The organism is Aliisedimentitalea sp. MJ-SS2, from assembly GCF_032586155.1.
Lineage (GTDB): Bacteria > Pseudomonadota > Alphaproteobacteria > Rhodobacterales > Rhodobacteraceae > JAWHTC01.
The window spans coordinates 334892-390640 of record NZ_JAWHTC010000004.1; the positions used below are offsets into that span (position 1 = coordinate 334892).

The following is a 55749-nucleotide window of genomic DNA, read 5'->3' on the forward strand; positions in this document are numbered from 1 at the left end:
GAAATCACGCAGGCCCTGTTCACCTTCTTCGGCCAGGATGTAGGAAAAGAACTCATGCATGGTTAATCCCCCGGCCACGCGCGGTCGGGTGGCACCAAGCTCCGGACGGTAGGCGCCTTTTTCAAGCCGGTAGCGGAAGCTGGCGAGCCAGTCGTCGAGCCGCGGGGCGTGCATGTGGCAAAGCTCGGTCTGCGGCAGCTCCTGCTGGCCGGGGTTTTGTTCGTCGCCAATGAAGATGTTGTGGATCTTGAACGCGGTCAGTTCGAGCCCGGTGCGGGCAAAGAGTTTTCCGGCGACGTGGGAGAGGAAGCCGCCATTGAGTTGCGCGCCATAGGTTGGGTAGATCGCGCCGGTCTGGAGGTCACGCGTGGCGCGGTCGTGGGCGGCGGCTTTGAAACAAGTCTGAGCTGGCGGGATATCAGAGATCCCCTCACCGGAAAGCGCCTCTATCGGGCGGGTGCGGGCACAAGCGCTATCATCCGGAAGGGCTTGAAGTTGCTCGGACAAGGGGTTGAGCGGCCGGAGAAATTCGTCCACGTCGATATGGGCGAGCCAATCGAGGCCCTGTGCCATGCGGTGATAGGCGTGGCGGGCGTTGCGGGCCTGGCGGACTTGGTGTTTGACCGGGCGGCGGGCGCGGCGCCAGTTGGTCTCGTCGGCTTGTATGATGCAGATTTCCGGGTGTTGCGACAGACGGTCAAAGGCCACTTGGTTGGCGTCATCCAAGTAGATAATGAGCCGATGCGCACCCAGCTCTAGGTGATGGGCGGCGAAGATCGCGATTTCGCGCAAGGGGGCCTTGATCGTCGAAACGATACCCCATTTCGGTGGACGGCTCATAGGGCGAGGATGCGCGGGCGGGTGTGCCCGCGCAAGGGGTCACACCATCATTTCCTTGGTCGCCGACAGGGTGACGTCCGGATAGTCACGCTCGATCCGGTCGATGTCCCATTGCAGGCGGGTCAGGTAGACGATGTCGCCGTCATGGTCATGGGCGATGTGCTGTTTGTTGGCATTTACAAACTTATCAATGGCTTGCGCGTCGCCGCTGGCCCAGCGGGCGGAGGTGAACTGCGATTGTTCGAACCGGACGGGGATGCCATATTCCAGTTCAATCCGCGAGGCCAGAACTTCGAACTGAAGCTGACCGACCACGCCGACGATGAAGCCGGACCCGATCGAGGGTTTGAACACCTTGGCGGCACCTTCTTCGGCAAACTGCATCAGCGCTTTTTCCAGGTGCTTGGCCTTCATCGGGTCGGTGGCGCGGACACCTTGCAGCAGTTCCGGGGCGAAGGAGGGGATGTTGGTAACACGCAAATCTTCCCCTTCGGTTAACGTATCGCCAATCCTGAGCTGCCCATGGTTGGGAATGCCGATGATGTCACCGGCCCAAGCCTCTTCGGCGAGCTCGCGATCAGAGGCGAGGAACAGCACCGGGTTGGAGATTGCCATCGGTTTTTTCGAGCGCACATGGGTCAGTTTCATCCCGCGTTTGAAATGCCCCGAGGCGAGACGGACAAAGGCAACGCGGTCACGGTGTTTCGGGTCCATGTTGGCCTGAACCTTGAAGACAAAGCCGGAAACCTTTGATTCTTCTGGCATAATCTGCCGCGATTGGGCCGATTGCGGCTGTGGCTCGGGGCCGTAGGCGGCGATGCCGTCCATCAGTTCCTTGACGCCGAACGAGTTGATCGCCGAGCCGAACCAGATCGGGGTCATGTGGCCTTCGAGTACCGATTGCGGGTCGAGCGTCGGCAGCAGTTCGCGCGCCATTTCGACCTCTTCCACCAACTGTTCCAGCAATTCCGCCGGCACGTGTTCCGCAAGAAGAGGGTCATCCAACCCGTTGATTTCAATGGTTTCGGCGATCTTGTTGCGGTCGGCGCGATCCATCAGTTCGAGCCGGTCGTTGAGCATGTCATAGCAGCCGAGAAAATTGCGCCCGACACCGATCGGCCAAGAGGCCGGGGTTACGTCGATGGCAAGGTTTTCCTGGATTTCGTCAATGATATCAAATGTCTCGCGGCTTTCGCGGTCCATCTTGTTACAGAAGGTCAGGATCGGCAGGTCGCGCAACCGGCAGACTTCGAACAGCTTCTGGGTCTGGGATTCCACGCCCTTGGCGCCGTCGATCACCATGACGGCAGCGTCCACCGCCGTGAGGGTGCGATAGGTGTCTTCCGAAAAGTCCGAGTGGCCGGGTGTGTCCACAAGATTGTAGCGGAACTCTTTAAAATCAAACGACATTGCAGAGGCGGAGACTGAAATGCCCCGGTCCTTTTCCATCTGCATGAAGTCCGAGCGGGTGCGCCGGGCCTCGCCTTTGGCGCGGACCTGGCCAGCCATCTGGATCGCCCCGCCGTAGAGCAGGAACTTTTCCGTCAGCGTGGTCTTGCCGGCGTCCGGGTGCGAGATGATCGCGAAGGTGCGGCGACGCGCAATCTCGGGCGGCAATTCGGGGCGGTTTGAGGCGATGTCCAACATGAGCGCGCGTATATTTAACGATTGCCGGGATAGCAAGAAAAGAGGGGACTGGTATCGGTCGGCTATCTGTCGGGTTTCTGTCCCGCGAACGGTGGGGCGGTTTGCGGTTAACCTTTGGCGGCTATGTCTTGCCGGTGAGTTAACGCGAAAGGACAGATGATGAGCGAGACGGCGCGACAGGCCGACCTGCGGTTGGCGGAAGAGTTGAAGCTGTTGCAGGGCGAGTTGAAGGATGCCTGGATTGACCGGTCTCTGCCCGAGGGGTGGAACGGGGTTGCGCTGCGTGAACCTGTGGTGCCGAAAAAGGAGAAGGTCACCCTGCGGCTGGATGCGGACATGCTGCGCTGGTTCCGCAAGCTGGGGCCGGGATACAATCGGCGGATCAACGCGGTCTTGCGGATCTACTGGGAGGCGCTGATCGCGGGGCGGATCAAGTCGCATTGGGACGAGAAGGATGTCTCGGTCGGGTTCCTCGAGATGATCGAGCGGATGGCGAAAAAGCAGGGCGAAAACCGTTAGGCGTCAGCCGGCCATACTCCGCCCTTGCCCTGAAGCCCGAGCAGATGCAGACTTGCAAGCGGAGGACGGAGCGGTGTTTCATTGCTGGTTGCGCTGGCAAGCGGACCGGCGCGTTGCCACGCTTTGGGAGGAATGTTCCATGCCATCCAAGACCGAAGATCCCACACCACCCGATGATCAGACGCCTGAGCAACAGGGCAGTCCCGAGGTCAACACGTTGACGGCGGAGGATATTACCGCGTCGCTGAAGGCAGGGTTTTCCGACTTTCTGGCGCGCCCTCTCATGAGCGGATTTTTCGGCTTGTTCTATGCGGTTTTCGGAATTCTGTTCGTATGGTGCCTGGTCTGGCTGGGCAAGATATGGATGATCATTCCCGCTATGGTCGGCTTTCCGCTGGTCGCGCCGTTCGCGGCTGCCGGGCTTTATGAAATGTCGCGCCGGTTGAAGACAGGCGAGCGTTTCGGCTGGTCCGATATCCTGACCGTCATGGCCCGTCAAAGCAGGCGCGAAATGGGCTGGATGGCCTTTGTCACCCTGTTCGTTTTCTGGGTGTGGATGTATCAGATCCGGCTTTGGCTGGCGATCATTCTTCAGGATGCTTCTTTTTCGGACTTCGGCGGGTTCTTGAACACCGTATTCTTCACACCCGAAGGCTGGACCTTTCTTGCCGTTGGCACCTGCGCGGGCGCCATTTTTTCGGCCGTTCTCTTCTCGCTTACCGTGGTCGCCATGCCTTTGCTGCTGGACCGGGAGATCGATTTCGTGACCGCCATGCTGACATCCATTCGCGTCGTCACGGAAAACCCTGTGGTCATGCTGAGCTGGGCGGCGATCATCTCGGTCACCATGCTGTTGTCGCTGGTTCCGGCGTTTCTCGGCCTGATCTTTACCCTGCCGATCCTTGGCCACACCACGTGGCATCTCTATCGGCGAGCTGTGGTTTCGCTGGAGGGATGACTTGTCCCGTCACGGCGTAACTCGTTGATCCTGGGCGTATGCCTTACCGTGTTGACGCCCGGCGCAGCAATTCTGCTGCATCCGGCCGATCTGGCAACTGACTGCTGACATCGAACTCGAGATGGGACAGGTCGCTATGATTCCGATCGTCAATCCGCAGGCTCTGAACCAACTCGCGCGGCAGGGCGGCATGGGTGCGCTGGTCCGCCAGCAGGGTTTCGGCGGCGATGCCCTCGGCAAAGATGATCTGGTGCCGGTCGAACAGCAGCTGGAAGAAATCGACAAAGCCGCCTTGCCGGGCATAGATTGTGTTGCCATTGGCCAGGTGCCGGGCCTTGACCAGCAGCTCGGAACGTCCGGCGTTCAGTTCGTCGCTGCGCTGGTAGATGACCAGCCGGTTGTCGGGTGACACTACGAGGTCGCCCGTGTTGTACAGGGCGCCTGCGGTGATCACGATCGGTGCGAACTCGCCCACGGCGCGGGCGGTGTTCTGGCCGATCCAGCGGATTTCCTGCGGGCCGTCATCACGGGTCAGGACCTTGTCGCCGACCTGCAGGTCCTCGATCGGGCGCTGTTCGCCGGTGGCCAGTGTGATATGGGTGCCGCGGGTAAAGGAAACGCAGGCCAGTTGGGCCAGGCAGGCCTGCGCCGCATCGCGGCCAATGCCCACCAGCAGGTAACCGGCCCTGGGGTCGAGCGGCGCCAGCGGCAGGCTATAAACCTCGGCAACTGCGCCGTCTTTGTCGACTTCGATCAGGACCAGCATTTCGACCACCTCGGAGGCGCGGGTCATCAGCGTCAGGCAGCTGTCGAGCACCACCGTCGCGCCGGGCTGGCCGGTGGCGGTATTCCCGGCAATGGTGAAGTGATTGCCGTCACCCGAGCAGATCGACAGGCGCATCGGAGCGGCATCTTGGCCGAGCGCATAGGTGTCTTCGAGCTGCAATTCCTCGGCAAAGCTGAGACCGTCGCCGAGATTTGCGCCGCTGACCACCGGGAACATGTCCGCGCCATAGACCGGGACTGAATGACTGGGCGTTGCTGTTGCGAGGCTCATCTGACGGGGGCCGCTTTCAATCGTCGACACGTCACACTGGCGGGTAGCGCAGGACTGTGGCCAGACCGGGCCGAGGGTTCGACGATTTTCCGCCCCGCAGGTGCGGGTTTCGTCATGCATGCTCTGGTCTTGTGGCGCGGCATGGGGTTTTATCGCAGGCAACAGGATAGCAACACGCGAAGGGAGTGCGGTTATGGATCTGGGAATTTCCGGCAAGAAGGCGATTGTCTGTGCCTCGTCCAAGGGGTTGGGCCGGGGCTGTGCCGAGGCGCTGGCGGCGGCGGGGGTGAACCTTGTCATCAACGGGCGGACCGAAGAAACATTGAAGGCGGCAGCCGGTGAACTGGCCAAGGCCCACGGCGTCGAGGTGGTGCCAGTGGCGGCCGATATCACCACTGAAGACGGCCGCGGTGCCGTTCTTGAGGCGGCCGGCGAGGTCGATATCCTGGTCAATAATGCCGGCGGTCCGCCGCCGGGCATGTGGTATGATTGGGAGCGTGAGGATTTCATCAAGGCGCTGGATGCCAACATGCTGGCGCCGATCGCGATGATGAAGGCCTGCCTGCCGGGGATGATGAGCCGGAGTTGGGGCCGGGTGGTCAACATCACCTCGCAGAGCGTCAAGGCGCCGATCGCGGTTCTGGGGCTTTCCAATTCGGCACGTGCCGGGTTGACCGGTTACGTGGCGGGCACGTCGCGCCAGGTGGCCGGGTCTGGGGTAACGATCAACAACCTGCTGCCGGGGATTCACGCCACCGACCGGGCGATCGCGCTCGATGGCGGCGTGGCGCGCGAGCAGGGGATCAGCATGGACGAGGCCAAGGCCAACCGCTGTCAGACCATACCGGCCGGGCGTTACGGCACGCCGGAAGAGTTCGGTGCGACCTGTGCGTTCCTGTGTTCGCAACATGCGGGCTTCATCGTCGGGCAGAATGTCCTGCTGGATGGCGGCGGGGTGAATTCGACGATGTAGGCAGCGGAGCCATGGCCAAAGGGTATTCGCTGGCAGATCAGCTGTTTAACGCCGAAAAAGTTGCTTATCTGGGCGAGCTTGTGTCAGAGGCTGCGCCCGGGTTTGACGCGCCCGGCTTCAGTCGCGACGTGATGGCGCGGCTGCATGATCTCGAGCTGAAGGCGCGGATCAACTGGATTGCCGAATGCCTGGATCTGGCGCTGCCGGGGCCGTTTGATGCGCTGGCGGCAGTGATCGCCGCCGCGCTGCCCGCGCCCTGCGATCCGGCGCTCAGGGACGACGATTTCGGTGATTTCATCTTTGCCCCTCTGGGCGAGCTGGTGGTGCGTCGCGGCATGGAAACCCCTGATCGCGCCCTGGACGTGTTGGAAGAGGTGACACAGCGCTTCTCGATGGAATACGCGATCCGGCCGTTCCTGAATGCCCATGAGGATCTTGTGCTGGATCGGTTGGGAAAGTGGTGCGATCACGAGCATTACCATGTGCGGCGGCTGGTCAGCGAAGGCACACGGCCGCGCCTGCCCTGGGGGATTGCCATTGCGATGGATCCGGACCGGGCGCTGCCTTTGCTCGACCGGTTGTATGACGACGATACGCGCTTTGTCACCCGCTCGGTCGCCAACCACCTAAACGATCTCAGCAAACTGATGCCGGGGACCGTGATGCAGCGGCTGGCCTGTTGGGACCAGGCCGGGCGACAGGCGGTGGATGAGCTCGGTTGGATGCGCAAGCATGCGCTGCGCACGCTGGTGAAACAGGGTGAGCCGAAGGCGCTGGCAATGCTGGGCTACCTTGCGGACGCGCCCGTGCGCCTGACGGATCTGAGCCTGACGGGGGTGCCGGTGGCAATGGGCGACCAGATGCGGTTCGCCGTGACGCTGGAGGCGGACGAAGAAAGCCCCGTTCTGGTGGATTACGTGCTGTACTTCCATCGTGGCGACGACGGGCCACCGCGCCGCAAGGTGATGAAACTGGGCCAGGCGGTGGTGCGTTTGGACCGGCCCTTGCGGCTGGAAAAACACTACCGCATGCCCCGGGGAGCGAGCACCGTCAAGGTTCTGCCGGGGCCACACCGGATTGAGATCCAGGTCAATGGTCGGGTGCTGGGTGGTGCAGATTTCGACGTGCTGGATTAGGTGAGTCACCTACTGGCCGCATGGCTGGGACCGCTGTCGGATTCGAGCATTCGGTCCGGGAAAGGGCCGCCTGGTGAGGGGCATCCTTCTTCTGGGTCTCTTTCTTTGCTAAAATACTCATTCCGGCTGCGCGGTGCAGGAGACCACCGCAGGTCTATCGCCGCCATTGCGTCGAGCCCCGCCGCGCGTGCGCGCGGCGCCACCAGATACCCCCGGCGACGCCGTCAGGCGGCGCAACCCGAGCCGGACGACGCCGTCAGGCGGCGCAGCCCCTCTTATTCGGCAGGCAGGAAGCCTTCAATCAGCTGGCGCAGACCCAGGGCGGCGCCGGCGACGATGGCCAGGAAGGTGACCGGGGCCGAGAAACTGAGCACAGAAAAAGCCGAGATCGCCTGGCCGACGGTGCAGCCCATGGCGATGACCGCACCTGTGCCCATCAGCACAGCGCCCATAATCTGGCGTCTGAGTTCGCGCGGGTCTTCGCAGGCCTCCCAGCGGAAATGGCCCTTGATCAGCGAACCGGCAAAGGCGCCGAGGCCGACGCCGAGGATCGAGCCCACGGCAAAGGAGGGCGCGCGCACCGAGGCGGTCATCGAATAGAGCAGGGTTTCGCCCACCGGTGCGGCAAAGGAATGCGACACCACCGGCACCGCGGCAAAGCCTTCGGTGGCAACCCAGGCGGTGCCGGCCCAGCCCGACACCACGGCAATACCGACGACCACTGCCCAGAAGATGGATTTCGGCTTGGACAGGAAATCGCGCGAGGCCAACGCCCCCAGCACGATCAGGAGACCGATCAGCAGGCCAATGGTTCCGATCCCAAGCCCGGTGACACCAGAGAGTGCGTGGGCGATGCCCGGCGGCAGGTCGGACGTCACATCCTGCTGTTCGAACAGCATCGTCCGCAGCCCGGCCAATGGCCCCGAGAGCACGAAATACGCCGAAACCCCCATCACCAGCACGATGACGAAGGCGCGCAGGTCACCGCCACCAAGCCGGGCGATGCAGCCGTAGCCACAATTCCCCGCCAGGGCCATGCCATAGCCGAACATCAGCCCGCCCAGGATCGAGGCCAGCGGCATCCAGCGAATCGAAAGATAGATACTGTCGGTCGGAATCAGCCAGCCCGAGGCGGTCAGGAGCGAAGTGCCGGTCACTGCCACACCGATGGCCAGCACCCACATCCGCATCCGGATCTGCGAGCCGCCATAGAGCAGGTCCTCGACGGCGCCCATGGTACAAAAACGGCCCAGCCGCGCGGCCAGGCCCAAAAGCATCCCGCCAAATAACCCGATCAGGGCCACCAGGATGTTTTCGCCGAAGAATTCGAGCATGTTGGTCGTGTACCTTCCCTGGGCCCGATCAGCGTTAGGATGCGGGCCCCAAGAAGACAAGGCGGTCCAGCCTTGAGAGGGGTCAGTCGCAGCCGTCTTCGCAGAAGAGCTCGTAGACGAGTTCCAGTATACGTTTCGGACGGTTGTCGGCCAAGCGGTAATAGATCGCCTTGCCCTCACGGCGTGGCACGACCAGCCCTTCGAGCCGCAGCCGCGAAAGCTGTTGCGACACCGCGGCCTGGCGGGCCGAGAGCAGTTCTTCCAACTCGGTCACGGATTTTTCGCCAGAGACCAGGTGGCACAGGATCATCAGCCGTCCCTCGTGGCTGACGGTTTTGAGAAAGTTCGAAGCGGTGGTCGCATTGGCAACGAACGCGTCGAGCTCTTCTTCGGTCAGATCGGTATCGAACACGGGCAAACCCATACTTTCATACCCCTCGGTTATGTCGGCCACGAACCACTCCCGTCCGCTGTTTCGGCCTTATGTCACTGGTGTTACGCCTTGCCGGGCGCTTATCGCTATTATTGGGCGCGGGTCAATGGAAATCCGTCGTCAACCCGTGCCTTGGTAATCGGTTTTCGCTTCGAGCATCATCTCGAGCAGGCCCCAGAAGAAATCTTCGCCCGGGTAGCCCTCGATCCGGCCGACTTCCCGCCCCTGGTCGATCAGGATGAATGTGGGGGTGTAGACCACCTTGCGGGCGAAAGTCAGGTCCGTGGGCACGCCATCGTCGATGTCGATCATGCGCAGCGGCGCAAAGACGCCTTCCGGCGTCTTGGGGTAGATCGGGCCGACCACGTTTTTCCAGGTGATGCAGTAGTAACAGCCCTGTTCTTCGACCATGACCAGCTCGGTGGCTTGTGCCGGGCGGGTCACCGCCAGAGACATGAGCAACGTAAGGGCGAGTATGGCGCGATAGAACATGCTGAAGAGCCTGCTGAGGAGCTGATTGACAATTTTGATGCCTAGCCTAATCTGAATATGTGAATTTTTCAAGATGTTCTTCTGGGGAGGAGAGGCGGCGCGATGCTTGATATCACCTATTTTGGTGCGCTTTTCGCAGGGCTGGCGGCGTTTTTCACGCCCTGCATTCTGCCGATGGTGCCGTTCTACCTGAGTTATATGGCGGGGATCAGCATGGCCGAACTGCGGGGAGGTCCGGATGGCGAGGCCGAGATTGCCCCCGGCGCGGCACGCCGGCTGGTCATTTCCGCGATCATGTTCGCACTGGGGGTTACGACGATCTTCATGCTGATGGGGATGGGGGCCACGGCGCTGGGTCAGGCGTTCATTCAATGGAAAGATACGCTGGCGTATGTGGCGGCGGCGGTGATCTTTGTCTTTGGATTGCATTTCCTGGGGGTGATCCGCATCGGTTTTTTGATGCGCGAGGCGCGGATGGAAACGAAGGCCGACCCGACGACCATCGCCGGGGCCTATCTGATGGGGCTGGCCTTTGGTTTTGGCTGGACCGCCTGTGTCGGGCCGGTTCTGGCGTCGATCCTGATGATTGCGTCAGGCATGGGCGATATCAGCCAGGGCGCGCTTCTTCTGGCGATGTTCGGGCTGGGCATGACCGCGCCTTTCGTGATCGCGGCGTTCTTCGCACGCCCGTTCCTGGCGGCGTTGCAGAAACACCGGGCCAAGATGGCCTATGTCGAGAAGGCGATGGGCGTGATGCTGATCGTGTTTGCGATTCTGATCGCGACCGATACAGTCAACGTCATTTCGAACTGGATGATCGAGGTATTCCCGAGCTTCACCAAGATCGGGTAAAGGGAGAAATTCATGAAACGGATATGGATGGCTTTGGTGCTGGTTTTTGCGGGCTCGTTGAGCCTGGGAGCAGCAGAGAAGGGGGATGATGGCCTGCACAAGACCCCTTGGATGCGTGACACGTTCAAGGACTTGCGCGAAGACCTGGATGAGGCCAATGCCGAAGGCAAGCGGCTGGTGCTGTTTATCGAGCAGCGTGGCTGCATCTACTGCGACAAGATGCATGCCGAGGTCTATCCCAACCCGGAGCTGTCGAAATACATCGAGGACAATTACTTCGTGGTGCAGATGAACCTGCACGGCAACGACACGGCGGTGGATTTCGATGGTGAAGAAGCCGAGCAAGCCGATCTGATGCGCAAGTGGGGGATTCTCTTTACCCCGACTCTGATGTTCATGCCCGAGGAGGTGCCCGAGGGTCAGCAGGCCAACGTGGCGGCCGTTTCGGTGATGCCGGGCGCATTTGGCTTCCACACGACCTATAACATGTTCGTCTGGGTAAATGAGAAACGTTACGATTTTGATGACGGAGAGGATTTCCAACGATATCATGCGCGTATGTTAAAAGAACGACAAGCAGCGAAGGGTGAATGAGTAATTATGTTGCGCGGATACATGTTTGCGCAGACATAATATAATTCATCTTTACGAATTTGTTGTTGCGTTTTTGTAACCATCTGCACTAGAACTGTTGGAGCTAACCTTGAAATAACCGGGTAGCATAGGGAGGAAACATGAGGTTTACGACACTGACACTGGCGGCTGCACTGACCGCTGGAACAGCAATGGCCGGGGAAGTTGCCCCGAAGGATGTTATGTTCAACGGAAGCGCTGTTGAGGCGTCGCTGACCGGCGTTGCCGGTGATGCGAAGGCCGGAGAGGGCGTTTATTCATCCAAGAAAAAAGGCAATTGCATTGCCTGCCACCTGATCAGTTCGGTTGACTATCCGTTCGCGGGTAATGTCGGTCCGGCGCTGGATGGCGTGGCTGACCGCTGGAACGAAGCCGAGTTGCGCGGTATTCTGGTGAACTCGAAAATGACCTTCGAGGGCACGGTTATGCCAGCTTACTACAAGGTCGATGGCTTTATCCGTCCGGGCAACCGGTACACTGGCAAAGCGGCTGACGACTCGTTTGGCCCGCTTCTTGAAGCCCAGCAAATCGAAGACCTGGTCGCATTCCTGAGCACTCTGAAAGAGTGATCCTGGTCGTGGCTGACGTGAAGAACAAGACAAACAGAACTCAAGGAGAGAGAGAATGAGCTTCTCACGACGCGATACTCTGGCGCTTGGCGCCGGTGCTGTTGCTCTGACCGCTCTGCCACTGCGCGTCAGCGCCGCGGCATCGGCAGACGAAGTGATCAACGCCTTCACCGGCGGTGCAGACGTTGCGGATGGCGGGGTCGAACTGACTGCGCCGGAGATTGCCGAGAACGGCAACACCGTGCCGGTGGCCGTGGCGGCCGAAGGCGCGGCGGCGATCATCATCGTTGCCACAGGCAACCCGAACCCGAATGTTGCCACCTTCAATTTCGGCGAGTTGTCGGGCGCATCCTCGGCGTCGACCCGGATTCGTCTGGCCGGCACTCAGGAAGTTGCGGCCATCGCCAAGATGGCGGATGGCAGTTTCAAGAAAGCATCCCGGACCGTAAAGGTCACCATCGGCGGCTGCGGCGGCTAAGGCATAGGAGACCAGACACATGGCAGAAGGTGTAAAACCCCGCGTGAAAGCCCCCAAATCGGCGGCAGCAGGCGAAACCGTGACGCTGAAAACCCTGATCAGCCACAAGATGGAATCGGGTCAGCGCAAGAAAAAGGATGGCAGCCCCATCCCGCGTTCGATCATCAACCGCTTTACCTGCGAATATAACGGCAAGAGCGTGATCGATGTGGCGATGGAGCCGTCGATCTCGACCAACCCGTATTTCGAATTCAAGGCCGTTGTGCCGGAAGCCGGTGATTTCAAGTTCACCTGGTATGACGATGACGGCTCGGTCTACGAGACCACCAAGTCGGTCAAGGTCGGCTAAGCACGGATATGCGCCCTGCCTCGCAAGAAGGGTAGGGCGCACAAAAAAATAAGGGAGGAAACCGTATGAAATTCAAGACGATGTCTCTTGTCGCTGCGGTCGCCGTGGCTTTGCCGACTTTCGCGATTGCGGATGCCGACGATGACAAGCTGGTGGTGAACGGCGATATGGAAATGGTCACCAAGACCAAGGCCGCCGCGCACCTCGATGGGGCGCTGGACGAGGCGATTTCGGGCTGGCACTTCCGCTCGGATGAGACCCAGGCGCTCCAGGCCGATGATTTCGACAACCCGGGCATGATCTATGTTGACCAGGCGATGGACGACTGGGTCAAGGTTGAAGGCAGCGAAGGCAAATCCTGCGCCAGCTGTCACGATGACCCGGCCGAAAGCATGAAGGGCGTGCGCGCGGTCTATCCGAAATGGAATGAAGAGACGGGCAAGCTGCACACGCTGCAAACCCAGATCAACCATTGCCGGACGGAACGTATGGGCGCCGAGCCGCTGAAATACGCCAAGACCAAGATCAACCGTATGGAAGCGATGATCAGCAGCCATTCGCGTGGTATGCCTGTGAACGTGGCCATTGACGGCCCGGTCGCGGATATCTGGGCCAAGGGTAAGGAAATGTACTATACCCGGTTCGGTCAGCTGGAACTGAGCTGTGCCTCGTGCCACGAAGAAAACTATGGCAACCACATTCGCTCGGACCACCTGAGCCAGGGCCAGATCAATGGTTTCCCGGTTTACCGTCTGAAGAATGCCAAGCTGACCTCGGCGCAGGCGCGTTTCAAAGGGTGTATTCGCGACACCCGTGCGGAAACATTCAGCCCGAACTCGGATGAGTTCCACGCGCTGGAGCTGTACGTTACCAGCCGCGGCAACGGTCTGTCGGTCGAAGGTCCTTCGGTCCGCAACTAAATAAGGCGAAGGCCCGCCCTTGGGAAAGGGGCGGGCCTTTCTCTTTTCCCACAAATTCAAATCCGCGCATATGAATGGCGCGGAATCGTAATACACGGAAAGGCTCTCATCCATGATTTCACGTCGTGACTTCCTTCAGGTTTCCATGGCGGCTTCGGCCATGGTGGGGGCCTCGGGCTATGGCAACTGGGCCCGTTTGGCGGCGCAGCAGGCGCTGACCCAGGATCAGCTTCTGGAGTTTGATACCTTCGGCAACGTGACGCTGATGCATATCACCGACATTCACGCGCAGCTTAAACCGATCTATTTCCGTGAACCCGAGATCAATCTGGGCGTGGGCGAGGCGCGGGGCCATGTTCCGCATGTCACCGGCGCGGATTTCCGCAAGATGTACGGAATCGAGGATGGCTCGGCATCGGCTTATGCCTTGAGCTATAACGATTTTTCCTCGCTGGCACAGGCTTATGGCCGGGTCGGTGGTATGGACCGTGTGTCGACCGTGATCAATTCGATCCGCGCCGACCGGCCTGACGCTTTGTTGCTGGATGGTGGTGACACCTGGCATGGTTCGTACACCTGCTATCAGACCGAAGGCCAGGACGTGGTCAATGTGATGAACGCGCTGAAACCCGACGCGATGACGTTCCACTGGGAGTTCACGCTGGGCAGCGAGCGGGTCAACGAGCTGGTCGAGAACCTGCCGTTCGCGGCGCTGGGGCAGAATATTTTTGATGCGGAATGGGACGAGCCGGCCGAGCTGTTCAAGCCCTACAAGTTCTTCGAACGCGGCGGGGTCAAGATAGCGGTGATCGGGCAGGCCTTCCCGTATATGCCGATTGCCAACCCGCGCTGGATGTTCCCGGAATATTCGTTCGGAATCCGAGATCAGCACATGCAGGAGATGGTGGACGAGGTGCGGGCCGAGGGGGCCGAACTTGTGGTCTGCCTGTCGCATAACGGGTTCGACGTCGACAAGAAGATGGCCGGCCGGGTCAAGGGGATCGACGTGATCCTGACCGGGCACACCCATGATGCGCTGCCCGAACCGGTGCAGGTGGGCGAGACCTTCCTGATTGCCTCCGGGTCGAACAGCAAGTTTGTCAGCCGGGTCGATCTGGATGTGCGCGACGGCAAGATGATGGGCATCCGTCACAAGCTGATTCCGATCTTTGCCGACGTGATCGCGCCCGATCCGGTGATCACCAAGCTGATCGATGATGAGCGCGCGCCGTTCAAGGCAGAACTGGAAGAGGTAATCGGCACCACCGACGACCTTCTGTATCGTCGTGGCAACTTCAACGGCACCTGGGATGACCTGATCTGTGATGCGCTGATTTCCGAGCGCGAAGCGGATATCGCCATGTCGCCCGGCGTGCGCTGGGGCCCGAGCATCCTGCCGGGGCAGGAGATCACCCGCGAAGACATCTGGAATGTTTGCTCGATGACCTATGGCAAGGCCTATCGGTCCGAGATGACAGGCGAGTTCATTCACGTGATCCTGGAAGACGTGGCCGACAACCTGTTCAATCCTGACCCCTATTACCAGCAGGGCGGCGACATGGTGCGGGTTGGTGGCCTGGGCTATCGCATCGACATCAACAAACCACAGGGCGAGCGGATCACCGAGATGACGCTGCTCAAGACCGGCGAGACGATTGACCCGGCCAAGACCTATGTGGTGGCGGGCTGGGCGTCGGTCAACGAAGGCACCGAGGGGCCGCAGATCTGGGATGTGATCGAGAACCACATCAAGAAGGAAGGCACCGTGAAGCTGAATCCGAACAACAGCGTGAAGGTTGTTGGCGGATAACAGGCGAATGGCGGGGTAATCCCCGTCAGAAGAAATGAGCGGCCCCTGCCATCGGCGGGGGCCTTTTTTCGTGGCGAGGACATTAAGTTGTACACGAAAGTCATATTTCTTTTACAATAACTCCAGATAGTTGTACGGCGCGGATGGGTGACGTTAGGTCATTGAAATAAAGTAATTAGAATATGTGAATATGTATTTCCTTTTACGCACAAATTCCATAAAGGGAATTTGTTTTTGCGTAACAGGAGGCAGAATCGATGACCACGAGTTTCAAAGGTGCGAAGCCGTCGCGCCGGTCTTTTTTGACGGGGGCCATGGCCGCAGGCGGTGCGCTTGCCGGGGCAGGGGCTGTAAAGGCCGCTGGGGCCGATCCGTTGATCACCGAAGTTCAGGACTGGGCGTCCTATGGCGGCGATGGTGTTGACCACGCACCCTATGGCCTGCCGATCAATTTCGAAGACGATGTGGTGCGCCGCAATGTTGAATGGCTGACCGCCGGCACGGTGAGCTCGATCAACTTCACGCCGATCCACGCGCTGGATGGAACGATCACCCCGGCGGGTTGCGCATTTGAGCGTCACCACTCGGGCGCAATCGAGCTCAAGAAAGCGGACTACCGTCTGATGATCAACGGGCTGGTCGATACCGAGATGGTGTTCACCTATGACGACCTGGAACGTTTCCCGCGCGTGAACCAGACCTACTTCTTGGAATGCGCCGCCAACACGGGCATGGAATGGGCGGGGGCGCAGCTCAATGGCGCGCAGTTCACCCACGGCATGATCCACAACATGGAATACTCGGGCATTTCGCTGCGCAGCCTGCTGGAAGAGGCGGGTCTGGGTAAGGCGGGTGATCTGAAGGACAAGTGGCTGTACGTGGAAGGTGCGGATGCCAGCTCGAACGGTCGCTCGATCCCGATGGAAAAGGCGCTGGACGATTGCATGATCGCCTTCAAGGCCAATGGCGAAGCGCTGCGCAAGGAACATGGTTATCCTGCGCGCCTGGTTGTGCCGGGTTGGGAAGGCAACTTGTGGGTTAAGTGGATCCGCCGCATGGAGGTCATGGACCAGCCGGTTCAGAGTCGAGAGGAGACCTCGAAATACACCGACACGCTGGAAGATGGCACCAGCCGGAAGTGGACCTGGGTGATGGACGCCAAGTCGGTTGTCACCAGCCCGAGCCCGCAGGCACCGATCAAGCACGGGCATGGCCCGCTGGTCATCACCGGTCTGGCCTGGTCGGGCCGGGGCAAGATCACCCGCGTCGACATCTCGAAAGATGGGGGCATGACCTGGGAGACCGCGCGTCTGGCCGCAGAGGGGCAGGACAAGGCGTTGACCCGTTTCTACCTCGATACCGAGTGGACCGGCGAAGAGATGTTCCTGCAGAGCCGCGCCTTGGACGAGACCGGCTATGTGCAGCCGACCAAGGCGGCGCTGCGCGAGGTGCGCGGCGAGAACTCGATCTATCACAACAACTGCATCCAGACCTGGTATGTGAACGCCAACGGAGAGGCTGAAAATGTCGAAGTTTCTTAAGTTTGTAACCGTTTCGGCCCTGGCCGCCGTTGTCGCAGCACCGGCAATGGCAGCCCCCAAGCCCAAGGCCGAGAAGCTGGGCCTGGGTCGTGTGGCTCTGCCCGAGGAGGTGGCGGCCTGGGATCTGGACGTGTCGCCCGATGGTACCGGTTTGCCGCATGGATCGGGCTCGGTTCTGGATGGTGAAGAGATCTTTGCCGAGCAATGCGCCATCTGCCACGGCGATTTCGCCGAGGGCGTGGACAACTGGCCCAAGCTGGCCGGGGGCGCGGACACGCTGGATCACAAGGACCCACTGAAAACGGTTGGCTCTTACTGGCCGTACCTGTCGACGGCGTTCGACTATGTGAACCGGTCGATGCCCTTTGGTCAGGCGCAGACGCTGAGGGCGGATGAAACCTATGCGATGGTCGCCTACATCCTCTATTCGAACGACATGGTGGACGAGGATTTCGTCCTGTCGAACGAGAATTTTCTGGATGTGGAAATGCCCAATGCGGACGGGTTCATCGTAGATGATCGCGACACGTCCGAGGCGCATTTCTGGGGCGAGCCGTGCATGAGCAATTGCAAGCCCGAGCCGGTGAAAATCACCATGCGCGCCGCTGTTCTGGACGTGACCCCGGAAGATGCCGCGGCCCGCGAGGCCCGCGAAGCCGAGGCCACCACCCTGAAAGAGGGCGAGGCCGAGACGCTTCTGGCGTCGGCCAGTGGGACCGGCGCGGCGACGGAATCGGCGCAAACTGCGCTTGATCCGGCGCTGGTGAAGGCCGGTGAGAAGGTGTTCAAGAAGTGCAAAGCTTGCCACCAGGTCGGCGAAAAGGCCAAGAATAAGACCGGTCCGGTGCTGAATGGTGTCATGGGACGTGGCTTTGCCAGCGTGGACGGCTTCAAATACTCGAAGACGATCAAGGCGATGGGCGAAGAGGGCATGATCTGGGACGAGGCCAACATGGCCGAATTCCTGAAGAATCCCAAGGCCTTCATTAAAAAGACAAAAATGTCGTTTGCCGGTCTCAAGAAAGACGAGGATGCGGCGGCTGTGATCGAGTATCTGAAATCGTTCCCGGAATAATTTCCGACATCGCTGTTGCATGGAAAGGGGCTGCTGCGACGGCCCCTTTTTATGTGCGAAATTCTGCATATAACATGCAAATATTCTCTTATCAGATTTTATTTTGGAATTGACGCTAGGTCGTGTCATAGTGGTGGCGGTAACAGGGAGGAGTTGCCACATGTTAACCAGACGCGAAGTTCTGGCGTCGGCTGCTGCTGTGGCCGTAGCTGGACCCATATACGCAGCAGGCGATGCCACCGAGGGTGGTGTCCATGTTGAGCTGGGCGATGATGGGTTGCACAAGCAACCGTGGTTCCTAGACAGTTTTCTTGAAATGGGCGACGATCTGCAAACGGCTGCGGATCAGGGGCGCAACCTGTTGGTGATCTGGGAGCAGAACGGCTGCCCCTATTGTCGCGAGCTGCATTACGTCAATTTCCAGAAGAAACAGATCGTCGAGTTTATCCAACAGCATTTCGATGTGATCCAGCTTGATATGTTCGGATCGCGCGAGGTGATGGATTTCGACGGCGAGACGTTGGAAGAGCGCCGCCTGGCCGACAAGTGGGGGGTCCAGTTTACCCCCACGACGATGGCGTTTCACGGCGACAAGGCCGGCGCGGCATCGGTGAAAGAGGCTGAGGTGTTCCGGATGCCCGGCTATCTGCGCCCGTTCCACTATCTGAGTTCGCTCGAATACGTGGTGGCGAAGGATTACGAGAACCAAGGGTTCCAGCGCTTTCTCCAGGACAAATTCAAAAAACTAGAAGAACAGGGAATAGAGCCGGATGTTTGGTAAGGGACTACGCGTTGCAACGGTGATTGCGTCAATGATCGCAGCGCCGGCGCTGGCCCAGCAGAGCGATGCGCATTTGGGCAACGTGGAAGCAGGCGAAGAGGTGTTTGACTATTGCATCGGCTGTCATGAGGTTGGCCGGGACGCGGAAAACGGCATTGGCCCACATCTCAACGGACTTTTTGGCCGCCGCGCGGGCAGCATTGAAGGCTACAAATACTCCAAAGGGTTGATCCGTGAGGGCAAGCTGGGCATGACCTGGGAGGTCGACAAGCTCGAGGCGTACCTGAGCAATCCCAAGGCCCTGGTCAGTGACACGCGGATGGCGTTTGACGGGCTGGAGACCCAGGAAGAGATCAACGACGTGCTGGCCTATATGCGCCAGTTCTCGGACGATCCGCAGAACATCCCCGAAGCTTCGCCCACAGCGCGCAAGCCCGAGGTCGAACTGTCGACGGATGTCCTGGCGATTGTCGGCGACCCGGATTACGGCGAGTACCTGGCCAATGAATGCACCAGTTGCCATCAGCGCGATGGGGATTACGACGGTATCCCGGGGATCGTATCCTGGCCGGAAGAGGATTTCGTGATCGCGATGCACGCTTACAAGAGAAAAATCCGCCCCCACCCGGTGATGCAGATGATGTCCGGGCGGTTGTCGGATGAAGAGATTGCGGCCTTGGCTGCATATTTTGGGAAACTGGAGTGATCCGGTTGAGCGCGAGGAAACTTTCTATTCAACACACGTTCTAAAATACGGGAGGAACATAGATGAAACTCAATAGACGCGCCTTTATCGGTACAGGTGCAGCGGCCGCGGCAGCAATGTCGGCCCCGCACGTGAAAGCGGGCAGCCATGGTCGGCCCAGGGTTGTGGTTGTTGGTGGCGGTGCAGGCGGGGCCACGGCCGCGCGTTATATCGCCAAGGACAGCAAGGGTGAGATAGACGTCACACTGGTTGAACCCACGCGGATGTATTACACCTGCTTCTTCTCCAACCTTTATATCGGTGGTTTCCGTGAGTTGAGCTCGATCGGGCACACCTATGGCGGTCTGGCCAAGCAGGGCGTGAACGTGGTGCATGACTGGGCCGTGGGCGTCGATCGTGATGCCAAGACCGTGACCCTGGCCGGTGGTGGCGTTCTGCCCTACGACCGTCTGGTTCTGTCGCCCGGTATCGACTTTGTCGACGGTGCTGTTCCGGGCTGGGATGTAACCAAGCAGAACAAGATGCCGCACGCCTACAAGGCAGGGTCGCAGTCTGAGCTGCTGAAAGCACAGATCGAAAGCATGCCGCAGGGTGGCACCTATGTCATGGTGGCTCCGCCGAACCCGTTCCGCTGCCCGCCCGGGCCGTATGAGCGGATTTCGATGGTGGCGCATTATCTCAAGAACAACAACCCGACGGCAAAAATCATCATTGCCGATCCGAAGCCGAAATTCTCGAAAATGGCGCTGTTCCAGGATGGCTGGGAACGTCACTATGGCGGCATGATCGAGTGGCTGGGTCCGGACTTTGGCGGCGGCAACGTCACCGTGGATGCCGACGCCATGACGGTTGATGTTGACGGCGAAGCGATCAAAGCCGATGCCTGCAACGTCATCCCGGCGATGAAAGCCGGCAGGATTTGCGAGATGGCCGGCGTGAATGACGGCAACTGGGCGCCGGTGATCGGGCACACCATGCAGAGCCGCATCGACGAGAACATCCACGTTCTTGGCGACGCCAGCAGCCAGGGTGACATGCCGAAATCGGGCTTCTCGGCCAACAGCCAGGCCAAGGTTGCGGCGATGGCTGTGCGTGGGGCGCTGACCGGATCGAAAGTGTTCCCGGCCAAGTTCTCCAACACCTGCTGGTCGTTGCTTGATACCGATGACGGGATCAAGGTGGGCGCGACCTATAAGGCCACCGACGAGAAGATCGCCAAGGTGGACGGTTTCATCAGCCAGCTGGGTGAAGATGACGCTTTGCGCAAGACGACCTACGAAGAGTCGGTCGGCTGGTACGCGGGGATCACCAGCGACATGTTCGGCTGATTTTCACGGGCGGGGTGCGAGGGGCCAGCCCCTCGCGCTCCCCGGGATATTTCCGGCAAGAGGAAGAAGGGGTGCGGTTTTTCGATCGCGCCCTTTTGCGGTGTCAGGCCCAGAAGTGGCGAAATCGATGCGGCGAGTGTCCGTACCTGGCACGGAAGCGCCGGGCAAGGTGGCTGGGGCTGGTAAACCCGCTGGCGGCGGCGATTTGCAAGACGGTCATGTTGGTTTCGCGCAGCAGCGCAAAGGCGCGCATCAGCCGGATGTCGAGATAACAGGTCATCGGGGACTTGTTCAGGTAGCGTTTGAAAAGGCGTTCGAGCTGTCGGCGCGAGACGTTGAGCCGGTCGCAGATTTCCGGCATCGACAGCGGTTCCTCGATCTGGGCTTCCATGAGTTCAAGCGCCGCCATGAGATGCGGGTTGCGGGTGCCGATGGCCAGCGAATGCGACGTCTGCTGCGGCGCCGAGGCCCCCCCCCCGAACGCACGTGGATGCACATGTCGGCGACCATGATCGCCAGCTCGGGACCATGGGTCTTTTCGATCCGCGCCAGCATCATGTCGATGGCGGAATTGCCGCCGCCGCAGGTCAGGATGCGACGGTCGATTTCAAACAGGCTTGCCGAGGGCTGGAGTTTCGGGAACAGCTCGCGAAAGCTTGGCTGGTTTTCCCAGTGAAGGGTGAAAGCATGGTTCTGAAGCAGTCCGGCCGCAGCCAGGGCGAAGGCGCCGGTGCAGACCCCGCCAAGGGTGCGGCCGAACCGGGCTTCACGGCGCAGCCAGGCCAGAACGACCGGGGTTGTCGCGGTTTCCGGTTCAACCCCGGAGCAGACAAAGCCGATCGCGCCCGACGGCAACGGGGTCAGCGGTCTGTCGGGGGTGATGCGCAACCCGTTGGAACAGGTGATCGGGGCGCCGTCTTCAGACATGGTGAACCAGCGGTAGAGTTCCTTGCCCGCCAGTTGGTTGGCGATGCGGAGCGGTTCGATCGCCGCGGCCACAGCCAGCATCGTGGCCTTTGACAACAGCAGAAAGTGGAACTCTTGCGGTGGCCCGTCGTAGGGAACATGCAGATGGGCGGCGCCGCCTTTTTCAACGAAGTTTCGTGGTTCCATGTGCGTCACCCATCGTGGCGTGATGTGAACATCGTCGCCTGTCCGCCGATGTCGCAATCGCGGGGTATAGCGACGTTAGTAATCTGTATGGGCTTTGCTGCCGTGAATTTCGAGACGCATTGCGGCATCAACGCGCGGATTTGCGACATGTGGCCGCCCGATTGCGTCGGACAGGGCCGCAGCCCTCGACGGCGGCCGCGCCTTTGGCAGCATTGAATTGAGTGCGTGCTCTTGCAGCCCCCGAGACGCAAGACTAAGACTCCATTAGCACCTGAACGCTAGAACCGAATGCAGTAAGAGAACAGGCAGGACCGAAATGAAAGATCCGTTGGACATCTACATGAATACCCTCGTGCCCATGGTGGTCGAACAGACCAGTCGCGGCGAGAGGGCCTATGACATTTTCTCGCGCCTGCTCAAGGAGCGGATCATTTTCCTCAGCGGACCGGTTCATGACGGGATGAGCAGCCTGATCGTGGCGCAGCTGTTGCACCTTGAAGCGGAGAATCCGAGCAAAGAAATCAGCATGTATATCAACAGCCCCGGTGGCGTGGTCACCAGTGGTCTGTCGATCTATGACACGATGCAATACATCAAGCCCAAGGTTTCGACCCTTGTGATTGGCCAGGCCGCGAGCATGGGTTCGCTGTTGCTGACGGCCGGTGAAGCCGGGATGCGTTATTCACTGCCAAATTCGCGCATCATGGTGCACCAGCCTTCGGGCGGTTATCAGGGTCAGGCGACCGACATCATGATCCACGCCGAAGAGACGCTGAAGCTGAAAAAACGGCTGAACGAGATCTACGTCAAGCACACCGGGCGCAAGCTGAAGGATGTGGAAGCAGCGCTGGAACGCGACAATTTCATGGATCCGGAAGAGGCCAAGAAATGGGGCCTGATCGACGAGATCGTGGAAAGCCGCGCCAAGGGCGACGACGAGTAAGACAGGGACGCCCCCGGTCAATTGACGCAGGATCATGATCGGGTGCGTTTTTGACATTGTGAGTGCTGGGGGCTTGGCCTAAGCTTGGCCACAGCGATGGGGACACGGTCGAATTGCGCCGTGGAAATGCAAGACGGGCCTGAAAGGACGACCATGTCAACGAATTCCGGCGGTAGCGACAGCAAGAACACGCTCTACTGCAGCTTCTGCGGCAAAAGCCAGCACGAGGTGCGCAAGCTGATCGCGGGGCCCACCGTGTTCATCTGTGATGAATGCGTCGAACTGTGCATGGACATCATCCGCGAAGAGACCAAGAATGCCGGGCTGAAATCCAGCGAAGGCGTGCCGACGCCGCAGGAAATCTGTGAGGTTCTGGATGATTACGTGATCGGCCAAGCGATGGCCAAGCGGGTTCTGTCGGTGGCGGTGCACAACCACTACAAACGGCTGAATCATTCGCAGAAATCGTCCGACATCGAGTTGGCGAAATCGAACATCCTGCTGATTGGCCCGACCGGGTGCGGCAAGACCCTGCTGGCGCAGACGCTGGCGCGGATTCTCGATGTTCCCTTTACCATGGCCGATGCCACCACACTGACCGAGGCCGGTTACGTGGGCGAGGACGTTGAAAACATCATCCTCAAGCTGCTGCAGTCGAGCGAATACAACGTCGACCGGGCGCAGCGCGGCATCGTCTATATCGATGAGGTCGACAAGATCACCCGCAAGTCCGAGAACCCCTCGATCACCCGCGACGTGTCGGGCGAGGGTGTGCAGCAGGCCTTGCTGAAGCTGATGGAAGGCACCGTGGCCTCTGTACCGCCGCAGGGCGGGCGCAAGCATCCGCAGCAAGAGTTCCTGCAGGTCGACACCACCAACATCCTGTTCATCTGTGGCGGGGCGTTTGCCGGTCTCGACAAGATCATTTCGGCGCGCGGCAAGGGCAGCGCCATGGGCTTTGGTGCGGATGTACGCGACAACGACGATCGCGGTGTCGGCGAAGTGTTCCAGGATCTGGAGCCGGAGGATCTGCTGAAATTCGGGCTGATCCCGGAATTTGTCGGCCGTTTGCCGGTGATCGCAACGCTGGAAGATCTGGACGAGGACGCGCTTGTCACCATCCTGACCCAGCCCAAGAACGCGCTGGTGAAACAGTACCAGCGGCTCTTCGAGCTGGAAGATGCGCAACTGAGCTTTACCGATGATGCGCTGAGCGCCATTGCCAAGCGGGCGATTGAGCGTAAGACCGGGGCGCGGGGCCTGCGTTCGATCCTCGAGGAAGTTCTGCTGGATACGATGTTCGAACTGCCGGGCATGGAGAATGTCGAGGAAGTCGTGGTCAACGAAGAGGCGGTGAACCACTCTGAGGCCAAGCCGCTGATCATCTATGCCGAGTCGGCCAAGGAAGGCGCCAGCGCAGGCTGATCCGGCCTATGGGCAATGAGATTGAAAGGGGCGGCCTTTGCGGGCCGCCTTTTTTCGTTTCGCGGGGCGGGGGATGGCCGATCTTCACCGGATCATAGGGCGTTGGGTCTAGACCTTTGGCGCGGGATGGGTCATTAGAAGATAACCGAGATGCGGAGGCACTGATGGGCATTCTGAAATCGATTCTGCGGGCTGTGACCTGGTGGCATGGCAGCACCCTGAACACCCAGTTCTATACCTGGCGCAAGGGCGTCAAGGTGGGCGAGGACGACCAGGGCAACACCTTCTACCGCTCGCGCGACGGCAAGCGCCGTTGGGTTATCTACAATGGCGAAGCCGAGGCCAGCCGGGTAAGCGCCGATTGGCATGGCTGGCTGCACCACACCTATGACGAGATGCCCGGCGACGAGAAGCTGGCGCACAAGCCGTGGGAAAAACCGCATGAGGCCAATCTGACCGGCAGCGCGCTGGCTTATGCGCCGGCGGGATCGCTGCGCGCGGCTGAGCCGAAGGAACGCCGCGACTACGAGGCGTGGTCGCCGGAATAGGGCGCGCAACACGATGGCGGAAAATACCGGCGAAGTATTGATAGGCGGCGCGGTTCTGGCCGCGGCGATTGGATTCGTGGTCTATGCGGGTCAGGCCACCGGGCTGGGCACCGGCAGCGGCGGCTATCCGCTCAAAGCGTCGTTTCGCTCGATCGAGGGTGTGAGCGTGGGCACCGATGTGCGGTTGGCAGGCGTCAAGGTTGGCACGGTGACCGATATGGCGCTGAACACCGAGACCTATCGCGCCGACACGACGTTTTCCGTCATTCAGGGCATCGAAATTCCCGATGACAGCGCAATTGTGGTGTCCTCCGAGGGGCTGCTGGGGGGCAATTTCGTCGAAATCTTCCCGGGCGGATCACCGTTTTATTATGCGCCCGGCGACGAGATCCTGGATACGCAGGGCTCGGTTTCGCTGATCAATCTGCTGCTGAAATTTGTCAGCGGCGGGGGGGATGACGAGGGGTCTGAATGATCCGGTCTTTCGGTCTTGTCTTCGGGTTGCTGCTACCATTGGCGGCGCAGGCCGAAGAGGTGAGTGTCGGCAAAGGCGCCAAGCTGCGCGGGCTCGACAAAGTTACCGGCGTGGTTCAGGACATCACGGTGATGAACGGCGGCGTCGAGCGGATGGGCCGGATCATGATCGCGTTGGGCGAATGCCGCTATCCGGAGGGCAATCCGTCGGGCGAGGCTTATGCCTTTCTGGCGATTGGCGAGGATGCCAGCGACGACCCGGTCTTTACCGGCTGGATGATCGCCTCGTCCCCTGCGATCAGCGCCATGGAGCATCGACGTTACGACGTCTGGGTGCTGCGCTGTATCACAGAGTAAACATCTGAATCCACGGGTGTTTGAACGAATTTCCCGGTTCGGGTGAGGGCCTCGTGCAATCGGCGCTGATAGTCGGCACGGGGGATTTCAATGGCGCCGAGGCTGGCCAGATGCGGGGTAATGAACTGGGTATCAAAAAGGCTAAACCCGGCGCGTTTCAAATGATCGCAGAGATGGGCCAGTGCCAGTTTCGAGCCGTCGGTTTGCAGGGAGACCATGGATTCGCCAAAAAACGCGCCGCCCAGGGTGATGCCGAAGACCGCACCCCAGAGGGTGTTTTCCCCGCGAATTTCGAAGGAATGGGCATAGCCCATGGCATGGAGTTGGGCGTAGAGGTCGAAGAGCGTGGGGTTGATCCAGGTCTCGTCGCGGTCGGCGCAGGCCGTGACGATTCCGGAAAAATCGTGATTTATGACAGGGGCATAGCCGCCTTTCTTCATCCGCTTGATCAGTGAGCGGGAGAGGTGAAACCCCTCGAGCGGGAAGATGCCGCGCTGGCGGGGATCGACCCAGAACAGCTCTGGGTCGTCATGGGATTCGGCCATCGGGAAGATGCCGCTGGCATAGGCATGAAGTAAGAGCTCGGGCGTTAGGTCGAGCTCTTCCTGTTGGCTCACTGGCTCAGCTTTCGGCCATGTTGGCGTCTAGCCAGCGTTCCAGCCAGTGGATCGAGTAGTCACCGGACTGGATGTCGGGCTCGGCCAGCAGCGCGTCAAACAGCGGGATCGTGGTGTCGATGCCATCAACGATCAACTCACCCAATGCACGGTGCAGGCGGGCCAGGGCTTCGGGACGATCACGGCCATGCACGATCAGCTTGCCGATCAGTGAATCGTAATAAGGCGGGATCGAGTAGCCGTCATAGAGCGCGCTGTCCATCCGCACGCCAAGCCCGCCGGGTGCGTGGTATTGGGTGATTTTACCCGGGCAAGGGGCAAAGTTCGGCAGACGTTCGGCGTTGATCCGGACCTCGATGGCGTGGCCATTGATTTCGAGGTCGTCCTGGGAAAAGGACATCGGCAGGCCTTCGGCAACGCGGATCTGTTCGCGCACCAGATCGACGCCGAAAATCGCTTCGGTCACAGGGTGTTCCACTTGAAGGCGGGTGTTCATTTCGATGAAATAGAACTCTCCATCCTCGTAGAGGAATTCGATTGTGCCAGCGCCGATATAATTGATGCGGGCGACGGCCTCTGCGCAGGTTTGGCCGATCCGGGCGCGTTCTTCGGGGCTGATGGCGGGGCCGGGGGCCTCTTCGAACACTTTCTGGTGGCGTCGTTGCAGCGAGCAGTCACGTTCGCCCAGGTGGACGGCCTTGCCCTTGCCGTCGCCAAAGACCTGGATCTCGATATGGCGCGGTTTTTGCAGGTATTTCTCGATATAAACTTCGTCATTGCCGAAGTTGGACTTGCCTTCGGCGCGGGCGGTCTGGAAGGCCGATTTCATCTCATCGGCATTGTTGGCAACCTTCATGCCCTTGCCGCCGCCACCGGCGGTGGCCTTGATGATCACCGGGTAGCCGAACTCTTCGCCGATTTTCAGCGCAGCTTCGACGTCAGGCACGCCGCCATCCGAGCCGGGCACAACCGGTACGCCCAGCGATTTCATCGTGTCCTTGGCGGTGATCTTGTCGCCCATCACCCGGATGTGTTCGGCGGTCGGGCCGATGAAGGTGAGGCCGTGATCTTCGACAATCTGGACGAAGTTGGCGTTTTCCGACAGGAAACCATAGCCCGGGTGGATCGCCTGGGCGCCGGTAATTTCACATGCTGCGATGATCGCAGGGATCGAGAGATAGGACTGCGTGCCCGGTGCAGGGCCGATACAGACGCTCTCGTCCGCCATGCGCACATGCATGGCGTCGGCGTCGGCAGTCGAGTGCACGGCCACCGATTGGATGCCCATTTCGCGGGCGGCACGGATCACCCGGAGCGCGATTTCACCACGGTTGCCGACAAGGATTTTTTCGATCATTTTAAGCGCCTTAGAGAGCAGTCTTTATTCGATGATGACAAGCGGCGAACCAAATTCCACGGCGTCGCCATCGTCCACGAGGATGCGTTTGACGGTGCCGGATTTGGGGGCCGGGATGTGGTTCATCGTCTTCATAGCCTCGACGATCAGCAGCGTGTCGCCTTCGGAGACCTGGGCGCCAACACTGACAAACGACGGCGAGCCCGGTTCGGCCTGAAGGTAGACAGTGCCAACCATCGGCGAGGTGACGGCACCGGGATGCGACGCGGGGTCGTCGGCGGCTATCGGGGCCTCGGCCGGGGCGGCGGCAACGGCGGGCGCTGCGGCTGGTGCGGCCATGGGGGCGGCTGCCGGGGCGGCAATTTGGGTCACAACCTCGGTCCGGCGCGAGACGTGGACTTTCAGGCTGTCATTGTTGCCGTATTCACGTTTCACCGAAAGCTCGGTCAGATCGTTTTCATTCAACAGCTCTGCCAGGGCCTGGATGAATGCCACGTCTGCTTCGGTGGTGTTGGTCTTTTTGTTCATGCTTGTCCTCGACCGATCGGGCCCCAGGGTTACGGGGCGTCATGTTCTTTTCTCGCCTATATAGGGCAAGGCGAGGGTGCTGAAAAGCGCGTTCATGTGACGGGAATGTGGGGGCGAATTGCGCGGATTGCGAGGGGAAAAGCGGATCACAGGTTTCACGGCAAGGAAAAGGCCTTTCGAAAGGCCTTGCTTAAGCGAATTCGAATTCGCTTGTGAAGCGGCTTCGAAGCCGCTTGGGCCAAGCCGTTTCGAAACGGCTTGCGGCACTTTAAAGTGGCATGCCGGTCAGCTTGGCCACCAGTTCAGGCAGTTTGCGGGCGCCGAACTTTTCCAGAAGGCGGGCGCGGTAAACTTCGATCGTGCGGTAGGAGAGGTCCAGTTCGCGGCCGATTTCCTTGGAGGTGAGGCCACGGGCGGTGAACATGGCCACGTCGCGTTCACGCGGGGTCAGAGCCACGACCGGGCGTTCTTCGGAAAGGTCTGCAAACGACCAGGTGCCAAGGGCAAAGGGTTCGTCCGGGGTGATCGATTGGCCGCGCACCCGGCACCAGAACAGCGTGCCATCGCCGCGACGCATGATGCGTTCGTCTGAATAGCAGCCGGTTTCCTGCATTGCCGCCAACCCGCGCGCGCCGATTTTCTCGTAATCGTCCTGCGAAGGGTAGAGCGCGGCGATTCCGGTGTTGGTGAAGTCGTCAGGGGTGCCTTGAAAAATTGCTGCGAATTGCAGGTTGCAGCGTCGGATAACGCGGTTTTCCAGCAGTGCCAGACCGATAGGGGCGTGATCGAAGACGGTTTCCGAGAGGCTCATAGGGGTTAGTTTCTGCTCTTTGTTGGACGCTGCCAAGGGGGGGAGCGTATTTTTGCGTAATTGCTGACGTGGGCGTCTAGTGGTTGGATGAGCGGGCAATGAGGGGAGAGAGCCCATGAATATCGCGCTTTGGCTGGAACGGATCGCACAGGTGCAGGGGCAGCGCCCGGCGCTTTTCTCGGGTACCGAAATGGTGGCGGATTATTTCGGGTTCTATCGCCGGGCGATGCAGGTGGCCGGGTGGCTGCAGGCACGGGGTGTCGCGCCGGGCGACCGGGTGGCGATCTTCATGAAGAACGTTCCGGACTACCTGATCGTGGAATATGGTATCTGGCTGGCCGGCGCCGTAGCGGTGCCGATCAATGCCAAGCTGCATGGACGCGAGGCGGCTTGGATCATCGAGAATGCCGAGGCCGGTTTGAGTTTTGCTTCGCCGGGGCTAAGTGAGGCCTTGCGCGAGGCCGGAGTTGAAGAGGTGATTTGTCAGTCCTCGCCAGAATTTTTCGCCGTTTTTGAAGCAGAGCCATTGGACAAACCGGTCGCGCGCGATGCGCATGATTTGGCCTGGCTGTTCTATACCAGCGGCACGACGGGGCGGCCCAAGGGGGTGAAGATCACCCACGGGATGCTGCGCGCGATGGCGCTCAGCTATTTTGTCGATGTGGACCAGGTGACCGGAGAGGATGCGGCGCTTTATGCCGCGCCGATGAGCCACGGGGCGGGGATTTACAGTTTCATGCATGTGCTGACGGGGGCGCGGCATGTCTGCCCGCCTTCGGGCGGGTTCGACGAAGCGGAAATCTTTGATCTGGCGCGGCATTTCGGGCGGGTGCACATGTTTGCGGCACCCACCATGGTGAAGCGTATGGTGGACGTGGCCAAGGCGACCGGTGAAAGCGGCGAGGGACTGCGCACCATCGTCTTTGGCGGCGGGCCGATGTACGTGGCCGATATTGTCGAGGCGGTGGATCATTTTGGCCCGATCTTTGTGCAGATTTACGGGCAGGGGGAATGTCCGATGGCGATTTCGGCGCTGAGCCGCGCCGAGGTGAGTGATCGCGAACATCCCCGCTGGCGCGAGCGGCTCGGCTCGGTCGGTCGGGCGCAGTCAGTGGTCGAGGTGATGATTGGCGATGACAAGGGCCAGCCGGTGGGGCCGGACGAACCCGGAGAGATCATGGTGCGCGGCGACGCTGTGATGCCCGGCTATTGGCGCAATGACGCCGCCACCGAAAAGACCGTCGTGGACGGGTGGCTGTGGACCGGGGATGTGGGCAGCATGGATGCGGATGGCTATGTGACCATGCGGGACCGGTCCAAGGACATGATCATTTCGGGCGGAACGAATATCTATCCGCGCGAGGTGGAGGAGATCTTGCTGGAACATCCCAGCGTGGCCGAAGCTTCGGTTGTCGGGCGGCCGCATCCCGAGTGGGGCGAGGACGTCGTGGCCTTTGTGGTGCTGGCAGAAGGGGCGGACCTGGATGAGGGTGCATTGGGGCAGCATTGCCTGGACAATATCGCCCGGTTCAAGCGGCCCAAGAGCTATTACACGCTGACCGATCTGCCCAAGAACAACTATGGCAAGGTGCTGAAAACCGAGCTGCGCAAGGCGTTGGAGGAGATGGAAAATGACTGATTTGAAAGGGAAATGCGCGCTGATCACCGGGTCGGTGCAGGGGATCGGGCTTGCCGTGGCCGAGGCGATGGCCGAAGCCGGGGCGCGGATCGCGGTGCATGGGCTGGCCACGCAGGACGAAGCCGCCGCGGTCTGTGCGGGGTTACTGCAAAAGGGCGCGGAAGCGGCGGAGTTCTTTGACGCCGATATGCGCGATCCGGACCAGATCGAGACGATGCTGGCAGCGGTCACGGCATGGGGGCCGGTGGATATTCTGGTCAACAACGCCGGTATTCAGCGCACGGCAGCGCTGGAGGATGTTAACCGCGAGATATGGGACAGTATCATCGCGGTGAACCTGTCGGCCGCCTATCACACGATGCATGGGATCATGCCGGGTATGGCCGAGCGCGGCTTTGGCCGGGTGGTGAATATCGCATCCGTGCACGGGATCGTGGCGAGCAAGAACAAGCTGCCCTATGTGGCGTCGAAATTCGGGCTGGTGGGGATGAGCAAAGTGGCGGCGCTGGAATATGCCGATGCGGGGTCGAAATCATCGGGCGGGGTGACGGTGAATTGTATCGCACCGGGGTGGACCGAGACGGCGATCATCACGCCACAAGTGGCTGAGCGGGCTGAGAAGTTCGGCGGCGACCGCGACAAGGGGATTGCAGATCTGCTGAGTGAGAAACAGCCCAGCAAACGGACCAGCGATCCAAGCGAGATCGGCGCGCTGGCGTTGTGGCTGTGCGCTCGGCAAGCCCACAATATCACCGGGACGGTGATCCCGGTCGATGGGGGGTGGACCGCGCAGTAAGGGGTTTGCCGCCGCGTGGCAGGGTCGGTGGGATCCGGGCCGACCGCGCGACAGCGGGTTGCGGGCGGAACTCGCCTTAGCGGCCCTCCTGCTCCTTGAGACCCTTTTGCTCCTGTACATCGGCCAGCTCCTGTTGCAGGCGCAATTCGTGCAACAGCACGGCGGTCATCGGCTTGCTCAGGGAGAGCGCGGCAGAATTGCGCGAAGGTGGCTGGGCCTGTTTGGTGTTGACCGGGCGGCGGGCCTCGGAACTGAGGCGCGATTTCTGCGCCGCTTGCGCCTGGGTCACGGCGCGCGCGGTTTCAACCGGGGCGGCGGGTTGAGCCGAGGTGACGCCGGATTGCAGCGCCTGCGCCTTGCCTGCGCCGGACCGGGTGGAAAAGCCTAGCTGTTGTGTAGAAGGCGACCCCCGCGCCAATGCGGATGCGCCTGTGGATTCGATTGGAAACATCCCTAAGGCTCCTCTCACGACGGAGCCCCCACCAAGGGTCAGATTGATGCGAAGGGATTAAGGCCGGGTTAACGGGCCGGGGGTGGATGGCGCGGATTTGAGGCAAACCGCGCCAATCCTTGGATTTGAGCTACCGGTCAGCCGGCGCCTCAGTCGCAGGGACGGGTGGTGTAGGTGCCGTCTCCGTTGGCATAGGCACATTCGCCTGTCTTCTGGTTGGTGGCGACATGCGCGCCGGCGGCGGCGCCGGCCAGTGTGGCGATGATCTTCCAGTTGGTGTTGGCGCCAAGGATGTTGGCCCCGACCAGGCCGATGGCGGCCCCGGCAGCCGCGCCGCCCAGCTGTTGCTGTTCGTAGGTGGACATGTTGCAGGCCGACAGCGCCAGGGCGCTGATGGCGGCGAGTGTGAGTGTGGATTTGCGCATGGGTCTTCTCCAAGTGATGCGGTCCAGCGGAGGATACGTGTTTGTCGGGCAATGCCCATGATATGGGTCAAAATCCGCCGAGAGCGGCGGGTTCTTGCTGGTGTAGGGGAAGACCCCGCGCGTGTGGGGCGGGGTTTCGCAGGTGGTGTGGTGCGTGCAAGCACGCACCCTACGGGTCACTCGCCGCGGTTGGCGATCAGGTCATCCACAACCGAGGGATCGGCCAGGGTCGAGGTGTCACCGAGGCTGTCGTGGTCGTTTTCGGCGATCTTGCGCAGGATGCGGCGCATGATCTTGCCCGAGCGGGTTTTCGGCAGGCCGGGGGCCCATTGGATATGGTCGGGCGAGGCGATCGGGCCGATTTCCTTGCGGACCCAGTTCCTGAGTTCGACCTTGAGCTCGTCGGTGTATTCCTCGCCATCCATCAGGGTGACATAGCAATAGATGCCCTGGCCCTTGATCTCGTGGGGGAAGCCGACCACGGCGGACTCGCTGACGGCCGGGTGGGCGACAAGGGCGGATTCGACCTCGGCTGTGCCCATACGGTGGCCCGAGACGTTGATCACGTCATCAACCCGGCCGGTGATCCAGTAGTCACCATCCTCATCCCGGCGGCAACCGTCACCGGCAAAATAGTAGCCTTTGTAATCCGAGAAGTAGGTTTTGACGAAACGGTCATGATCGCCGTAGACCGTGCGCATCTGGCCCGGCCAGCTGTCGGCCATGCACAAGACGCCTTCGACGCCGTTGCCGTCGATCTCGTCGCCGCTGGTGGGTTCCAGAACCACCGGTTTGACGCCGAAGAACGGCTTCATCGCGGCGCCGGGTTTGGTGGCATGCGCGCCGGGCAGCGGGGTCATCATATGGCCGCCGGTTTCGGTCTGCCACCAGGTGTCGACGATCGGGCAGGTCCCCTTGCCGACAACCTCGTTGTACCAGTTCCAGGCCTCGGGGTTGATCGGTTCGCCTACGGTTCCCAGCACCTTGAGGCTGGAAAGGTCATGCTTTTCAACAGGATCGTTGCCATGGGCCATCAGGGCGCGGATGGCGGTGGGCGCAGTGTAGAACTGGTTCACCTTGTGCTTTTCGCAGACGGCCCAGAAGCGGCCCGAGTCCGGGTAGGTGGGCACACCTTCGAACATCAGCGTGGTCGCGCCATTGGCCAGCGGGCCATAGACGATGTAGCTGTGGCCGGTGACCCAGCCCACGTCGGCGGTGCACCAGTAGATATCGCCGTCGTGGTAATCAAAGACGTACTCATGGGTCATGGCCGCCCAGAGCAGGTAGCCGCCTGAGGTGTGCTGCACCCCTTTAGGCGCACCGGTGGAACCGGAGGTGTAGAGGATGAAAAGCGGGTCCTCGGCATTCATCGGATCGGCGGGGCAGTCGGTGGAGGCGTGGGCCATCAGGGTGTGATAGGCGAAATCACGACCGTCTTGCATCGGCACATCGGCGCCGGTGCGTTCCACCACCAGTGTTTTGGTGTCGCCGCAGATTGCCAGTGCCTTGTCGACATTGGTCTTGAGCGGCGTGTTGCGCCCGCCGCGCGGGGCCTCGTCAGCGGTGATCACCAGCGACGCCTTGCAGCCATCGACCCGGGCGGCCAGCGCCTCGGGGCTGAACCCGGCAAAGACGATGGAATGGATGGCACCGATCCGGGCGCAGGCCAGCATGGCATAGGCGGCTTCGGGGATCATCGGCATGTAAAGGACAACGCGGTCACCCTTCGAAATGCCCATGTCGTTTTTCAGGACGTTGGCGAGCTTGTTCACCTGCTCGGACAATTCGAGATAGGTGATGTGCTTGGAAATGCCGGGATCGTCGCTTTCCCAGATGATCGCGGTCTGGTCGGCACGGGTGTCGAGATGGCGGTCGATGCAGTTGGCAGCGACGTTGATTTCGCCATCTTCGAACCATTTGATCGATACGTCGGGATGCGAATAGGTGACGTTCTTGATCTTGGTCGGGGTTTTGGCCCAGGTCAGGCGTTTGGCGTGTTCGGCCCAGAATGCATCGGGATCATTGATCGAGGCGGCATACATTTCATCGTATTTCGCGGCGTCGATATGGGCGTTTTTTACGAAATCGGCGGAGGGCGGGTAGGTTTTGTTTTCGCTCATGGGGCAGCCTTGTTCACTCTGGTTTCAACGAAGAGACTAGGGCGGATCAGGCGCTGGGGAAATGGAAAAATTGAATGCCAGCGCAGGGCGCGGTTTTCCCGGTTTGCCATATTGGGCAGAGGCCCGATCCTTAAAGCGTTTCGAGAATCATCCGAGCTTCAAGTATTTCTCGGAACGCGCGGAACCTGTTGATGATGTGGGCGTTTCGAAGCCAACTTGTATCGAAAGTTGATTTCGAAACACTTTGGGAAAGGGGCCCGCCTTTCTGCAAGCAACGTCGTGAGAAAGGCGGGCGATCCGGCGCGTTAGATTGCCAGATATTCGGCGCGAAGTTCCTCGTTTTCGAGAACTTCCGAAGCGGAGCCGTCAAAAACGATGCCGCCAGTGTCGAGGATCACCGCGCGGTCGGCGAGTTCGAGCGCACGCACGGCGTTCTGTTCAACGATCACGGTGGTGATGCCCTGTTCCTTGATGATGCGGAGGGTCTTTTCGATCTCGTCCACGATCACCGGGGCCAGGCCCTCGTAAGGCTCGTCGAGCAGCAGGACCTTGATGTCTCGGGCCAGGGCGCGGCCAATGGCAAGCATCTGCTGCTCACCGCCCGAAAGGGTCACGCCTTCCTGCTTGCGGCGTTCGCCGAGGCGGGGGAAGAGCTCGTAAATGCGCTCTTTTGACCAGCCGATGGGCGGGGCAATCTGCGCCAGTTCGATGTTTTCCTCGACCGTCAGGCCGGGGATGATGCAGCGATCTTCGGGCACAAGGCCGATACCGGCCTGAGCCGCGTCGTGGCTCGACATCAGGTGCAGCGGCTTGTGGTCGAGCCAGATCTCGCCGTGGTTCACCTGCGGGTCATCCATCCGCGCGATCGAGCGCAGCGTTGTGGTCTTGCCGGCACCATTACGGCCCAGAAGCGCCAGGATCTCGCCCTCGTGCACGTTGAACGAGATGTTCTGCACGATGTAGCTTTCGCCGTAGTAGGATTGCAGCTCCCAGATCGACAGATAGGCGGGAGCGGTTTCGGCCAGATTGTGGCCCTTGGAAAAGTCGGGTTTGACGTTCATCGCAAAGCCCCTCCTTACGCGGCTTCGCCGAGATACGCTTCGCGCACCTTCGGGTTGCCCTTGATGTTTTCGGGATCGTCTTCGACCAGCGGTGTACCCTGGGCCAGAACCGTGATCCGGTCGGCCAAGGAGAACACCACGTGCATGTCGTGTTCGATGATCGCGATGGTGATGTCACGTTCGTCCTTGATCTGTTTGAGGAGGTCGATCGTGTTGTTGGTGTCGGCCCGCGCCATACCTGCCGTCGGCTCGTCAAGGAGCAGAAGGCGGGGATCCTGGCTGAGGCACATCGCGATTTCGAGACGGCGTTTGTTGCCGCGCGACATCGAGGCGGAATGGTCGTCCTTCTGGTCGGCCATACCCATCTCTTCCAGCATCTGCTCGGCTTTGTCGACGATGTCCTTCTCGCGCATCATGCTTTCGATGGCATGCATGCGGAAGGCGCCGTCGCGTTTGGCAAAGCAGGCGATCATCATGTTTTCCAGAACCGTCAGGTCACCGAAGATTTCGGGCGTCTGGAACACGCGGGAAATGCCCATCTGATTGATCTCGTAAGGGGTGCGGCCCAGCACCGACTGACCGTCGAACATGACGGAGCCGGTATCGGGGATCAGCTTGCCCACGAAACAGTTCAGAAGGGTGGATTTACCGGCGCCGTTCGGACCGATGATCGCGTGGCAGGCGTTTTCCTGCACGCTGAGGTTCACGTCGCCCAGGGCCTGGAGACCGCCGAAGCGCTTGTTGACGTTCTTGACTTCAAGAATACCCATCTTTCACGTCTCCTTATTCTGCCGGGGTTGCTGTTGGGGCTGCGCTATCATCAGTCTTTTTGCTGCGCAGGCGTTTGATGATCCGTTGGCCACCTTCGACAAGCCCGCCGGGCAGGAAGATGATGACCAGCATGAAGACCACGCCCTGGGTCATGTGCCAGCCTTCGCCGGTGAACCATGAGGCAATCCACACCATCGCATATTCAAGCGATTCCGGCAGGAAGCTGAACCATTCGTGCAGGAGCTTCTCGTTCATTTTCGAGATGATGTTCTCCATGTACTTGATGGTGCCCGCGCCCAGAACCGGCCCGATCAGGGTGCCGACGCCGCCGAGAATGGTCATGATCACCACCGCGCCGGATTCCGTCCAGTACATCCGCTCGGCACCGGCCAGCGGGTCCATCGAGGCCAGCAGGCCGCCGGCGAGACCGGCATACATGCCCGAGATGATGAAGGCCGCCAGCGTATAGGGACGCGTGTTCAGGCCGGTATAGGACATCCGGGTCTGGTTCGACTTGATCGCGCGCAGCATCAGGCCAAAGGGCGACCGGAAGATGCGGATCGACAGGTAGAAGCTGAGCACCAGGAAGATCGCACAGAAGTAGTACCCAACCGGGAAGACGAACTCCCACGGGCCCACCGGGAGCACCGCACGGGCGTTCATTTCAAGCCCAAAGATATGCGGCACGGTGGGGCTGGCTTCGCCCATCAGGATCTGCGGGTCGTTATTGTAGACCTGCAGCCCGGTTTCGCCGTTGGTGAGCGTGATGCCCATCCAGCGTCCGAACAGGTCCGAGTAGGCGATCGAATACATCATCTGGGCAAAGGCCAGCGTCAGGATCGAGAAGTAGATGCCTGAGCGGCGCAGGCTGATATACCCGATGACGACGGACAGAAGGCCCGCGACGATAACCGAAAGGATCAGGCCGGGGATAACGTTGTAGCCCAGAAGTTTGAACATCCAGACCGCAGCATAAGAGCCCACGCCGAGGAAGGCGGCGTGACCGAAGGAGAGATACCCGGTCAGGCCGAAGAGGATGTTGAAGCCGATGGCGAAGATCCCGAAGATCACGAACCGCTGCATCAGGTCAGGATACCCCCCGTTGAAGAACGCCATGGCGCTGTCCTTGGGGAAGATGTTGAGGATGAGGGGCGCGAACAGGCTCAGCGCCACCACAACCATCAGGAGACTGAAGTCTTTCTTGTTGAGACCGAGCATGAATTAGTCCTCCATCACGCCTTTTTTGCCCATCAGGCCACGCGGGCGAGTGAGCAGAATGATGATTGCCACGAGGTAGATGATGATCTGGTCGAGACCGTCGAACACCTTGATCTTTTCCCACGAGGCAAAACTTTCGAGGATGCCCAGAAGGAACCCTGCGGCGACGGCGCCGGGCAGCGAGCCCATGCCGCCCACAACCACCACGACAAAGGAGAGGACCAGGAAGTCCATGCCCATGTGGTAGTTCGGCGCGTTGATCGGTGCGTACATCACACCGGCCCAGCCGGCGACGACGGCGGCGATGGCGAACATGATGGTAAAACGCTTGTCGATGTTGATGCCCAAAAGGCCAACGGTTTCGCGGTCGGCCATGCCGGCACGTACAACCATCCCGAAGGTGGTGTAGCGCAGGAAGGCAAAGACGCCGCCAATGACCAGCAGCGAGAAGCAGAAATAGACCATCCGCCACATCGGGTAGACGATTTCAAGACCCAGCGCGCCACCGATCGAGGCCACACCGGCCAGCGCGTCGGGGGCTGGGGTCTGGATCGGGTTGGCGCCGTAAAAGCCGCGGATGATTTCCTGCAGGATGATGGCGAGGCCGAAGGTCACCAGGATCTGGTCGGCATGCGGACGCTTGTAGAAGTGCTTGATCAACCCGCGTTCCATGACCAGACCGACAAGGATCATGATCGGGATCGAGAACAGGATTGCCAGCGGCACCGACCAATCGATCAGCGCACCGCCGAACTCGGGGCCAAACCAGCTTTCCAAGTAAGGGGTTTCCACCTTTAGCGGGTTGCCGAGGAAGTCCTTTTGCGTGGGGTCTTCGGTGACATAGCTCAAGGAAAGCAGACGTGACAGTGTCACGGAGCAGAAGGCACCGATCATGAACAAGGCCCCGTGGGCAAAGTTCACGACGCCAAGCGTGCCGAAAATCAGCGTCAGACCAAGGGCGATCAGCGCGTAAGCCGAACCCTTGTCGAGGCCGTTCAGAATTTGAAGGATGATTGCGTCCATTGTCCCCACCTGTGAATGGAAGGCCAGAATCGGTCTGGGTGAAGGTCCGGGCAAGGCGCGGGAGCGTGCACCTTACCCGGTGAGTGGAATTGGGGCGGGGATGTCCCCGCCCCTGATCCTGTGAGGGCTTATGCGCCCGGGTTGCACTGACCCAGATCGCCACCGGCGAACATGGGGTGGTCGGGTGCATACTCGACCTGTGCCCGCGGCGTGACCTCGACGATTTCCAGCGTGTCGTATTGGTTGGTCGGGTTCTCTTTGCCCTTCATGACCAGCACGTCTTTGAAGCACTGGTGGTCTTCGGCACGGTAGAGGGTCGGACCGTTGCCCAGGCCGTCGAATTCGAAGCCTTCGAGAGCTTCGGCAACGCCGCACGGGTTGAAGGTGCCGGCACGCTCGCATGCGTCAGCATAAAGCAGGGTCTGCACATAGCAGGTGTGGGCCGAACCCGAAGGCGGACGGCCGAACTTTTCGCCAAACGATTTCACGAAGGCCTTGGTGCCTTCGTCCGGCAGCTGCCAGTTCCAGTTCATCGAGCCGATAACGCCTTGCACGTTTTCGCCGGCACCAGCCGCCATCAGTTCCGAGTAGAGCGGAACGACGATTTCGAACTGCTTGCCGTTGACCATCTTGTCACGCAGGCCGAACTGGATCGCGTTGGTCAGCGAGTTCACCATGTTGCCGCCGTAGTGGTTCAGAACCAGAACGTCCGCACCCGAGTTCAGAACCGGAGTGATGTAGGACGAGAAGTCGGTGGCGGCGAGCGGCGTCAGCACGTTGTTGACGGTTTCCCAGCCCATGGCTTCGGTCGCGGCTGCGATCGATTCCTGCTGAGTCCAGCCCCAGGTGTAGTCGGCGGTCAGGTGATAGGCGCGACGATCTTTGCCGTATTCGTTGGCCAGCACCGGTGCCAGGGCTGCGCCCGACATGTAGCCGTTGAAGAAGTGACGGAAGCCGTTGGCTTTCTTGTCTTTACCGGTGGTGTCGTTCGAGTGGGTCAGACCCGCCATGAAGATAACACCAGCCTCTTGGCAGAGACCTTGCACAGCGATGGCCACGCCCGAGGACGAGCCGCCGTTGATCATCACGGCGCCGTCTTTTTCGATCATCGACTTGGCCGATGCACGTGCTGCGTCCGATTTGGTTTGGGTGTCGCCGGTTACGAACTCGACTTTCTTGCCGAGAATACCGTTGCCCTTGAGCGCCTTCGAGGAGAAGGTGTTCATCATCCCACCATCGCCCATGCCGTTGAGGTGCTCGACGGCGAGCTCCTGAGCGCGCAGCTCGTCAAGGCCTTCTTCAGCGTAGGGGCCGGTCTGGGGAACGTTGAAGCCCAGGGTGACCGAGCCACCGGTGGGTTCGTTGGTGTAAGCTGCCGCCGAGCTGGCGGTAAAGATTGTCGGCAGAGCGACACCGGCACCTGCAACGGCGCCGGACTTCAACACGCCGCGGCGTGTGAGGTTCGATTTAGTCATGGAATTCCTCCCGTTTCGTGAATGGCGGAGGGCCTCCTCAAGCACCCCCACCTGGCACAAATGTGCAAAACAATTATCCCTTTTGGACAGAAAAGTTTGCAACAAGAGCTTGGCTTGGAACAATATTTTTGTAAAAAACTGAACTGCATGCCGTCGTAAACTGTAAAGTAATTCTCTCGCGGGTGCAGAAAGACGTTGAAAAGGCGGGGAAATTCCGATGCAAGATGCCGTTCCGCAGACCAGGTTGACCGGAAACCGCATTCGCGAAAGGCGTTTGCTGCAGGGAATGCGGCAAGCTGAGCTTGCAAAAGCGGTTGGGGTGTCGCCGTCTTACCTAAACCTAATCGAACATAACCGCCGCAGAATCGGCGGCAAGCTGCTTAACGACATTGCCGGCGTGCTGAACGTCGAGCCATCGCTGCTGGCCGAAGGCGCCGAGGCCGAGCTGATCGGACGTTTGCGCCGCGCTGCCGGGGAGGCCGGAGAAGAGGGGGCCGAGACCACACAGGCCGAGGAGTTTGCCGGGCGGTTTCCCGGCTGGGCACGGCTGGTGGCGGCCCAGCGCAAACAGGTTGCCGGGCTGGAGCGGGCAGTGGAGACGCTAACCGACCGGTTGACCCATGACCCGCACCTGGCGGCGACGTTGCACGAGGTTCTTGATACGGCGACGGCAATTCGGTCGACCGCGTCGATCCTGGTGGAGACGCGTGAGATCGAGCCGGAATGGCGCGACCGTTTCCACCGCAACATCAACGAGGATGCCGAGCGGCTGGCCGATGGCGCGCGCAGCCTTGCCGGCTATCTGGACGGCGCCGGCGATGCGGGGCGCGAGCAGAGTTCACCGCAGGAAGAGGTCGAGGCCTACATGCGGGGGCAGGATTGGCATATGGCGGCTCTGGAAGATCCTGACGGCGCGACGCCGCAGGAGATTGTCGGCGCGGCGCATGGTCTGGTGTCGGTCAGTGCCCGGGCGCAGACACTGGACTGGCTGACCCGCTATGAGGCGGATGCGCGGGCGATGCCGCTGGAGCTGATGCAGGAGGCGGTTGAGGCGCACGGACCCGACCCGCTGGCCATTGCCGGGCGGTTTGAGGTCGACCTTGCCGCGGCAATGCGGCGGATAGCCAGCCTGCCGGGACAGGAGGCCGGGCTGGTGATCTGTGACGGGTCGGGCACGATCACCTATCGCCGTCCGGTGGGTGGCTTTGCCCTGCCGCGGTTTGGCGCAGCCTGTCCGCTTTGGCCGTTGTTCCGGGCGCTGTCGCGTCCGATGGTGCCGCTTTTCGAGCGTCTGAGTCAGGCGGGCCGCGCGCAGGAGCACAGTTTCGTCGCGTATGCGATTGCATTGCCCAAGGGGCAGCCGGGATTAAACCGCGAGCCGCGCTACGAGGCGCATATGCTGATCCTGCCGGAAGAGGGCGGCAAAGCCCCGGAAGCCGGGCACTTCGCGGCGGTCTCGCCTGTCGGGGCGACATGTCGGATCTGTGTTGTCGCCGACTGTGATGCCCGGAGAGAACCATCGATTTTGGCCGGGGCGGAGTGAGGATCAGAAAGTGCCTCTACCAAGGGTTTTGACTTGCGGGCCCTGATTGGGGATAACGGGGGAAGGGCACGGTCAAGAGCGGTATCATTCACGCGGCTGGCCCTTGGGGAGGAAGACTACGCATGGGCAAACACGTCCTGTTGATCGAAGATGAACCCAATATCATCGAGGCGATCAGCTTTATCCTGTCACGCGATGGCTGGAGGGTGGATACCCATTCGAACGGGCAGACAGCCATGGATACGGTGCGCGAGAAACAGCCCGACATGGTTATTCTCGACGTGATGCTGCCGGGGATGAGTGGATATGACATTCTGAAATCCCTGCGATCCGAAGCTGAGACGGCAGACTTGCCCGTGCTGATGCTGACAGCGCGTGGACAGACCAAGGACCGGGAAATGGCCGAGAAATTCGGCGCCAGCCGCTTTATGACCAAGCCGTTTTCGAATGCAGAGGTGCTTGAGGCGGTGCGGGCGTTGGTGGCGGAGTGAGCCGCGAGCCCGAGCCGACCGGGATGATGCCAGCATCCGATGACACCGGGACCAAGACCCGTAAAGGGTTGGTCTTTCTGGAAAGGGCGAGTTACCGGCGCCGGCGGCTAACCGACGCGGCGCGGTTGATGCCAGTGCTGGGTGCGCTGTTATGGGCGGTGCCGATGCTGTGGAACCGCTCAGTGACCAGCACCTCGACCGCCTTACTTTATGTCTTCGGCATATGGGTGCTGCTGGTGATCGGCGCAGGGATGCTGTCGCGCGGGATCGCGCAGATGACCTGGTCGGGTGAAGACCGAGACAGCGAGGACGGCGAGCACGAGGGCGGGGCGGTCTGATGGCGATGCTCAACATCCTTATTGCCGTCTGTCTGACTTACGTCGTCATTCTGTTCCTGGTTGCCTTCGCCGCCGATCAGGCGGCAAGGCAGGGGCGTGCGGCGTGGTTGCGTTCACCCCTGGTTTATACCTTGTCGCTGTCGATCTATTGCACCGCCTGGACGTTTTACGGCGCGGTGGGCAACGCGGCGCGATCGGGTCTGGAATATGTCACCATTTATATTGGCCCGACATTGGTCATGGTCGGCTGGTGGTGGGGCTTGCGCAAGCTGGTGCGGATCGGACGGGCGCAGCGCGTGACCTCGATTGCCGATTTGATTTCAAGCCGCTACGGCAAATCAAGCTTGCTTGCCGTGATGGTGACGTTGATGGCGGTGCTGGGCACGACGCCCTATATCGCGTTGCAACTGCAATCGGTCACGCTGTCCTTTGCGGCCTTTGCCGGAACGACGGATGGGAACATCCCGACGGACAGTCGTGCAACTGCGTTGTGGGTCGCTGCGGGACTGGCACTGTTTACTGTCCTGTTTGGCACACGGAACCTGGATGCAAATGAACGCCACAACGGGGTTGTGATGGCGATTGCGCTGGAAGCGGTGGTCAAGCTGTTCGCGCTTTTGGCTGTGGGCATTTTCGTCGTCTGGGGGCTGGGTGGCGGTGTCAGTGAGACGCTGGCGCGGATCGATGCCAGTGAGATCGGTGATTGGCAGGTGCAGGGTGGGCGCTGGGCCGGGCTGATCTTTTTGTCGGCGGCGGCGTTTCTGAGCCTGCCGCGGATGTTCCAGGTGCTGGTGGTCGAGAACGAGAACGAAGGCCACCTGCGGTTGGCGAGCTGGATGTTCCCCGCCTACCTGATGTTGATGAGCCTGTTTGTTTTGCCGATAGCCGTCACCGGGCTTGACCTGATGCCGGCGGGATCGAACCCGGACCTGTTCGTTCTGACTGTGCCGCTGGCCGAAGGGCAGACAGGGTTGGCGATGCTGTCCTTCCTGGGCGGGTTCAGTTCTGCCACGTCGATGGTGATCGTGGCGGCGATTGCCCTGTCGACCATGGTATCGAACCATATCGTCGTACCGATCTGGCTGCGACTGGCGCATGGCGGCGCACAGGTGTCGGGCGACGTGCGCTCGCTGGTGTTGCTGTCACGTCGCCTGTCCATCGCCGGGGTGCTGCTGCTGGGATACCTCTATTACCGGTTTTCCGGTGGCGGTGCGGCGCTGGCAGCGATCGGTCTGGTGTCCTTCCTGGCGGTGGCGCAGTTCCTGCCGGCGATGCTCGGCGGTCTGTTCTGGCGCGGAGCGACGCGGGCGGGGGCGCTGGCGGGCCTCAGCGTGGGATTTGCGGTCTGGGCCTGGGCGATGCTGCTTCCAAGTTTTGGTGCCGGGGGTGTTCTGAGCGAGGCGGTGCTGGCACAGGGGCCGTTCGGCATCGGTTGGCTGCGACCGCAGGCTTTGTTCGGGATTGGTGGTCTGGACCCGCTGGTCCATGCGATCATGTGGTCCATGGTGTTGAATACGCTGGCCTTTGTCACGGTGTCGCTGGTGTCGTTTCCGTCGCCGTTGGAGCGGTTGCAGGGCGCGCAATATGTCGATGTGTTCCAGCATTCTGCCGGTCGCCAGAGCTGGTCGGCGGGGATGGCGCAAAGCGAGGACCTGTTGATCATGGCGCAGCGGATCATGGGCCCGGAAGAAGCCCAGGCGCTGTTTCATCGCGAAGCGCAACGACAGGGCATTGCCGGGTATCTACCCGATCCCAGCCCGGATTTCCTGAACGTTCTGGAACGCGAGCTGAGCGGGTCGGTGGGGGCAGCAACGGCGCATGCGATGGTGGGCCAGATCGTTGGTGGTGCCAGCGTCACGGTTGAGGACTTGATGGCCGTGGCCGACGAGACAGCTCAAATGATGGAGCATTCCAGTCAGTTGGAAGCGAAATCGGCCGAAATTGCCCGCGCCGCGCGGCAGTTGCGCGAGGCCAACGAGAAACTGACCCAGCTGAGTGTGCAAAAGGATGGGTTCCTGAGCCAGATCAGTCACGAGCTTCGCACGCCAATGACTTCTATCCGGTCCTTTTCGGAGATTTTGCGCGATACGCAGGACCTGACTGGCGAAGAGACCGGGCGTTATGCTTCGATTATTCACGACGAAGCGGTGCGGCTGACCCGGCTTTTGGACGACCTTCTTGACCTGAGCGTGCTGGAAAACGGGCAGGTCAGCATGAATGTTGCCCACGGATCACTGGGCGATGTGATCGACCACGCGATCGCTGCGGCGGGGGGTGCGCAGGGGCTTCGGATCCGGCGCAACCGCGACGCGGAGGCGTTGATGATCCAGACAGATCTCGATCGGCTGGCCCAGGTGTTCATCAACCTGATTGCCAATGCCCAGAAGTATTGTGACGCGGAACGGCCCGAGTTGAGGATCTCGGTCAATCGGCGCGGCGGGCGCTCGAGCGTCGATTTCGTTGACAATGGCAGCGGTATTCCGCGGGACGCCCAGGACCTGGTCTTTGAAAAATTCGCGCGGGTCAGCGATCAGAAGGCTGGTGGGGCTGGGCTTGGGTTGGCTATCTGTCGTGAGATCATGACCCGGCTTGGCGGAGAGATCGTATACCTGCCGGGGCAGGGCGGGGCGGCGTTCCGCGTTGTCCTGCCGCAACGTGCCTCGCTGGCCGCACAATAACGCGATTCGAAATACTCCTGACGCACAAGGTGATTTCAACACGCCCACACCGACAACGGGAACCGGGTGTTTCGAACAAAATCAGTTGCTCAGATTTTTAGCGCCACGCATGAGGTGCGGGTATTTCATGCACGATAAGGGGATGGAAACCATTTCACCGCTAACCTGTTGCCGACGACCCGCGAAACGGCGGTGGCGGAGGATATGGGCGAAGCTGATCGAAGACATGTGCTGCAACGCAAGGCGCGCACCGGCCGGGAGGAGCACCAGGCGCGGGTGATGACTCCGGCGCGCGCGCTGCGGCTGGCCCTGGCGCGGGTAGCGGACGAACTGCTTGACCTGGCCCTGAGCGTTAGTTCGATTCACGTGGCTGAGGCCGGGCAGGACGGCACGATTGCCAGTTTCCGTGAGGATCGGATGATCATGGTGCTGGACGGTCCGGATGGCGCGGTGGGCGCGATAACGGTGGAGATGACGATCCTGGCGGGGCTGATCGAGATGCAGACCATGGGGCAGGTTCTACCCGGTGCGCCCGAGCCAAGACCGCCGACCCAAACGGATGCGGCGTTGGCGGCGCCCCTCATCGACGGGATGCTGACCGGATTCGCCGAGAACTTGGGCGGCGAAGAACAGGCTGTGTGGTCGCGCGGCTATCGCTATGGTGCGATGGTGGAAGGGCCGCGGATGCTGGGACTGTTGCTTGAGGCTCCTGATTTTCATGTATTCCGCATGCAGATTGATCTGTGCGACGGGGCCAAGAGCGGTGAGATCATGCTGGCCCTGCCGGTGGCGGCTCCGCCAATCGGCGAATGCCCGGTTGAGGCCGGTGCAGGCGAGGTTGATGGCCTAGCTTGTCGGCGAACGTTGGGGCAGGGCGCGCTGATGGCGGCGCAGGCGCAAATGACGGCAGAGTTGCATCGGTTGCGGATGCCATTGGCTGAGGTCAGCGAATTGAAACCCGGTGCTGTGTTGAACATTCCGCGCACGGCGCTGATTGAAACACGGTTGGTCGCAGGCAACGGGCGCGGCGCTGTGACTTGTCGATTGGGGCAAATTAACGGTTTCCGGGCGGTGCGGATGCAAGGGATGCCTGGTGCGTTGGCCGAAAACATCGAGCCGGGGATCGAGATGAGCGAGGCCGGATTGGAGGCGCAGATGGCGGCGTTGCCGGTATCCGACGTGGGGCGGCAGGCCGGGTCTTACAACGGGATGGCAGAGTTGCCGGATGATCTGGATGATCTGGATGATCTGATCGGCGAGGCTGCCGGGGCCGAGTTGTCCGGTGATCGCGATGGCGAGATACCGGCGCTGGAGGGGGTGGAGGATATCCCTGCAGCGGGGGCCGAGGACGGCACAGCTGACGTGTTGCCGGACCTGCCAGGGTTGGATGGCCTGGGCGATCTGGCAGACCTGCCGGATCTATCGCTGGAGGAGTGATATGGATGGATGCCAGCGGGGTTCGAGCGGCCCTCGTAATTCGAGGAGAGGAGGGGCGGTCACCGGGGTAAGACCCGGTGATCAGATGGTGATCTTCTGGATCAGGTAGGGGGCCATCTTGGAGATGTCATACCCGGCGGCGGCGGCGGCCGAAACAATGTCCTGTGCGGGCATGTCACCGGCCTGGCCAAGCGCCCAGGCATTGGTGCAGCGGGTTCCGGTGCGGCAATAGGCCAGCACCGGCGCCTCTGCGCTGGCGATCATCTCACGCAACTGGACCACGACCTCGGGGGTCAGGGATTTGCTGTCGAATGGCAGGGTCACGAAGGTCAGGCCCTGGGCTTCGATCGCCGCGCCGATCAGGGCGGACTGCAGTTCTTCGGGGTTTTCGGTATCCGGTCGGTTGCAAATCACCGTGCGGAAACCGGCCGCAGCGATGGCCGGGGCGTGCTCGGGGCCAATCTGGGATGAGACGCTGAGCGTCGGGGTCAGTTGCTTGATATCCATGGGGACGAGGCTTTAGTGCGGGATCGGGCGCCTGTCCAGCGCCCGATTTGCCGCAATCTCAGAGTTTGTTGACGGGCACCTTGAGGAAGACGTCACCCTGCGCGTCTGGTTCGGGCATGCGGCCGGCACGCATGTTGACCTGCAGCGACGGGATGATCAGCTTTGGCATTGCCAGTGTGGCGTCGCGGGCATCGCGCATCGAGGTGAATTCGTCCTTTGATTTTCCTTCGCCAACATGAACGTTGGCCGCCTTCTGCTCGCCCACGGTTGTTTCCCAGGCATAGGCGTCGCGGCCCGGCGCTTTGTAGTCGTGGCCGACAAAGATTCGGGTTTCATCCGGCAGGGCGAGGATTTTCTGCACCGAGTCATAAAGGGTATCGGACGATCCGCCGGGGAAGTCACAACGCGCAGTGCCGAAATCAGGCATGAAGAGCGTATCGCCAACGAAACCTGCATCGCCGATCACATAGGTCAGGCAGGCAGGGGTGTGGCCGGGCGTGTGCAGCACATCAGCGCGCATTTGACCGATCATCAGGCTGTCGCCCTCGACAAAGAGTTGATCGAATTGCGAGCCGTCGCGTTGGAACGCGGTGCCTTCGTTGAAGACCTTGCCAAACGTGTGCTGGACCACGGTGATGCGGTCGCCGATGCCGATCTTACCGCCAAGGCGCTCCTGGATATAGGGCGCGGCCGAGAGGTGGTCGGCATGGACATGGGTTTCCAGCAGCCATTCGACCGAAAGGCCTTCGGCGATGATCCAGTCGATGATCTCATCGGCGGAACCTGTGTCGGTACGGCCCGAGGCGTAGTCGAAATCCAGAACGGAATCGATCACAGCGCAGGCGGTGCCGTTGGGGTCACGCACCACGTAGGAAATGGTGTTGCTGGCATCATCGAAGAAGGCTTTGACGTTGGGAGAGATGGGGTTTTGCATGGGAAGCCTCGGGCTGTTGAATGGTGTATCCTGTGTGTTTCTTTTCATCATATATGAAAACTCGCATATGCTTCAACCCCCCGGCAATCTCCACAGCGGAAGATGCCCGGAAACCCCGGAGAATTGACTTGTATCAAGGCCCGGGCCGTGCCCGTGTGGAAAAATCCTATCGCGCAATAGGAGAGCACGCATGACATCCATTGACCAACGCAAGGCACAGCTGTTGAAGCGTCTGGCCGAGCTTGACGAGCGCTTGCACGATATCGAAGCCGAGCTTGATACCCACCAGTCGAAGGATTGGGGAGAATTGGCGGCTGAACGCGAAGATGACGAAGTCCTCGAAGGGCTTGGTGTTGCCGGTCAGGAAGAGATTGTACGTATACGTGCCGCGCTACAACGGGTACGCGAAGGCGAATACGGCTATTGCACCAAATGCGGAGATGAGGTGTCCGAAGCGCGGCTGGACGTGCTGCCTGACACGCCGTTTTGCAAAACCTGCGCCGCCAGCCTGTAACACGCAATGGGGTTGAGCGCCCACGCAGCAAGATGAGGAAAAAGCCATGACCGAAGACGACGTCATCCGTGCATTCGAAGCATTGTCTGAGAAGATAGAGGCCCTGCCCGTTACCCGCCGTCAGGAGTGCCAGGCAGAGCTGCATGCTCTGATCGAAAAGGCCGAAGCGCTGGGCGTCAAGCTGCCCAGTGTGGCACGGGACCTTGATGACGAACTGACCGAGGCGGCAATCGAGGCGCAATTCGACAACATGCCGGTCTGAGCCGGCGAGCCAGACCTTGAAACATCCGTGGAGCAGCCCGTGTTGAGGCTTGCGCGATGGGCCGGTTTCGCGGACACTCGTGACAAGTAAAGCAAATGGTTGCGGGGCAGCGGTCAGCCTTGGCGGAAATTCTGAATTATAGCGTGGCGGATGGGGTCGCCACATTGAGCCTGGCACCGGGGTCGGCGGGGCGCCCTGCCATGCTGGACGGGGCGGCCCGCGCCGCCCTGCGACGGGAATTGGAGCGCGCGGCCGCGGACAAGGACGCAGCGGCGGTTGTGATCACCGGTCAGGAGCGCGGCTTCCCGGCCGGACTTCCCGTACATGAAATCGGAGACGGAACGGCCATGACCGAACTGGCGGCGTTATGTCGGCAGGTCGAGACCTTGGAAAAACCCGTTGTCGCAGCGATGCGTGGTGTGGTGATGGATGGCGGTTTCGAACTGGCGCTTGCGGCGGACGCACGCTTGGCCACGCGCGGGACCAGCGTCGGGCACAGGGATATTCGTTGCGGGCTTTTGCCCGGGGCCGGCGCGACCCAGAGGTTGCCGCGGCTGATCGGGGCGCGGGCGGCGTTGGATTTGTTGTTGGGGGGGCAGGCCGTCGGTGTCACGGCAGCGCAGCTGAACGGTCTTTGTCATGCCATCGTGGACCGCAACGTGGTCGGGGCGGCAAATGCGCTGGCCCGGCGCATGCTGGACGCGCCGGAGCAGGCCGAAACGGGCGGGTTGCCGACGGGGATGGGGGACCCGATCGCGTTTCAGCAAGCCATAGAGGAGCATCGCCGCAAGGCCGAGACGCCGGAAGCCGTTTCGATGGTCAAGGCGGTGGAGGCCGCACAGTTGTTGCCGCTTGAGGTTGGTCTTGAAATGGAAACGGTGTTGCGCGACGAGCTACTAAATAGCGACCGCGCAAAGGGGCTGCTGCGCAGCTGGGTGGTCGAAGCGGATGCGGTGCAAACCGGAGCCGGGACCGAGGTGCCCGGGTGCCTGACCCTGTTGGGTGAGGGGCCTTTTGCCCAGATCTTGGCACGCCGGGCGCTGCAGGCGGGGCTCGAGCTGCGCCTGGCCGAGCAGCGCGAAGGTGGCGCAGCAGGTTTGACCGAACGATTGAAAAGCCAGCTGGATACGGAAGTGTCCAAGGGGCTGATCACCAGCGACGACCGCGACGGGCAACTGGCACGGCTGAGCGGCGGCGCGGCGGACGCCATGCTGCAAGATGCCGAGTTCGTCATCGAGGCCGGCACCTCGAGGATCGAGATGATGGAGGCCGTTGCAGCCACGCTGCGCGGCTTGACCGACGAGTCGGTGCCTGTTCTTCTGAGTTCCAACATGGCGTTGCGGGCCGGGGATCTTGCCGGGATTATGGGGCAGAATTGCTGTGGACTGGCGCTGACCCGGCGCCCGGGCGGGCCGGTAATCTGTGCCGAGATCGCTGTGAGTGAAGATACGGACACCGAAATGGTGGCCCGGGCACATGGCCTGTTGACCCGCCTTGGGCTGCCGGTCGTTGACTGTGCAGCCCGGAACGGGTTGATCGCGCAGGCGCTGATGGCCGGGTTGATGGCGGCGGCGGAATGGTGTGTGGCCCATGGTGCGGCACCGAACGAGGTTGACCAGGCGTTGCAATGGCCACTGGGACCGTTCCAGCGCGCCGATCTTGAGGGCATGGCGGCCCAGAGCACGCGGTTCGAAGCGCTGGGCTGGGCTGAAACCCATGGCGGGCTCTATCGCAGCTTGGATGCGGCGGGGCATGGCGGTCAGGCTGTGGGCCGGGGAGTCTATGACTATGCCACCGGGACGGCGGGGGAGTATACGGTCGATGTCCATGCCATCGTCAATGATTGGCAGGGTGAAGTCGGGCAGGGGGCGCCGTCATTGGGTGAAATTCGGCGCCGGATCTGGTCGGCGCTGTTCTTTGCCGGGTTGCAGCTTTTGCAGAATGGCACGGCGCGGGACGGGGCGGATATCGACCTGGTTGCGCTCGAGGCGTTGAGCCTGCCGCGGGCCAGCGGCGGGCCGATGAAAACCGCCGAGCTGCGCGGGTTGCTGAGTGTGCGCCGCGAGTTGGAAGGCTGGGGCAGAGAGGATCCGGCGATATGGAACCGTTCCGAGCTGCTGAACGAGATGATCAAGAACGGGTGGCGGTTCGGCTGATCCGGCTGGCGAGATCAGCTGAGGGCGATCCCGATCACCACCATCATCAACCCGATGGCCGAGACGAACAGGGCGGCAAGGTTGAGTGGCACAAGGCCCTGGATGCGGGTGCGCAGGGCCTCGTCATCGGATGTGTCACGTTTGGCGGCGCCGACCTTGACGCCGACATAGAGCAGCCCGGCCACGCCGAGCAGGGTCACGATTGAACCGCCCCAGATCAGGAATTGCATGGCTGTCTCCGATTGGTTTCAGGTTGCCCGGCTGCGGTATCCGATTGCGAATGTCCTGACAAGGGCGCGCAATGGTGGCGCAGCCCCTTGCGGGGGCCGGGGCGGGGCGTTAGCAAGGGGGTCCATCAGATGCAGGAGGCCGGGCCATGGACAACGAGACTACAAGTGACGGTGGAGATTCAAGCTATCGCGTGACCGCAGGCGAGCTGCGCCAGTTCGTCGAGCGGATCGAGCGGCTGGAAGCCGAGAAAAAGGACATTGCCGATCAGCAGAAAGAGGTGATGGCCGAGGCCAAGGCGCGCGGATACGACACCAAGGTGATGCGCAAGCTGGTGGCGCTGCGCAAACGCGACGCTGACGATATCGCCGAGGAAGAGGCGGTTCTGGAGATGTACAAGCAGGCGTTGGGGATGTGAGTGAATGTAGGCGTGTTGGAGGTGGCTGCGCTGCGAGGGTGGATGGGTCGCCCCAGCATGCGAAATCACTCGAAACCTGCCTTTGGTGGCTGAGTTGTGAATGGCAAAGCTGCGGACTCTCCGAACTTTGGCGTATTTAGAGTCAACTGCCGCTTCCGGCCCAATGCGGTCACGCGTTGAATGCAGAGCGCTGCATATCGGCTTTCACATTCTTGTCGTTCAGACATCTCGCAAAAATCGCACAACAGCAACAATTGACTCATAGCGGCAGCTTCCTGGGTTTCTCGAACAATTGCTGGCCAGTTTTTTTCGCTGCCAAGTATCGGAGCATAGGATAAATCTGAACTTGAACCCTGTGCCTGCAAGTGCTGCCACAGTAGACAATCGAATGTAATTGTGCACGATTTGCCGGGTGGTTGGTGAGGCTGTTATCCACATTTTCTTCTGGCCGTCGTTCTCTTGGGGAGGTTTCGGAATGTTTCTGCGCCTGTTGTCGCCGCTGGTTTTTACTCTGACGCTGGTACTCCCGTTTGAGGGGGCGGCTCAGGACCTAGTTGGGTTCGACTCGTCCAGCTTTGGCAAGATTGTCTTGTCAAAAAACCAAGTTGCCGCGGGGGCGCAGTTTGAAGCCGCTGTTGGCCAATACAACAACGAGTTTATCGAGACCTACTCAGTGAACAGCATATTTAGATCGTTTGGGCGCTCCGTCGGGCGCCTCGATGTCTTGACCGACAAAGGCACCTTTCCCTGCACGGCCTTCATCGTCAGCGAACGCCATATTCTAACCAACCACCATTGCGTTCCTGGCATTCTAAATGCTGAAGATATCGGCGCTGAGCAGATCCGGGCGGTTGGGTTTGTCGCGGGCTATGTGCGGCCAGGCGTCGAAGAGGGAGCCGAGTTTTTTCAGGTTATCCCAATCCCAGTCGAAACCAGCGAGGAGCTAGATTACACGGTGCTGGAAGTCATCGGCAATCCTTCGGCCAAGTTCGGAATGCTGGAACTGTCGGCAAGCGAGCCAAGCGCGGGTGACCCCTATTGGATCATCGGCCACCCTCTGGGCGAGGCACAGCGGATCAGCCGCGAAAAATGCCGCGCCAACAGTCCGGCGCTGAGCGGTGGCAGCCTTTTGCACACCTGTGACACGCTGCCAGGAAACTCGGGATCGCCGGTCATTGATGCGTCGCTGCGCCGGGTTGTCGGGTTGCACTATGCTGGCAGCGAAAGAAATAGCGTCAATTTTGCCATGCCGATGAAGACGATCCTAGAGCGGTCCCGAGTTCTTGTGGCGGCAAAACAGGGGGGCGGACAATCGGCGGCAACGACCCCGTCCGGCGGCGGCAATGCCGGTCAGTGCGAGATGCTCTATTCGGAAGCCAAGAACATCGACGACTGTGACGGGTACCAAGTGTACCTGTCTCGGTGCCCGGACCATGTTTTCGCGCCATTCGCGCAGACATTTGTTCAACGCAAATGCGAAGCAAGTCGTCAGGTTCAATCCACCGCGGCAGCACCTCCGGCGATAACAGGTAACGACCTGACAGAAGCACTCGAGATCTGCCGCGACACCAATGGTGACGTCGCACAACAGTTGGACGGCTGTTCGCTGGTCATCGAGACAACGAGTGACCAAGTGCTGATCGTGGAAGCTCGGTTGCGGCGGGCTGAGGATTATCTGAACCTGGGTGATCCGGCGGAGGCGTGGAAGGATATCCAGCGGCTCGCCTCGATGGATGTCGAAGATTCTGGTTTCCAGACAGCGTATTTTGTGTTGCGCGCAGAGACGCTGCGCGATTTGGATCGCTATGCGGAAGCAGTTGAATTCTACGACAAGGCTTTGCCCGAGTTTGATCGGGCCTATGTCTGGAACGGCCGTGGGTTGGCGCTTTTGGCGTTGGACCGGCGCACCAAAGCGGCCGAGAGCTTTTTAAAGGCAGCCTTCGCGGCAAACACTTCGATAAGAGACAGGGCTCTTTCGCAACAAGAATTGAACAAGCTTGGGGCGGTGGCCCCGGAATTCCTGCTGCCGGAAGACATCGTCGCCAATTTCTACGACATGGCAACGGATAACGGGGCAGGCGACGCGACGATCGGAGGGCTGCAGAGTGGCAACCCGTATATCCACGCATCGCTTGCAAGCCTCTTGAAACAGGACGAGGAGCGCTATCACCCGTATCTGGAGTTCGACCCAATCGTGGATGGCCAGGATGCCCTGATCCGCGACGTGGCGGTCAGCTGGCAGCTTTTCGGGGAGGGCACGGAAATCGAAACCCGAGTAACGGCTAAGTTCAAGAATTTCGATGAGGAGAAAGTGGTCGTCTACTATTTCAAACCGTCCGACGAATTGTGGAAACTGGCAAATATCAAGACCAGGGATTGGGACTTACGGGAAATGCTGGAAGAGGCGGCGCTTGTTACGGAAGCGCCATACCATCCCTGCGATGAGGTGGCTGCGCATCCGAGTGATCCCAATGCCATGGCATCGGGTCTTGCTTTTGAAAAGATTGACGCAAGCAATGCTATTGCGCAGTGCGAAAAGGCGTATGCCCAATATCCTAACGTGCTGAGATTTCAATATCAGTTGGGTCGTGCTTTTGATCGGGACAAGCAGTGGGACTTGGCCTTCGAGTACTATCGGATCGCCGCGGAAAAAGGCTATCCCCGGGCAATGGCATCGCTGGGTTACCTGTACGAGCATGGCGAGGGGGTCGCCATCAACCTTCCCAAGGCCGCCCGTTGGTACGATGCCGCAGCCAGTTCAGGTCTTCCAGCATTTGGCGAAGAGGCCGGATTGCTGTTTCGAAAATCCGAAGACCACGAGGCGGCCTTTAGAAACTTCAGAATCGCGGCTCAGGATGGCCAGAAATCGGCCCAGTTTTTTTATGCCCTATATCTGGACAACGGCTGGGCAACCAAGCGTGATCGCTCCCTCGCACGGATTTACTATAAGAAGGCGGCGGAACAAGGCTCCAGTGCAGCAATGAACAATCTGTCTAAACTCTATGAATTTGGTTGGGGTGGCGCGCGGAACTACACCCTTGCCGGGGAGTACTTGTTCTTTGCGATTCAGAGCGGCAACGAAGCTGCACTGGGAAACATTCTGCGCGTTCCGATGCCGTACAGTGTCGAAACCGTTCAGACAGTACAGCGCCTGCTTCGCGCCAAAGGTCTCTATCAGTCAGATATCGATGGTGTGGTCGGGAGAGGCACGAAGGCGGCACTTCTTGAACTGGCAAAAAAGTAGCCGTCGGCGCAAATGTCGGCTTTCTTGCTCCGTATGTGTCCTCTTCATATCTTCAGTGAACGTCCGCAAATCGCCCATCGCGACAAATGCTGCAAATCTCACCAAGGACAAGATTGGGAGCGTATCTGCCGCACGTTTGAACTCAAAGGACAGCCCAAAAAACTACCTTATGGCTGGATGAAGTTCACCCCCGGCATGCGGGCGATTTCATAGATGTCTTCTTCGTAGATTTCCGACAGCTCGTCGACCAGCTCCTCGGTCCAGCCCGGCAGGTCGAGCTCTTCCTCGATCATGTCCTCGCGGGCGAACTTGTCCAAGAAAGCCACCATCACCCGGCGTTTCTGAATCTCGGTCATGACCGGGCGATCCTTGAGATAGGCGCGGAAGCGTTTCATGCCTTCCCTGGTCATGATCTCGGCCAGAAGATCGAACCCGCCCTGAATCTTGCGTCCCGGCTCGATCCCGGCCATTTCGCGGATGATCTGGGCCCAGATCAGCGGTGAATCCTCGTTGCACCAGATCGTCAGCGGCACGTCGGGATGGGCCTCGCGCAGGCGTGCCACCAGTTCCGACCAGCGCAGGTCACGCGGATCGACCCCCGAAGTCATTTCGACAAAGTCATCCACCGGCGCCTTTTCGAACAGCGCCGGCAAGAAGCTGGCCGGGTCGCGCAGGGCAAAGAAAAGCTCGATCTGGTCGCCGGCAAAGAGCTGCTTGAGTTGCCCGACCCGGGTCACCGCCTTGTGGTAGAACACACCGTTCGAGGCGGCGAATTTCGGAAAGGAAAAGAAGTTCTGGTTCGACAGCAGGAGGCGGTCGGCTGCTTCCCCTTCCAGAATGGTGTCGAGCAATATCTCGCGCGCATCCGGGGCGGGTTGAGCCTTGGACAGCGCCGCCACGGTTTCACCGATCAGTTTGCGATAGCGCCCGGGCGGCGGAACGAGGGTGCCTTCATCGGCGAAATCACCGCGGTTTTTCAGCAGGCATTTGAGAATGCGATCCTCGTCCGTGCGGTGAAGACCGACATGAAAGACAAGCTGCATCTTGCGCCCCTGGTTTGGCTTCTTGCGCCCCTTGTTGGCGAGGGCGTGAATTTTGCCGCAGTATAAGCTCTTTTCTGGACTATGAAACCGCAATCGGGCAGAAGGGCGCGATGGCAGTGCAAGAGATGACACCGGACGCGCCAAGGCTGCGGCGCTGGGCCGATCCCTGGTCGGGGGGGGCGGTGCTGATCGCGCTTGTCGTGCTGGCGCCGATCGTGGCGGTGCTGGGTATCGCGCTGTTTCCGACAGACAATATCTGGCCGCATCTGATATCGACAACGCTGCCGCGCTACCTGAGCAACACGCTGATTTTGATGCTGAGCGTCGGGCTGGTCTCGGCCATGGTGGGCACCGGGGCGGCGTGGATCATTGC

Annotated in this window: 56 protein-coding genes and 1 pseudogene (2 of these 57 only partly in view); 34 read left to right on the forward strand and 23 right to left on the reverse strand. The window is 60.6% G+C overall.

The genetic code is table 11. The features are described 5' to 3' along the window. Positions 1-840 carry the 5' portion of a glycosyltransferase family 2 protein gene (locus RXV86_RS16825; protein WP_316301418.1) on the reverse strand. Its footprint begins 123 nt before the window's first position, so 840 of the gene's 963 nt are visible here — the first part of the coding sequence; its start codon is at positions 838-840; the stop codon falls past the left edge of the window. Positions 841-879: 39 nt separating this feature from the next. Continuing rightward, positions 880-2487: a peptide chain release factor 3 gene (locus RXV86_RS16830; protein WP_316301419.1), complete on the reverse strand. Its 1608-nt coding sequence runs from the start codon at positions 2485-2487 to the stop codon at positions 880-882. A gap of 159 nt (positions 2488-2646) precedes the next feature. Here RXV86_RS16830 and RXV86_RS16835 point away from each other — a divergent pair, with 159 nt between their 5' ends. Both RXV86_RS16835 and RXV86_RS16840 read left to right on the forward strand, forming a co-directional pair. After that, positions 2647-3006, forward strand: a complete 360-nt coding sequence (locus RXV86_RS16835) for a BrnA antitoxin family protein (protein ID WP_316301420.1) — start codon at positions 2647-2649, stop codon at positions 3004-3006. Positions 3007-3145: 139 nt separating this feature from the next. Next, positions 3146-3964, forward strand: a complete 819-nt coding sequence (locus RXV86_RS16840; RefSeq protein WP_316301421.1) for a DUF2189 domain-containing protein — start codon at positions 3146-3148, stop codon at positions 3962-3964. A gap of 43 nt (positions 3965-4007) precedes the next feature. On the opposite strand, the gene RXV86_RS16845 is transcribed toward RXV86_RS16840, so the two are convergent. After that, positions 4008-5021 carry a Hint domain-containing protein gene (locus tag RXV86_RS16845; RefSeq protein WP_316301422.1) on the reverse strand — a complete coding sequence of 338 codons (1014 nt, stop codon included), beginning with the start codon at positions 5019-5021 and terminating at the stop codon, positions 4008-4010. 193 nt (positions 5022-5214) lie between these two features. On the opposite strand from RXV86_RS16845, the gene RXV86_RS16850 reads away from it, so the two are divergent. Together RXV86_RS16850 and RXV86_RS16855 are read left to right on the forward strand one after the other, a co-directional pair. Beyond that, on the forward strand, positions 5215-5994 hold the full coding sequence (locus RXV86_RS16850) for an SDR family oxidoreductase (RefSeq protein ID WP_316301423.1): 780 nt from the start codon (positions 5215-5217) through the stop codon (positions 5992-5994). Positions 5995-6005: 11 nt separating this feature from the next. Further along, the gene (locus tag RXV86_RS16855) at positions 6006-7130 is read left to right on the forward strand and encodes a hypothetical protein (protein WP_316301424.1); all 1125 of its coding nucleotides are present in this window, start codon (positions 6006-6008) and stop codon (positions 7128-7130) included. A 275-nt stretch (positions 7131-7405) separates the two neighbouring features. Here the strand turns inward: RXV86_RS16855 and RXV86_RS16860 are convergent, their stop codons facing one another. The 3 genes from RXV86_RS16860 to RXV86_RS16870 all read right to left on the reverse strand — a co-directional run bounded on the left by RXV86_RS16860 (position 7406) and on the right by RXV86_RS16870 (position 9389). Next, the gene (locus RXV86_RS16860) at positions 7406-8464 is read right to left on the reverse strand and encodes a YeeE/YedE family protein (protein ID WP_316301425.1); all 1059 of its coding nucleotides are present in this window, start codon (positions 8462-8464) and stop codon (positions 7406-7408) included. 82 nt (positions 8465-8546) lie between these two features. Continuing rightward, entirely contained in the window at positions 8547-8888 is a 342-nt protein-coding gene (locus RXV86_RS16865; RefSeq protein WP_316301587.1) for a metalloregulator ArsR/SmtB family transcription factor, read from the reverse strand. A 129-nt stretch (positions 8889-9017) separates the two neighbouring features. Then, positions 9018-9389 (reverse strand): thioredoxin family protein, encoded by a 372-nt coding sequence (locus RXV86_RS16870; protein ID WP_316301426.1) that lies wholly within the window; start codon positions 9387-9389, stop codon positions 9018-9020. A 102-nt stretch (positions 9390-9491) separates the two neighbouring features. On the opposite strand from RXV86_RS16870, the gene RXV86_RS16875 reads away from it, so the two are divergent. The 12 genes from RXV86_RS16875 (at position 9492) to RXV86_RS16930 (ending at position 20431) form a co-directional block, all read left to right on the forward strand. Continuing rightward, positions 9492-10241 carry a cytochrome c biogenesis protein CcdA gene (locus RXV86_RS16875; protein ID WP_316301427.1) on the forward strand — a complete coding sequence of 250 codons (750 nt, stop codon included), beginning with the start codon at positions 9492-9494 and terminating at the stop codon, positions 10239-10241. Positions 10242-10253: 12 nt separating this feature from the next. Further along, the gene (locus RXV86_RS16880) at positions 10254-10835 is read left to right on the forward strand and encodes a thioredoxin family protein (protein WP_316301428.1); all 582 of its coding nucleotides are present in this window, start codon (positions 10254-10256) and stop codon (positions 10833-10835) included. Between the two features lie 140 nt (positions 10836-10975). Then, positions 10976-11443, forward strand: coding sequence for a sulfur oxidation c-type cytochrome SoxX (gene soxX, locus RXV86_RS16885; protein ID WP_316301429.1), 468 nt, complete (start codon positions 10976-10978; stop codon positions 11441-11443). A gap of 55 nt (positions 11444-11498) precedes the next feature. Beyond that, positions 11499-11921, forward strand: coding sequence for a thiosulfate oxidation carrier protein SoxY (gene soxY, locus RXV86_RS16890; protein WP_316301430.1), 423 nt, complete (start codon positions 11499-11501; stop codon positions 11919-11921). Between the two features lie 19 nt (positions 11922-11940). Beyond that, positions 11941-12270 carry a thiosulfate oxidation carrier complex protein SoxZ gene (gene soxZ / locus RXV86_RS16895; RefSeq protein WP_316301431.1) on the forward strand — a complete coding sequence of 110 codons (330 nt, stop codon included), beginning with the start codon at positions 11941-11943 and terminating at the stop codon, positions 12268-12270. A gap of 65 nt (positions 12271-12335) precedes the next feature. Further along, positions 12336-13190, forward strand: a complete 855-nt coding sequence (gene soxA, locus RXV86_RS16900) for a sulfur oxidation c-type cytochrome SoxA (protein ID WP_316301432.1) — start codon at positions 12336-12338, stop codon at positions 13188-13190. A gap of 112 nt (positions 13191-13302) precedes the next feature. Continuing rightward, positions 13303-15000 carry a thiosulfohydrolase SoxB gene (gene soxB / locus RXV86_RS16905; protein WP_316301433.1) on the forward strand — a complete coding sequence of 566 codons (1698 nt, stop codon included), beginning with the start codon at positions 13303-13305 and terminating at the stop codon, positions 14998-15000. A gap of 257 nt (positions 15001-15257) precedes the next feature. Continuing rightward, on the forward strand, positions 15258-16541 hold the full coding sequence (gene soxC / locus RXV86_RS16910) for a sulfite dehydrogenase (protein ID WP_316301434.1): 1284 nt from the start codon (positions 15258-15260) through the stop codon (positions 16539-16541). Continuing rightward, positions 16525-17616 carry a c-type cytochrome gene (locus RXV86_RS16915; protein ID WP_316301436.1) on the forward strand — a complete coding sequence of 364 codons (1092 nt, stop codon included), beginning with the start codon at positions 16525-16527 and terminating at the stop codon, positions 17614-17616. The genes soxC and RXV86_RS16915 overlap by 17 nt, the downstream gene beginning before the upstream one ends. Before the next feature lie 160 nt (positions 17617-17776). Next, entirely contained in the window at positions 17777-18397 is a 621-nt protein-coding gene (locus RXV86_RS16920) for a thioredoxin family protein (protein WP_316301438.1), read from the forward strand. Positions 18398-18428: 31 nt separating this feature from the next. Next, on the forward strand, positions 18429-19103 hold the full coding sequence (locus tag RXV86_RS16925) for a c-type cytochrome (protein WP_316301588.1): 675 nt from the start codon (positions 18429-18431) through the stop codon (positions 19101-19103). 62 nt (positions 19104-19165) lie between these two features. Then, positions 19166-20431 (forward strand): NAD(P)/FAD-dependent oxidoreductase, encoded by a 1266-nt coding sequence (locus tag RXV86_RS16930; RefSeq protein ID WP_316301439.1) that lies wholly within the window; start codon positions 19166-19168, stop codon positions 20429-20431. Positions 20432-20534: 103 nt separating this feature from the next. On the opposite strand, the pseudogene RXV86_RS16935 reads toward RXV86_RS16930, so the two are convergent. Continuing rightward, positions 20535-21544 (reverse strand): annotated as a pseudogene (locus RXV86_RS16935) (GlxA family transcriptional regulator). 316 nt (positions 21545-21860) lie between these two features. Here RXV86_RS16935 and RXV86_RS16940 point away from each other — a divergent pair. From RXV86_RS16940 to RXV86_RS16960, 5 genes are all read left to right on the forward strand, one after another. Further along, entirely contained in the window at positions 21861-22487 is a 627-nt protein-coding gene (locus RXV86_RS16940; RefSeq protein ID WP_316301440.1) for an ATP-dependent Clp protease proteolytic subunit, read from the forward strand. Between the two features lie 153 nt (positions 22488-22640). Next, a complete protein-coding gene (clpX, locus tag RXV86_RS16945) occupies positions 22641-23912 on the forward strand; it encodes an ATP-dependent Clp protease ATP-binding subunit ClpX (protein WP_316301441.1) in 1272 nt (423 codons plus the stop codon). A gap of 164 nt (positions 23913-24076) precedes the next feature. After that, complete coding sequence (locus RXV86_RS16950) at positions 24077-24460, forward strand: NADH:ubiquinone oxidoreductase subunit NDUFA12 (protein ID WP_316301442.1); 384 nt, start codon at positions 24077-24079, stop codon at positions 24458-24460. Positions 24461-24473: 13 nt separating this feature from the next. Next, complete coding sequence (mlaD, locus tag RXV86_RS16955; RefSeq protein ID WP_316301443.1) at positions 24474-24935, forward strand: outer membrane lipid asymmetry maintenance protein MlaD; 462 nt, start codon at positions 24474-24476, stop codon at positions 24933-24935. Next, a complete protein-coding gene (locus RXV86_RS16960; protein ID WP_316301444.1) occupies positions 24932-25291 on the forward strand; it encodes a DUF2155 domain-containing protein in 360 nt (119 codons plus the stop codon). The genes mlaD and RXV86_RS16960 overlap by 4 nt, the downstream gene beginning before the upstream one ends. Here RXV86_RS16960 and aat read toward each other — a convergent pair. The 4 genes from aat to RXV86_RS16980 form a co-directional block, all read right to left on the reverse strand. Further along, entirely contained in the window at positions 25255-25908 is a 654-nt protein-coding gene (gene aat, locus RXV86_RS16965; protein ID WP_316301445.1) for a leucyl/phenylalanyl-tRNA--protein transferase, read from the reverse strand. The two genes, RXV86_RS16960 and aat, sit on opposite strands and share 37 nt — an antisense overlap. 4 nt (positions 25909-25912) lie before the next feature. Further along, positions 25913-27265, reverse strand: a complete 1353-nt coding sequence (gene accC / locus RXV86_RS16970; RefSeq protein ID WP_316301446.1) for an acetyl-CoA carboxylase biotin carboxylase subunit — start codon at positions 27263-27265, stop codon at positions 25913-25915. Positions 27266-27289: 24 nt separating this feature from the next. Next, entirely contained in the window at positions 27290-27793 is a 504-nt protein-coding gene (gene accB, locus RXV86_RS16975; RefSeq protein ID WP_316301447.1) for an acetyl-CoA carboxylase biotin carboxyl carrier protein, read from the reverse strand. A gap of 268 nt (positions 27794-28061) precedes the next feature. Then, a complete protein-coding gene (locus tag RXV86_RS16980; RefSeq protein WP_316301448.1) occupies positions 28062-28604 on the reverse strand; it encodes a PAS and helix-turn-helix domain-containing protein in 543 nt (180 codons plus the stop codon). A 115-nt stretch (positions 28605-28719) separates the two neighbouring features. On the opposite strand from RXV86_RS16980, the gene RXV86_RS16985 reads away from it, so the two are divergent. Together RXV86_RS16985 and RXV86_RS16990 are read left to right on the forward strand one after the other, a co-directional pair. Then, the gene (locus tag RXV86_RS16985) at positions 28720-30243 is read left to right on the forward strand and encodes an AMP-binding protein (protein WP_316301449.1); all 1524 of its coding nucleotides are present in this window, start codon (positions 28720-28722) and stop codon (positions 30241-30243) included. Next, positions 30236-31039, forward strand: coding sequence for an SDR family NAD(P)-dependent oxidoreductase (locus RXV86_RS16990; protein WP_316301450.1), 804 nt, complete (start codon positions 30236-30238; stop codon positions 31037-31039). Before RXV86_RS16985 ends, RXV86_RS16990 begins: the two co-directional genes overlap by 8 nt. Positions 31040-31115: 76 nt before the next feature. Here the strand turns inward: RXV86_RS16990 and RXV86_RS16995 are convergent, their stop codons facing one another. The 8 genes from RXV86_RS16995 to RXV86_RS17030 form a co-directional block, all read right to left on the reverse strand. Then, positions 31116-31490, reverse strand: coding sequence for a hypothetical protein (locus RXV86_RS16995; protein WP_316301451.1), 375 nt, complete (start codon positions 31488-31490; stop codon positions 31116-31118). A 149-nt stretch (positions 31491-31639) separates the two neighbouring features. Next, positions 31640-31915: a glucose-6-phosphate isomerase gene (locus RXV86_RS17000; protein WP_316301452.1), complete on the reverse strand. Its 276-nt coding sequence runs from the start codon at positions 31913-31915 to the stop codon at positions 31640-31642. 176 nt (positions 31916-32091) lie between these two features. Next, positions 32092-34035, reverse strand: a complete 1944-nt coding sequence (gene acs / locus RXV86_RS17005; RefSeq protein ID WP_316301453.1) for an acetate--CoA ligase — start codon at positions 34033-34035, stop codon at positions 32092-32094. 305 nt (positions 34036-34340) lie between these two features. Next, a complete protein-coding gene (locus RXV86_RS17010; protein ID WP_316301454.1) occupies positions 34341-35096 on the reverse strand; it encodes an ABC transporter ATP-binding protein in 756 nt (251 codons plus the stop codon). 14 nt (positions 35097-35110) lie between these two features. After that, positions 35111-35866 carry an ABC transporter ATP-binding protein gene (locus tag RXV86_RS17015; RefSeq protein ID WP_316301455.1) on the reverse strand — a complete coding sequence of 252 codons (756 nt, stop codon included), beginning with the start codon at positions 35864-35866 and terminating at the stop codon, positions 35111-35113. Positions 35867-35879: 13 nt separating this feature from the next. Further along, positions 35880-37085 (reverse strand): branched-chain amino acid ABC transporter permease, encoded by a 1206-nt coding sequence (locus RXV86_RS17020; RefSeq protein WP_316301456.1) that lies wholly within the window; start codon positions 37083-37085, stop codon positions 35880-35882. Between the two features lie 3 nt (positions 37086-37088). Next, the gene (locus RXV86_RS17025; protein ID WP_316301457.1) at positions 37089-38108 is read right to left on the reverse strand and encodes a branched-chain amino acid ABC transporter permease; all 1020 of its coding nucleotides are present in this window, start codon (positions 38106-38108) and stop codon (positions 37089-37091) included. Between the two features lie 128 nt (positions 38109-38236). Beyond that, positions 38237-39583 carry a substrate-binding protein gene (locus tag RXV86_RS17030; protein WP_316301458.1) on the reverse strand — a complete coding sequence of 449 codons (1347 nt, stop codon included), beginning with the start codon at positions 39581-39583 and terminating at the stop codon, positions 38237-38239. A gap of 217 nt (positions 39584-39800) precedes the next feature. Between RXV86_RS17030 and RXV86_RS17035 the strand changes: the two genes are divergently transcribed. The 5 genes from RXV86_RS17035 to RXV86_RS17055 all read left to right on the forward strand — a co-directional run bounded on the left by RXV86_RS17035 (position 39801) and on the right by RXV86_RS17055 (position 46070). Next, positions 39801-41126, forward strand: a complete 1326-nt coding sequence (locus RXV86_RS17035) for a helix-turn-helix domain-containing protein (protein WP_316301459.1) — start codon at positions 39801-39803, stop codon at positions 41124-41126. A 122-nt stretch (positions 41127-41248) separates the two neighbouring features. After that, a complete protein-coding gene (locus RXV86_RS17040) occupies positions 41249-41617 on the forward strand; it encodes a response regulator (RefSeq protein WP_316301460.1) in 369 nt (122 codons plus the stop codon). Beyond that, entirely contained in the window at positions 41614-41955 is a 342-nt protein-coding gene (locus RXV86_RS17045) for a hypothetical protein (RefSeq protein ID WP_316301461.1), read from the forward strand. The genes RXV86_RS17040 and RXV86_RS17045 overlap by 4 nt, the downstream gene beginning before the upstream one ends. Then, entirely contained in the window at positions 41955-44633 is a 2679-nt protein-coding gene (locus RXV86_RS17050; protein ID WP_316301462.1) for an ATP-binding protein, read from the forward strand. The genes RXV86_RS17045 and RXV86_RS17050 overlap by 1 nt, the downstream gene beginning before the upstream one ends. A 168-nt stretch (positions 44634-44801) precedes the next feature. After that, on the forward strand, positions 44802-46070 hold the full coding sequence (locus RXV86_RS17055; protein ID WP_316301463.1) for a FliM/FliN family flagellar motor switch protein: 1269 nt from the start codon (positions 44802-44804) through the stop codon (positions 46068-46070). Positions 46071-46151: 81 nt separating this feature from the next. Here the strand turns inward: RXV86_RS17055 and RXV86_RS17060 are convergent, their stop codons facing one another. Next, positions 46152-46577 carry a TIGR01244 family sulfur transferase gene (locus tag RXV86_RS17060; protein ID WP_316301464.1) on the reverse strand — a complete coding sequence of 142 codons (426 nt, stop codon included), beginning with the start codon at positions 46575-46577 and terminating at the stop codon, positions 46152-46154. Positions 46578-46635: 58 nt separating this feature from the next. After that, on the reverse strand, positions 46636-47499 hold the full coding sequence (locus tag RXV86_RS17065) for an MBL fold metallo-hydrolase (protein ID WP_316301589.1): 864 nt from the start codon (positions 47497-47499) through the stop codon (positions 46636-46638). Between the two features lie 202 nt (positions 47500-47701). Between RXV86_RS17065 and RXV86_RS17070 the strand changes: the two genes are divergently transcribed. The 3 genes from RXV86_RS17070 to RXV86_RS17080 all read left to right on the forward strand — a co-directional run bounded on the left by RXV86_RS17070 (position 47702) and on the right by RXV86_RS17080 (position 50443). After that, entirely contained in the window at positions 47702-48025 is a 324-nt protein-coding gene (locus RXV86_RS17070; protein WP_316301465.1) for a TraR/DksA family transcriptional regulator, read from the forward strand. Between the two features lie 46 nt (positions 48026-48071). Continuing rightward, entirely contained in the window at positions 48072-48287 is a 216-nt protein-coding gene (locus RXV86_RS17075; protein ID WP_316301466.1) for a hypothetical protein, read from the forward strand. A 119-nt stretch (positions 48288-48406) separates the two neighbouring features. Beyond that, positions 48407-50443 carry an enoyl-CoA hydratase-related protein gene (locus RXV86_RS17080; RefSeq protein WP_316301467.1) on the forward strand — a complete coding sequence of 679 codons (2037 nt, stop codon included), beginning with the start codon at positions 48407-48409 and terminating at the stop codon, positions 50441-50443. Positions 50444-50457: 14 nt separating this feature from the next. Here the strand turns inward: RXV86_RS17080 and RXV86_RS17085 are convergent, their stop codons facing one another. Continuing rightward, on the reverse strand, positions 50458-50673 hold the full coding sequence (locus RXV86_RS17085; protein WP_316301468.1) for a hypothetical protein: 216 nt from the start codon (positions 50671-50673) through the stop codon (positions 50458-50460). A 146-nt stretch (positions 50674-50819) separates the two neighbouring features. On the opposite strand from RXV86_RS17085, the gene RXV86_RS17090 reads away from it, so the two are divergent. Then, positions 50820-51089, forward strand: coding sequence for a DUF2312 domain-containing protein (locus RXV86_RS17090; protein WP_316301469.1), 270 nt, complete (start codon positions 50820-50822; stop codon positions 51087-51089). 475 nt (positions 51090-51564) lie between these two features. Continuing rightward, complete coding sequence (locus tag RXV86_RS17095) at positions 51565-54333, forward strand: trypsin-like peptidase domain-containing protein (protein WP_316301470.1); 2769 nt, start codon at positions 51565-51567, stop codon at positions 54331-54333. A 167-nt stretch (positions 54334-54500) separates the two neighbouring features. Here the strand turns inward: RXV86_RS17095 and RXV86_RS17100 are convergent, their stop codons facing one another. Then, entirely contained in the window at positions 54501-55376 is an 876-nt protein-coding gene (locus RXV86_RS17100) for a hypothetical protein (protein WP_316301471.1), read from the reverse strand. Between the two features lie 110 nt (positions 55377-55486). Between RXV86_RS17100 and RXV86_RS17105 the strand changes: the two genes are divergently transcribed. Further along, positions 55487-55749, forward strand: the start of a protein-coding gene (locus RXV86_RS17105) for an iron ABC transporter permease (protein ID WP_316301472.1). The gene runs 1396 nt beyond the window's last position; the window shows 263 of its 1659 coding nt (coding positions 1-263); the start codon lies at positions 55487-55489; its stop codon lies off the right edge, out of view.

What these genes read in the sequence shown, in the direction of transcription:
- acs (WP_316301453.1), bottom strand. Translation starts at nt 34,035, where the DNA reads ATGAGCGAAAACAAAACCTACCCGCCCTCCGCCGATTTCGTAAAAAAC.
- RXV86_RS17000 (WP_316301452.1), bottom strand. Translation starts at nt 31,915, where the DNA reads ATGCGCAAATCCACACTCACACTCGCCGCCATCAGCGCCCTGGCGCTG.
- RXV86_RS16960 (WP_316301444.1), top strand. Translation starts at nt 24,932, where the DNA reads ATGATCCGGTCTTTCGGTCTTGTCTTCGGGTTGCTGCTACCATTGGCG.
- RXV86_RS16940 (WP_316301440.1), top strand. Translation starts at nt 21,861, where the DNA reads ATGAAAGATCCGTTGGACATCTACATGAATACCCTCGTGCCCATGGTG.
- soxA (WP_316301432.1), top strand. Translation starts at nt 12,336, where the DNA reads ATGAAATTCAAGACGATGTCTCTTGTCGCTGCGGTCGCCGTGGCTTTG.
- RXV86_RS16980 (WP_316301448.1), bottom strand. Translation starts at nt 28,604, where the DNA reads ATGAGCCTCTCGGAAACCGTCTTCGATCACGCCCCTATCGGTCTGGCA.
- RXV86_RS17095 (WP_316301470.1), top strand. Translation starts at nt 51,565, where the DNA reads ATGTTTCTGCGCCTGTTGTCGCCGCTGGTTTTTACTCTGACGCTGGTA.
- soxX (WP_316301429.1), top strand. Translation starts at nt 10,976, where the DNA reads ATGAGGTTTACGACACTGACACTGGCGGCTGCACTGACCGCTGGAACA.
- RXV86_RS17050 (WP_316301462.1), top strand. Translation starts at nt 41,955, where the DNA reads ATGGCGATGCTCAACATCCTTATTGCCGTCTGTCTGACTTACGTCGTC.
- RXV86_RS17090 (WP_316301469.1), top strand. Translation starts at nt 50,820, where the DNA reads ATGGACAACGAGACTACAAGTGACGGTGGAGATTCAAGCTATCGCGTG.
- clpX (WP_316301441.1), top strand. Translation starts at nt 22,641, where the DNA reads ATGTCAACGAATTCCGGCGGTAGCGACAGCAAGAACACGCTCTACTGC.
- accB (WP_316301447.1), bottom strand. Translation starts at nt 27,793, where the DNA reads ATGAACAAAAAGACCAACACCACCGAAGCAGACGTGGCATTCATCCAG.
- RXV86_RS16845 (WP_316301422.1), bottom strand. Translation starts at nt 5,021, where the DNA reads ATGAGCCTCGCAACAGCAACGCCCAGTCATTCAGTCCCGGTCTATGGC.
- RXV86_RS16875 (WP_316301427.1), top strand. Translation starts at nt 9,492, where the DNA reads ATGCTTGATATCACCTATTTTGGTGCGCTTTTCGCAGGGCTGGCGGCG.
- soxY (WP_316301430.1), top strand. Translation starts at nt 11,499, where the DNA reads ATGAGCTTCTCACGACGCGATACTCTGGCGCTTGGCGCCGGTGCTGTT.
- RXV86_RS17100 (WP_316301471.1), bottom strand. Translation starts at nt 55,376, where the DNA reads ATGCAGCTTGTCTTTCATGTCGGTCTTCACCGCACGGACGAGGATCGC.
- mlaD (WP_316301443.1), top strand. Translation starts at nt 24,474, where the DNA reads ATGGCGGAAAATACCGGCGAAGTATTGATAGGCGGCGCGGTTCTGGCC.
- RXV86_RS16835 (WP_316301420.1), top strand. Translation starts at nt 2,647, where the DNA reads ATGAGCGAGACGGCGCGACAGGCCGACCTGCGGTTGGCGGAAGAGTTG.
- RXV86_RS17085 (WP_316301468.1), bottom strand. Translation starts at nt 50,673, where the DNA reads ATGCAATTCCTGATCTGGGGCGGTTCAATCGTGACCCTGCTCGGCGTG.
- RXV86_RS16870 (WP_316301426.1), bottom strand. Translation starts at nt 9,389, where the DNA reads ATGTTCTATCGCGCCATACTCGCCCTTACGTTGCTCATGTCTCTGGCG.
- RXV86_RS17075 (WP_316301466.1), top strand. Translation starts at nt 48,072, where the DNA reads ATGACCGAAGACGACGTCATCCGTGCATTCGAAGCATTGTCTGAGAAG.
- RXV86_RS16930 (WP_316301439.1), top strand. Translation starts at nt 19,166, where the DNA reads ATGAAACTCAATAGACGCGCCTTTATCGGTACAGGTGCAGCGGCCGCG.
- RXV86_RS17035 (WP_316301459.1), top strand. Translation starts at nt 39,801, where the DNA reads ATGCAAGATGCCGTTCCGCAGACCAGGTTGACCGGAAACCGCATTCGC.
- soxZ (WP_316301431.1), top strand. Translation starts at nt 11,941, where the DNA reads ATGGCAGAAGGTGTAAAACCCCGCGTGAAAGCCCCCAAATCGGCGGCA.
- RXV86_RS16925 (WP_316301588.1), top strand. Translation starts at nt 18,429, where the DNA reads ATGATCGCAGCGCCGGCGCTGGCCCAGCAGAGCGATGCGCATTTGGGC.
- soxB (WP_316301433.1), top strand. Translation starts at nt 13,303, where the DNA reads ATGATTTCACGTCGTGACTTCCTTCAGGTTTCCATGGCGGCTTCGGCC.
- RXV86_RS17025 (WP_316301457.1), bottom strand. Translation starts at nt 38,108, where the DNA reads ATGGACGCAATCATCCTTCAAATTCTGAACGGCCTCGACAAGGGTTCG.
- RXV86_RS16985 (WP_316301449.1), top strand. Translation starts at nt 28,720, where the DNA reads ATGAATATCGCGCTTTGGCTGGAACGGATCGCACAGGTGCAGGGGCAG.
- RXV86_RS16865 (WP_316301587.1), bottom strand. Translation starts at nt 8,888, where the DNA reads ATGGGTTTGCCCGTGTTCGATACCGATCTGACCGAAGAAGAGCTCGAC.
- RXV86_RS16915 (WP_316301436.1), top strand. Translation starts at nt 16,525, where the DNA reads ATGTCGAAGTTTCTTAAGTTTGTAACCGTTTCGGCCCTGGCCGCCGTT.
- RXV86_RS16855 (WP_316301424.1), top strand. Translation starts at nt 6,006, where the DNA reads ATGGCCAAAGGGTATTCGCTGGCAGATCAGCTGTTTAACGCCGAAAAA.
- RXV86_RS17020 (WP_316301456.1), bottom strand. Translation starts at nt 37,085, where the DNA reads ATGCTCGGTCTCAACAAGAAAGACTTCAGTCTCCTGATGGTTGTGGTG.
- RXV86_RS16880 (WP_316301428.1), top strand. Translation starts at nt 10,254, where the DNA reads ATGAAACGGATATGGATGGCTTTGGTGCTGGTTTTTGCGGGCTCGTTG.
- RXV86_RS16990 (WP_316301450.1), top strand. Translation starts at nt 30,236, where the DNA reads ATGACTGATTTGAAAGGGAAATGCGCGCTGATCACCGGGTCGGTGCAG.
- RXV86_RS17010 (WP_316301454.1), bottom strand. Translation starts at nt 35,096, where the DNA reads ATGAACGTCAAACCCGACTTTTCCAAGGGCCACAATCTGGCCGAAACC.
- RXV86_RS17015 (WP_316301455.1), bottom strand. Translation starts at nt 35,866, where the DNA reads ATGGGTATTCTTGAAGTCAAGAACGTCAACAAGCGCTTCGGCGGTCTC.
- RXV86_RS17070 (WP_316301465.1), top strand. Translation starts at nt 47,702, where the DNA reads ATGACATCCATTGACCAACGCAAGGCACAGCTGTTGAAGCGTCTGGCC.
- RXV86_RS16995 (WP_316301451.1), bottom strand. Translation starts at nt 31,490, where the DNA reads ATGTTTCCAATCGAATCCACAGGCGCATCCGCATTGGCGCGGGGGTCG.
- RXV86_RS17030 (WP_316301458.1), bottom strand. Translation starts at nt 39,583, where the DNA reads ATGACTAAATCGAACCTCACACGCCGCGGCGTGTTGAAGTCCGGCGCC.
- accC (WP_316301446.1), bottom strand. Translation starts at nt 27,265, where the DNA reads ATGATCGAAAAAATCCTTGTCGGCAACCGTGGTGAAATCGCGCTCCGG.
- RXV86_RS16850 (WP_316301423.1), top strand. Translation starts at nt 5,215, where the DNA reads ATGGATCTGGGAATTTCCGGCAAGAAGGCGATTGTCTGTGCCTCGTCC.
- soxC (WP_316301434.1), top strand. Translation starts at nt 15,258, where the DNA reads ATGACCACGAGTTTCAAAGGTGCGAAGCCGTCGCGCCGGTCTTTTTTG.
- RXV86_RS17040 (WP_316301460.1), top strand. Translation starts at nt 41,249, where the DNA reads ATGGGCAAACACGTCCTGTTGATCGAAGATGAACCCAATATCATCGAG.
- RXV86_RS16860 (WP_316301425.1), bottom strand. Translation starts at nt 8,464, where the DNA reads ATGCTCGAATTCTTCGGCGAAAACATCCTGGTGGCCCTGATCGGGTTA.
- RXV86_RS16920 (WP_316301438.1), top strand. Translation starts at nt 17,777, where the DNA reads ATGTTAACCAGACGCGAAGTTCTGGCGTCGGCTGCTGCTGTGGCCGTA.
- RXV86_RS16950 (WP_316301442.1), top strand. Translation starts at nt 24,077, where the DNA reads ATGGGCATTCTGAAATCGATTCTGCGGGCTGTGACCTGGTGGCATGGC.
- RXV86_RS17060 (WP_316301464.1), bottom strand. Translation starts at nt 46,577, where the DNA reads ATGGATATCAAGCAACTGACCCCGACGCTCAGCGTCTCATCCCAGATT.
- RXV86_RS16830 (WP_316301419.1), bottom strand. Translation starts at nt 2,487, where the DNA reads ATGTTGGACATCGCCTCAAACCGCCCCGAATTGCCGCCCGAGATTGCG.
- RXV86_RS16840 (WP_316301421.1), top strand. Translation starts at nt 3,146, where the DNA reads ATGCCATCCAAGACCGAAGATCCCACACCACCCGATGATCAGACGCCT.